Source organism: Azospirillum sp. Sh1 (assembly GCF_008365135.1).
GTDB classification, from domain to species: domain Bacteria; phylum Pseudomonadota; class Alphaproteobacteria; order Azospirillales; family Azospirillaceae; genus Azospirillum; species Azospirillum oryzae.
This window is the reverse complement of sequence record NZ_VTTK01000017.1, coordinates 57,672-112,871: the sequence shown is the minus strand read 5'-3', so window position 1 is coordinate 112,871 and position 55,200 is coordinate 57,672. Positions and strand designations below refer to the sequence as shown.

At 67.8% G+C, this 55,200-nt stretch carries 56 protein-coding genes (2 of these 56 running past the window's edge); 35 read left to right on the top strand and 21 right to left on the bottom strand.

Annotation, left to right across the window (positions count from 1 at the left end):
* The 14 genes from FZ029_RS33955 to FZ029_RS18275 all read left to right on the top strand — a co-directional run.
* Positions 1–1,742 carry the 3' portion of a TAT-variant-translocated molybdopterin oxidoreductase gene (locus FZ029_RS33955; RefSeq protein ID WP_149270747.1) on the top strand. It extends 1,234 nt beyond the left edge of the window, so 1,742 of the gene's 2,976 nt are visible here — the last part of the coding sequence; its start codon lies beyond the left edge, outside the window; the stop codon is at positions 1,740–1,742.
* Positions 1,743–1,746: 4 nt separating this feature from the next.
* Complete coding sequence (gene nrfD / locus FZ029_RS18335) at positions 1,747–3,135, top strand: NrfD/PsrC family molybdoenzyme membrane anchor subunit (RefSeq protein WP_211104167.1); 1,389 nt, start codon at positions 1,747–1,749, stop codon at positions 3,133–3,135.
* Positions 3,132–3,683 (top strand): DUF3341 domain-containing protein, encoded by a 552-nt coding sequence (locus FZ029_RS18330; protein ID WP_149270743.1) that lies wholly within the window; start codon positions 3,132–3,134, stop codon positions 3,681–3,683. Before nrfD ends, FZ029_RS18330 begins: the two co-directional genes overlap by 4 nt.
* A complete protein-coding gene (locus FZ029_RS18325) occupies positions 3,680–4,213 on the top strand; it encodes a cytochrome c (RefSeq protein ID WP_149270742.1) in 534 nt (177 codons plus the stop codon). Before FZ029_RS18330 ends, FZ029_RS18325 begins: the two co-directional genes overlap by 4 nt.
* On the top strand, positions 4,210–5,301 hold the full coding sequence (locus tag FZ029_RS18320; protein WP_149270740.1) for a hypothetical protein: 1,092 nt from the start codon (positions 4,210–4,212) through the stop codon (positions 5,299–5,301). Before FZ029_RS18325 ends, FZ029_RS18320 begins: the two co-directional genes overlap by 4 nt.
* The gene (locus FZ029_RS33620; RefSeq protein WP_247892374.1) at positions 5,294–5,773 is read left to right on the top strand and encodes a hypothetical protein; all 480 of its coding nucleotides are present in this window, start codon (positions 5,294–5,296) and stop codon (positions 5,771–5,773) included. The genes FZ029_RS18320 and FZ029_RS33620 overlap by 8 nt, the downstream gene beginning before the upstream one ends.
* Positions 5,770–6,579 carry an SCO family protein gene (locus FZ029_RS18310; RefSeq protein ID WP_149270738.1) on the top strand — a complete coding sequence of 270 codons (810 nt, stop codon included), beginning with the start codon at positions 5,770–5,772 and terminating at the stop codon, positions 6,577–6,579. The genes FZ029_RS33620 and FZ029_RS18310 overlap by 4 nt, the downstream gene beginning before the upstream one ends.
* A gap of 17 nt (positions 6,580–6,596) precedes the next feature.
* Positions 6,597–7,601, top strand: coding sequence for a cytochrome c oxidase subunit II (gene coxB / locus FZ029_RS18305; protein ID WP_149270736.1), 1,005 nt, complete (start codon positions 6,597–6,599; stop codon positions 7,599–7,601).
* Positions 7,598–9,241 (top strand): cytochrome c oxidase subunit I, encoded by a 1,644-nt coding sequence (gene ctaD, locus FZ029_RS18300; protein ID WP_149270734.1) that lies wholly within the window; start codon positions 7,598–7,600, stop codon positions 9,239–9,241. Before coxB ends, ctaD begins: the two co-directional genes overlap by 4 nt.
* Positions 9,234–9,890: a cytochrome c oxidase subunit 3 gene (locus tag FZ029_RS18295; RefSeq protein WP_149270733.1), complete on the top strand. Its 657-nt coding sequence runs from the start codon at positions 9,234–9,236 to the stop codon at positions 9,888–9,890. The genes ctaD and FZ029_RS18295 overlap by 8 nt, the downstream gene beginning before the upstream one ends.
* Positions 9,887–10,219: a cytochrome C oxidase subunit IV family protein gene (locus FZ029_RS18290; RefSeq protein WP_149270731.1), complete on the top strand. Its 333-nt coding sequence runs from the start codon at positions 9,887–9,889 to the stop codon at positions 10,217–10,219. Before FZ029_RS18295 ends, FZ029_RS18290 begins: the two co-directional genes overlap by 4 nt.
* A gap of 25 nt (positions 10,220–10,244) precedes the next feature.
* Entirely contained in the window at positions 10,245–10,718 is a 474-nt protein-coding gene (locus FZ029_RS18285; RefSeq protein WP_149270729.1) for a hypothetical protein, read from the top strand.
* A gap of 235 nt (positions 10,719–10,953) precedes the next feature.
* On the top strand, positions 10,954–11,148 hold the full coding sequence (locus tag FZ029_RS18280) for a hypothetical protein (protein WP_109075760.1): 195 nt from the start codon (positions 10,954–10,956) through the stop codon (positions 11,146–11,148).
* A gap of 210 nt (positions 11,149–11,358) precedes the next feature.
* Positions 11,359–11,703, top strand: a complete 345-nt coding sequence (locus tag FZ029_RS18275) for a hypothetical protein (protein WP_149270727.1) — start codon at positions 11,359–11,361, stop codon at positions 11,701–11,703.
* A 31-nt stretch (positions 11,704–11,734) separates the two neighbouring features.
* Here FZ029_RS18275 and FZ029_RS18270 read toward each other — a convergent pair whose 3' ends face one another.
* Genes FZ029_RS18270 through FZ029_RS18245 form a run of 6 tightly spaced genes read right to left on the bottom strand, consistent with a single transcriptional unit; the run spans position 11,735 to position 17,336 of the window.
* Positions 11,735–12,559 (bottom strand): quinoprotein dehydrogenase-associated SoxYZ-like carrier, encoded by an 825-nt coding sequence (locus tag FZ029_RS18270; RefSeq protein ID WP_149270725.1) that lies wholly within the window; start codon positions 12,557–12,559, stop codon positions 11,735–11,737.
* A gap of 35 nt (positions 12,560–12,594) precedes the next feature.
* A complete protein-coding gene (locus FZ029_RS18265; RefSeq protein ID WP_247892373.1) occupies positions 12,595–13,530 on the bottom strand; it encodes a quinoprotein relay system zinc metallohydrolase 2 in 936 nt (311 codons plus the stop codon).
* Positions 13,527–14,396: a triphosphoribosyl-dephospho-CoA synthase gene (locus FZ029_RS18260; RefSeq protein WP_149270723.1), complete on the bottom strand. Its 870-nt coding sequence runs from the start codon at positions 14,394–14,396 to the stop codon at positions 13,527–13,529. Before FZ029_RS18260 ends, FZ029_RS18265 begins: the two co-directional genes overlap by 4 nt.
* Entirely contained in the window at positions 14,393–15,367 is a 975-nt protein-coding gene (mch, locus tag FZ029_RS18255; RefSeq protein ID WP_149270721.1) for a methenyltetrahydromethanopterin cyclohydrolase, read from the bottom strand. Before mch ends, FZ029_RS18260 begins: the two co-directional genes overlap by 4 nt.
* The gene (locus FZ029_RS18250; RefSeq protein ID WP_149270719.1) at positions 15,367–16,272 is read right to left on the bottom strand and encodes an NAD(P)-dependent methylenetetrahydromethanopterin dehydrogenase; all 906 of its coding nucleotides are present in this window, start codon (positions 16,270–16,272) and stop codon (positions 15,367–15,369) included. The genes mch and FZ029_RS18250 overlap by 1 nt, the downstream gene beginning before the upstream one ends.
* 47 nt (positions 16,273–16,319) lie before the next feature.
* Positions 16,320–17,336 carry a beta-ribofuranosylaminobenzene 5'-phosphate synthase family protein gene (locus FZ029_RS18245; RefSeq protein WP_149270717.1) on the bottom strand — a complete coding sequence of 339 codons (1,017 nt, stop codon included), beginning with the start codon at positions 17,334–17,336 and terminating at the stop codon, positions 16,320–16,322.
* A 297-nt stretch (positions 17,337–17,633) separates the two neighbouring features.
* Between FZ029_RS18245 and FZ029_RS18240 the strand changes: the two genes are divergently transcribed.
* The 10 genes from FZ029_RS18240 to pqqA all read left to right on the top strand — a co-directional run bounded on the left by FZ029_RS18240 (position 17,634) and on the right by pqqA (position 26,651).
* Positions 17,634–18,890, top strand: coding sequence for a formylmethanofuran dehydrogenase (locus tag FZ029_RS18240; RefSeq protein WP_149270715.1), 1,257 nt, complete (start codon positions 17,634–17,636; stop codon positions 18,888–18,890).
* Positions 18,884–20,560: a formylmethanofuran dehydrogenase subunit A gene (locus FZ029_RS18235; protein WP_149270713.1), complete on the top strand. Its 1,677-nt coding sequence runs from the start codon at positions 18,884–18,886 to the stop codon at positions 20,558–20,560. Before FZ029_RS18240 ends, FZ029_RS18235 begins: the two co-directional genes overlap by 7 nt.
* Positions 20,560–21,471, top strand: coding sequence for a formylmethanofuran--tetrahydromethanopterin N-formyltransferase (gene fhcD, locus FZ029_RS18230; RefSeq protein WP_188051974.1), 912 nt, complete (start codon positions 20,560–20,562; stop codon positions 21,469–21,471). Before FZ029_RS18235 ends, fhcD begins: the two co-directional genes overlap by 1 nt.
* Positions 21,468–22,223 (top strand): formylmethanofuran dehydrogenase subunit C, encoded by a 756-nt coding sequence (locus FZ029_RS18225; RefSeq protein WP_149270711.1) that lies wholly within the window; start codon positions 21,468–21,470, stop codon positions 22,221–22,223. The genes fhcD and FZ029_RS18225 overlap by 4 nt, the downstream gene beginning before the upstream one ends.
* A gap of 82 nt (positions 22,224–22,305) precedes the next feature.
* On the top strand, positions 22,306–23,460 hold the full coding sequence (locus FZ029_RS18220; protein WP_247892372.1) for an ABC transporter substrate-binding protein: 1,155 nt from the start codon (positions 22,306–22,308) through the stop codon (positions 23,458–23,460).
* A 13-nt stretch (positions 23,461–23,473) separates the two neighbouring features.
* A complete protein-coding gene (locus FZ029_RS18215) occupies positions 23,474–24,448 on the top strand; it encodes a PQQ-dependent catabolism-associated beta-propeller protein (protein WP_149270707.1) in 975 nt (324 codons plus the stop codon).
* Positions 24,449–24,565: 117 nt separating this feature from the next.
* The gene (locus FZ029_RS18210) at positions 24,566–24,745 is read left to right on the top strand and encodes a hypothetical protein (protein ID WP_149270706.1); all 180 of its coding nucleotides are present in this window, start codon (positions 24,566–24,568) and stop codon (positions 24,743–24,745) included.
* Between the two features lie 37 nt (positions 24,746–24,782).
* The gene (locus FZ029_RS18205; protein ID WP_149270704.1) at positions 24,783–25,205 is read left to right on the top strand and encodes a hypothetical protein; all 423 of its coding nucleotides are present in this window, start codon (positions 24,783–24,785) and stop codon (positions 25,203–25,205) included.
* A gap of 312 nt (positions 25,206–25,517) precedes the next feature.
* The gene (gene fae / locus FZ029_RS18200; protein ID WP_282183574.1) at positions 25,518–26,048 is read left to right on the top strand and encodes a formaldehyde-activating enzyme; all 531 of its coding nucleotides are present in this window, start codon (positions 25,518–25,520) and stop codon (positions 26,046–26,048) included.
* A gap of 522 nt (positions 26,049–26,570) precedes the next feature.
* On the top strand, positions 26,571–26,651 hold the full coding sequence (pqqA, locus tag FZ029_RS34060; RefSeq protein ID WP_085083035.1) for a pyrroloquinoline quinone precursor peptide PqqA: 81 nt from the start codon (positions 26,571–26,573) through the stop codon (positions 26,649–26,651).
* Between the two features lie 73 nt (positions 26,652–26,724).
* Here pqqA and FZ029_RS18190 read toward each other — a convergent pair whose 3' ends face one another.
* The 3 genes from FZ029_RS18190 to FZ029_RS18180 are packed head-to-tail and all read right to left on the bottom strand — an operon-like array spanning position 26,725 to position 29,581.
* Complete coding sequence (locus FZ029_RS18190; protein WP_149270701.1) at positions 26,725–27,561, bottom strand: dihydrofolate reductase family protein; 837 nt, start codon at positions 27,559–27,561, stop codon at positions 26,725–26,727.
* Positions 27,558–28,466, bottom strand: coding sequence for a RimK family alpha-L-glutamate ligase (locus FZ029_RS18185; RefSeq protein WP_149270699.1), 909 nt, complete (start codon positions 28,464–28,466; stop codon positions 27,558–27,560). The genes FZ029_RS18190 and FZ029_RS18185 overlap by 4 nt, the downstream gene beginning before the upstream one ends.
* On the bottom strand, positions 28,463–29,581 hold the full coding sequence (locus FZ029_RS18180; RefSeq protein WP_247892371.1) for an ATP-grasp domain-containing protein: 1,119 nt from the start codon (positions 29,579–29,581) through the stop codon (positions 28,463–28,465). Before FZ029_RS18180 ends, FZ029_RS18185 begins: the two co-directional genes overlap by 4 nt.
* A 176-nt stretch (positions 29,582–29,757) precedes the next feature.
* Here FZ029_RS18180 and FZ029_RS18175 point away from each other — a divergent pair, with 176 nt between their 5' ends.
* From FZ029_RS18175 to FZ029_RS18155, 5 genes are all read left to right on the top strand, one after another.
* A complete protein-coding gene (locus tag FZ029_RS18175; RefSeq protein ID WP_149270695.1) occupies positions 29,758–30,546 on the top strand; it encodes an ABC transporter ATP-binding protein in 789 nt (262 codons plus the stop codon).
* Positions 30,543–31,358: an ABC transporter permease gene (locus FZ029_RS18170; protein WP_149270693.1), complete on the top strand. Its 816-nt coding sequence runs from the start codon at positions 30,543–30,545 to the stop codon at positions 31,356–31,358. Before FZ029_RS18175 ends, FZ029_RS18170 begins: the two co-directional genes overlap by 4 nt.
* 401 nt (positions 31,359–31,759) lie before the next feature.
* Positions 31,760–33,598, top strand: coding sequence for a methanol/ethanol family PQQ-dependent dehydrogenase (locus FZ029_RS18165; protein WP_149270691.1), 1,839 nt, complete (start codon positions 31,760–31,762; stop codon positions 33,596–33,598).
* A gap of 122 nt (positions 33,599–33,720) precedes the next feature.
* On the top strand, positions 33,721–34,248 hold the full coding sequence (locus tag FZ029_RS18160; RefSeq protein WP_149270689.1) for a c-type cytochrome: 528 nt from the start codon (positions 33,721–33,723) through the stop codon (positions 34,246–34,248).
* A gap of 7 nt (positions 34,249–34,255) precedes the next feature.
* The gene (locus tag FZ029_RS18155; RefSeq protein ID WP_149270687.1) at positions 34,256–35,596 is read left to right on the top strand and encodes a quinoprotein dehydrogenase-associated putative ABC transporter substrate-binding protein; all 1,341 of its coding nucleotides are present in this window, start codon (positions 34,256–34,258) and stop codon (positions 35,594–35,596) included.
* Positions 35,597–35,605: 9 nt separating this feature from the next.
* On the opposite strand, the gene FZ029_RS18150 is transcribed toward FZ029_RS18155, so the two are convergent.
* Entirely contained in the window at positions 35,606–36,244 is a 639-nt protein-coding gene (locus FZ029_RS18150) for a hypothetical protein (RefSeq protein WP_247892370.1), read from the bottom strand.
* A 111-nt stretch (positions 36,245–36,355) separates the two neighbouring features.
* Between FZ029_RS18150 and FZ029_RS18145 the strand changes: the two genes are divergently transcribed.
* The 5 genes from FZ029_RS18145 (at position 36,356) to FZ029_RS18125 (ending at position 40,133) form a co-directional block, all read left to right on the top strand.
* Positions 36,356–36,841 (top strand): DUF3280 domain-containing protein, encoded by a 486-nt coding sequence (locus FZ029_RS18145; RefSeq protein ID WP_247892369.1) that lies wholly within the window; start codon positions 36,356–36,358, stop codon positions 36,839–36,841.
* Positions 36,842–36,914: 73 nt separating this feature from the next.
* On the top strand, positions 36,915–37,361 hold the full coding sequence (locus FZ029_RS18140) for a dihydroneopterin aldolase (RefSeq protein ID WP_109075781.1): 447 nt from the start codon (positions 36,915–36,917) through the stop codon (positions 37,359–37,361).
* A gap of 64 nt (positions 37,362–37,425) precedes the next feature.
* Positions 37,426–38,811, top strand: coding sequence for a DUF6513 domain-containing protein (locus FZ029_RS18135; protein WP_149270683.1), 1,386 nt, complete (start codon positions 37,426–37,428; stop codon positions 38,809–38,811).
* A gap of 3 nt (positions 38,812–38,814) precedes the next feature.
* Entirely contained in the window at positions 38,815–39,399 is a 585-nt protein-coding gene (locus FZ029_RS18130) for a DUF447 domain-containing protein (protein ID WP_188051973.1), read from the top strand.
* Positions 39,396–40,133, top strand: coding sequence for a (5-formylfuran-3-yl)methyl phosphate synthase (locus FZ029_RS18125; RefSeq protein ID WP_149270681.1), 738 nt, complete (start codon positions 39,396–39,398; stop codon positions 40,131–40,133). Before FZ029_RS18130 ends, FZ029_RS18125 begins: the two co-directional genes overlap by 4 nt.
* Here FZ029_RS18125 and fdhF read toward each other — a convergent pair.
* From fdhF to FZ029_RS18070, 11 genes are all read right to left on the bottom strand, one after another.
* Positions 40,093–42,864 (bottom strand): formate dehydrogenase subunit alpha, encoded by a 2,772-nt coding sequence (gene fdhF / locus FZ029_RS18120; protein WP_149270679.1) that lies wholly within the window; start codon positions 42,862–42,864, stop codon positions 40,093–40,095. The genes FZ029_RS18125 and fdhF overlap by 41 nt on opposite strands.
* 10 nt (positions 42,865–42,874) lie before the next feature.
* Positions 42,875–44,650, bottom strand: a complete 1,776-nt coding sequence (locus FZ029_RS18115; protein ID WP_247892368.1) for an NAD(P)H-dependent oxidoreductase subunit E — start codon at positions 44,648–44,650, stop codon at positions 42,875–42,877.
* A gap of 113 nt (positions 44,651–44,763) precedes the next feature.
* Entirely contained in the window at positions 44,764–45,489 is a 726-nt protein-coding gene (gene gph / locus FZ029_RS18110) for a phosphoglycolate phosphatase (protein WP_149270677.1), read from the bottom strand.
* Between the two features lie 11 nt (positions 45,490–45,500).
* Entirely contained in the window at positions 45,501–46,592 is a 1,092-nt protein-coding gene (fba, locus tag FZ029_RS18105; protein ID WP_149270675.1) for a class II fructose-bisphosphate aldolase, read from the bottom strand.
* A gap of 17 nt (positions 46,593–46,609) precedes the next feature.
* Complete coding sequence (gene tkt / locus FZ029_RS18100; RefSeq protein WP_211104164.1) at positions 46,610–48,688, bottom strand: transketolase; 2,079 nt, start codon at positions 48,686–48,688, stop codon at positions 46,610–46,612.
* Between the two features lie 38 nt (positions 48,689–48,726).
* Positions 48,727–49,602, bottom strand: a complete 876-nt coding sequence (locus FZ029_RS18095; protein ID WP_149270673.1) for a phosphoribulokinase — start codon at positions 49,600–49,602, stop codon at positions 48,727–48,729.
* Between the two features lie 14 nt (positions 49,603–49,616).
* Positions 49,617–50,729 carry a class 1 fructose-bisphosphatase gene (locus FZ029_RS18090; RefSeq protein ID WP_149270671.1) on the bottom strand — a complete coding sequence of 371 codons (1,113 nt, stop codon included), beginning with the start codon at positions 50,727–50,729 and terminating at the stop codon, positions 49,617–49,619.
* A 45-nt stretch (positions 50,730–50,774) separates the two neighbouring features.
* The gene (gene cbbX, locus FZ029_RS18085) at positions 50,775–51,695 is read right to left on the bottom strand and encodes a CbbX protein (RefSeq protein ID WP_149270669.1); all 921 of its coding nucleotides are present in this window, start codon (positions 51,693–51,695) and stop codon (positions 50,775–50,777) included.
* Positions 51,692–52,402: a ribulose-phosphate 3-epimerase gene (gene rpe / locus FZ029_RS18080; RefSeq protein ID WP_247892377.1), complete on the bottom strand. Its 711-nt coding sequence runs from the start codon at positions 52,400–52,402 to the stop codon at positions 51,692–51,694. The genes cbbX and rpe overlap by 4 nt, the downstream gene beginning before the upstream one ends.
* Before the next feature lie 16 nt (positions 52,403–52,418).
* Positions 52,419–52,874: a ribulose bisphosphate carboxylase small subunit gene (locus FZ029_RS18075; RefSeq protein ID WP_247892367.1), complete on the bottom strand. Its 456-nt coding sequence runs from the start codon at positions 52,872–52,874 to the stop codon at positions 52,419–52,421.
* A gap of 13 nt (positions 52,875–52,887) precedes the next feature.
* The gene (locus FZ029_RS18070) at positions 52,888–54,384 is read right to left on the bottom strand and encodes a form I ribulose bisphosphate carboxylase large subunit (protein ID WP_282184178.1); all 1,497 of its coding nucleotides are present in this window, start codon (positions 54,382–54,384) and stop codon (positions 52,888–52,890) included.
* 123 nt (positions 54,385–54,507) lie between these two features.
* Between FZ029_RS18070 and FZ029_RS18065 the strand changes: the two genes are divergently transcribed.
* A protein-coding gene (locus FZ029_RS18065; protein ID WP_247892366.1) for a LysR family transcriptional regulator crosses the window boundary here: on the top strand, positions 54,508–55,200 show its 5' portion. Its footprint extends 255 nt past the window's final position; the window shows 693 of its 948 coding nt (coding positions 1–693); it begins with the start codon at positions 54,508–54,510; the stop codon falls past the right edge of the window.

The following is a 55,200-nucleotide window of genomic DNA, read 5'->3' as shown; positions in this document are numbered from 1 at the left end:
CCGATATGGCGGCCGGGCGGGTCGACACGCTGCTGATCCTGGGCATCGACCCAGTCTTCACCGCGCCCGCCGACCTCGATTTCGCCGGGGCATTGGGCAAGGTCCCGTTTTCCGTCCATCTCGGCACCGAGGTGAACGAGAGCGCAATGCTCTGCACATGGCATGTGCCGGAGGCCCACGAGCTGGAACGCTGGGGCGACGCCCGCGCCTTCGACGGCACCGTCACCATCCAGCAGCCGCAGATCAGGCCGCTGTGGGGCGGCTGGTCGCCGCATGAGCTGCTGGCCGTTTTCAATGGAGAGACGCGGCCGGACGGCCACGCCATCCTGCGCGGCGCGTGGATCGAGAGATTCCAGGGCAAGGGAGATGCGGAGCGGCTGTGGACAGACGCCCTGCGGCTGGGCGTTGTGCCGGACAGCGCCGCAGCACCGGCGTCGGTTTCGCCTGCGTCCGATCTGGCGGCCCGGCTGCCGCCGGCGCCGGCACGGCTGGATGGCGGCGCACTGACCGCCCTGTTCCGGCCGGACGCCTGGCTGCGCGACGGCCGTTACGCCAATCTCGGCTGGCTGCAGGAGCTGCCGCGCCCCTTCACCACCCTGACCTGGGACAACGCCGTGCTGATGGCGCCGGCGACCGCGGAGCGGCTGGGCCTGCAGAACGAGGATGTGGTGGAGGTGCGCACCGCCGCCGGTACTCTCCGCGCCCCGGTCTGGCGGATGACCGGCCATGCCCCCGACTGCGTCACCCTGCCCTTCGGCTTCGGCCGCAAGGTGGTGGGCCGGGTCGGGCGCGGCGTCGGCTTCGACGCCTTCCGGCTGCGCCCTCTCGACCATCTCTGGCAATTGCCGGGGGTGGAGCTGCGCAGGACCGGGGAGACCTGGCGGCTGGCCGCCACCCAGCACCACCAGTTGATCGACAGCCCCGACGTGGTCCGTCACGCCACGCTCGACGAGTTCCGCCACAATCCCGACTTCGCCAAGCGCAAGGAGCCGCAGCACTCGCTCTATCCCGATTACGAGTATCCGCGGAACGCCTGGGGCATGGCGATCAACCTCAACTCCTGCATCGGCTGCGGCGCCTGCACCGCCGCCTGCCAGAGCGAGAACAACATCGCCGTCGTCGGCAAGGAGGAGGTGCTGCGGAACCGCCAGCTGCACTGGATCCGCATCGACACCTGGTACGAGGGCGAGGCGGAGGCGCCGGAGCAGACCTATTTCCAGCCGATGCCCTGCATGCATTGCGAGAACGCGCCCTGCGAGGTGGTCTGCCCGGTCGGGGCGACCATGCATGACGCCGACGGGTTGAACGTGATGGTCTACAACCGTTGCGTCGGCACCCGCTTCTGCTCGAACAATTGCCCGTACAAGGTCCGGCGCTTCAACTACTTCAACTATTCGGTGGACGACAACCGGCTGTCGCAGTCCTGGAACCCCGACGTCTCCGTCCGGGCGCGCGGGGTCATGGAGAAATGCACCTATTGCATCCAGCGCATCCGCAACGCCCGCATCGCCGCCGACCGGGAAAACCGGCCGATCCGCGACGGCGAGGTGAAGACCGCCTGCCAGCAGGCCTGCCCGGCCGAGGCCATCGTCTTCGGCGATCTGAACGACAAGGACAGCGCTGTCAGCCGCCGCAAGGCGAGCCCGCTGGACTATGGCGTGCTGACCGAACTGAACACCAGACCGCGCACAACCTACGAGGCGCGGCTGCGCAACCCCAACCCCGAAATCCAGGAGGTGTGAGGCGGTGGGCGCATCTCCCGAAGCCAGACAGGAGCTGACAAGGGTCGCCCATATGGACGTGGTCGAACCGGGCGTGACCGCGCTATCGGTGACCGTCCATGTCAGCGACCTCGTGCTGGAACGCCGCACGCCCCTGTGGTGGTGGATCGGCTTCGGGCTGTCGCTCGGGCTGCTTGGCCTGTTCGTGGTGGCGCTCGGCTGGCTGTTCATCCGCGGCGTCGGCATCTGGGGCATCGATTGGCCGGTGGCCTGGGGTTTCGCCATCGGCAACTATGTCTGGTGGGTCGGCATGGCGAGCGGCGGGACGCTGATCTCCGCCCTGTTCTTCCTGACCCGGTCGGAGTGGCGAAGCGCCACCAGCCGCCTCGCCGAGACCATGACGGTGTTCTGCGTCGCCTGCGCCGGGATCATGCCGGTCATCCATCTCGGGCGCTGGTGGTATTTCTACTGGCTGTTCCCCTATCCCAACACGATGGCGCTGTGGCCGCAGTTCCGCAGCCCGCTGCATTGGGATTTCGTCGCCATCCTGGTCTATGTCGCCGGATCGGTGCTGTTCTGGTATGTCGGGCTTCTCCCCGACCTCGCCACCCTGCGTGACCGGGCGCGGCGGCGCTGGCAGCGGGTGCTGTACGGGCTGCTGGCGCTGGGCTGGCAGGGGTCGTCGCGGCACTGGCGCCAGTTCAAGATCCTGTACGGGCTGTTCGCCGCCCTGATGGCGCCGCTGGTCTGCTCCATCCACAGCATCGTCGGACTGGATTTCGCCGGCGGCCTAACGCCGGGATGGCACGAGACGCAGTTCCCGCCCTATTTCGTCTTCGGCGCCGCGCTGTCCGGCTTCGCCGTGGTGCTGATGCTGGTCATCCCGCTGCGCCGGGCGCTGGATCTCACCGGCGTCATCACGCTCCGCCATGTCGACGTGCTGGCGCGGCTGATGCTGACCACCAGCCTGCTGCTTTCCTACTGCTACCTGATGGAGCTGTTCATGCCCTTCTACCGGGGGGAGGGGCACGAGATCACGGTGGTGATGTCGGAACTCGGCGGCTATTACGCGCCCTGGTACTGGGCGAAGATCATCCTGAACGGCGGCGTGCCGCAACTGCTGTGGATCCGGCCGCTGCGGCTGAACCGCCCGCTGCTGTTCCTGATCGCCCTGTGCGTGGTGGTCGGCATGTGGATCGAACGCTACGTCATCGTCGTCGGCGGCCTGCACCGGAACTACACGGAATCGAGCTGGTTCGTCTTCATGCCGACCTTTTGGGATTGGGCGACGCTGGCCGGATCGGTGGGTCTGTTCCTGACCGGCTTCTTCCTGGCGCTGCGATTCATCCCGATCGTGTCGATGTTCGAACTGCGCGAACTCCTCCACAAGAAGAAGACGGAGAGCGGGCGATGAGGGCGCATCGCGGCACCGGCCATACAGTCCACGGCACGCTGGCCGCCTTCGACAGCCCCGACGCCATGCTGGAAACCCTGCGGCACCTGCGGCAGGAAGGCTTCACGCGGCTGGAGGTCTACAGCCCCTATGCGGTGGAGGAGGTGGACGACCTGCTGGGCCGCAAGCCGCGCGCCTTGCCGCTGATCATCGTGGCGGCGGGCACGCTGGGTGCGGTCGGCGGATTCCTCCTGCAATATTGGGGGATGGTGCTGAGCTATCCACTGAACATCGGCGGACGGCCGCTGAACAGCTGGCCGGCCTTCAGCACCACGACCTTCGAACTGGCGGCGCTGGCCATCCTGCTGGTGGGCTTCCTCGCCTTCTGCGCATTCTGCCGGCTGCCGCGCCTCTATGACCCCATCTTCGACGCGCCCGGTTTCGAGCATGCCTCGCAGGACCGGTTCCTGATCTGGATCGCGGAGCGCGAGGGGCGCGACGACGGCGAGTTGCTGCAACGGCTGCTTCCCCACCGCGAAGGCGTGCGGATCGACGAGGTGCCGGCATGACCCGCCTGTTTCCTCACGCCCTTCTGCTGAGCGCGGCGGCGCTGCTGGCGGCCTGCGACAACATGGCGAAGCAGCCGACCGACAAGACCTGGACGCCGGCCGACGCCAATCCGGCCAATGCCACCCCCGGCAGCCGGGCATGGCCGCCGGAGCCGGAGCCCAACACCGTCGCGCGCGAAGACCGGCCTCAGTCGCCCCCGGCACTGACGCGGGCTCTTCTGGCCCGCGGCAAGGAGCGCTACGAGATCTACTGCACCCCCTGCCACGGCTATCTCGGCGACGGCGACGGCATGATCGTCCGGCGTGGCTTCCCGCATCCGCCCTCCTTCCACAGCGAGGCTCTGCGCAACGCTCCGACGCGGCATTTCTACGACGTCGCCACCAACGGCTGGGGGGCGATGTATTCCTATGCCGACCGCGTCACCTCCGACGACCGCTGGGCCATCGCCGCCTATATCCGGGCGCTGCAGACCAGCCAGAACACCGCGGCGGCCGAGTTGCCGGACGATGTGCGGGGGACGCTGCGATGATCCGGCGCCCGCTTCCCGCCGCCGTCGGCGCGGCTCTGGCCGGCGGTGCGGTCTGCGCCATCGGCGCGCTGTTCGATCCGCAGGCCGTGCTGCGCGGCTGGCTGGCGTCCTTCGCCTTCTGGATCGGGATACCGCTGGGCGCCATGATGCTGCTGTTCGCCCATGACCTGACCGGCGGACGCTGGGGATCGGCCGTGGTGCCGCCCCTGCGGGCGATGGTCGCCGCGCTGCCGCTGGCGCTGCTGCTTCTTGTGCCGGTGCTGATCCTGCTGCCGGAGCTGTACCCCTGGGCAAAGGCGGCGGAGGCCGCGCATCTGAAGAACCGCTTCTACCTGAACGCCCCCTTCTTCTACGGGCGGGCGGCGGTCTATGCACTGGTCTGGCTCGGGCTGGCCCTTGCGGCGCTGCTGCGTTCTGGACGGGGCCGCAACCCGCTGGCGGCACCGGGGCTGATCCTGCTGGGGCTGACCGTCACCTTCGCCTCCTTCGACTGGTTCATGTCGGTGGAGCCCGATTGGGGGTCCAGCATCTACGGGATGATGATCGTCAGCGGCCAACTGCTGGGTGCCCTGGCGCTGGCGACGCTGGCGGCAATCCTGAGCGGACGGACGGACGCGGGGCAGCGGCGCGATCTGGGCAGCCTGCTGATCGCCGGCATTCTGCTGTGGTTCTACCTGTCCTTCATGCAGTTCCTGATCGTCTGGCAGGAGAATCTGCCGCACGAGATTCCCTGGTACGTCGTGCGCCTGTCCGGCGGCTGGGGATGGGTCGCGGTGCTGGGCGCGCTGGCGCAGGGAGCATTGCCGTTCGCGGCCCTGATCTGGTGGCCGGTGAAGCGCAGCCGGGGCGGGCTGTCCGCCGTCTGCCTGCTGCTGCCGGCCGCCCATCTGCTGGAATGCTGGTGGCTGATCCTGCCGGGGCTGGAAGGCGGCCTCACCTGGTTCGCCCCCGCCGCGGCGCTGGCGATGGGCGGCGCCGGCACGGCGGTGTTCTTGTGGCGCCTGGACGCCGACCGGCGGCACGTCGCCCGGAGCGGGCACGCCAACCGTGCTGACGGCCCGATGGCGCAGGGGGTCCGCCATGGATAAGGCCACGCGCATCGACCGGCCCGGCTTCGCCGGGACCGCGGCGGCGTTGCTGTTGGGCTGGGCGCGGCTGGGGCGCAGACATCCGCCGAAGCAGCCGGACCAGGGGGGCCGCAATCCCGATACGCGCTTCGAGAAGCGGGACGCGCCGTCCTGGCTGTTCGTGCTGCTCGGCGCGCTGGCGGCCGGCCTGATCGGGACGGTCGTGGTCTCGCTGATGCTGATCTTCCCCAATGCGACCGCAGACCGGAACCGCGGACTGACGACGCCGATGCCGGAACCGCGACTGCAGACCGACCCGCCCGCCGATTTCAAACGCTACAAGGCGAATTCCCTAAAGCGGCTGACCGGCTATGGCTGGGCCGACCGCGAGCGCGGCATCGCCCACATTCCCATCGACGAGGCGATGCGCCGCGTCGCCGAGCACGGAATTCCCGACTGGCCGGCTGACGCAAGGCAGGAGGGGCAGCGATGAAACGGCTCGCCATCGTCACTCTGCTCGGCCTTCTGGCACTGCCTGTGTCAGGTGCGCACGCTTCGCCGACGGCCCTGCTGCCGTCCGGCTTCAAGGACTTCGGCTTCGACCAGCATCCGGGGGCGCAGTTGCCGCGCGACGTCCGGCTGCGCGACGAGGCCGGCCAAGCCGTCACCACCGCGACCCTGTTCGATGGAGCCAAGCCGCTGGTTCTGGTCTTCGACTATTTCCGCTGCACGACGCTGTGCGGCGTGGTCCTGGGCGATCTGGCGGCGGCCCTCGAACAAGTGCCGCTGACGCCGGGCAAGGATTACGCGGTGATGGCGGTCAGCATCGATCCGAACGACAGCCCGGCCGACGCGGCGGCGATGAAGGCGCGGCATTTCGAACGCCATCCGGCACTGGCCGCGGCCATCCATCCTCGGGTCACCGATCAGGCCGGCGATGGCCGGGAGGTCCGCCGGCTCGCCACCGCCGCCGGCTTCCCCTACCGCCTGGACGAGGCCAGCGGGCAATACGCCCATCCGGCCGGCGTGGTGCTGGTTTCGCCGGGCGGGACGGTGTCCCGCTATATCCTGGGGATCGGTTACGACCCCACTGACCTGCGGCTCGGGCTGGTCGACGCCTCCGAGGGGGCCGTCGGTTCGGTCACCGACCATCTGCTGCTGCTCTGCTACGGCTATGATCCGGCGCACGGCAAATACAACTCCCAGGTGGGCCGCCTGATGCAGGCGACCGGCGCCGTCTCGGTCCTGGGCGTCGGGCTGCTGGTGTGGCGGGCCACCCGTCGGCCGGGGAAGGGATGAGGACGGCCATGGGAAGCATGCAACTCCTCCCCCCCACCGCGTCCGCCCATGCCGCCGACATGGATTGGCTGTTCGCCGCCCTGATCGGCACCAGCGCCTTCATCCTGCTGCTGGTCTTCGGGCTGATGATCCTCTTCTGCGTCCGCTACCGGAAAAGCAGCAAGGTGGAGCGTGGCGACCGGCTGGGCCGCACCTGGAGGGTCGAGACCGCCTGGACCGTCGCCACCTTCATCGGCTTTCTCGGCCTTTATTTCTGGGGGGCGGACCTCTATGTCGGCATCCACAGCCCGCCCGAGGACGCCACCGACATCTATGTCGTCGGCAAGCAGTGGATGTGGAAGATCGAGCATCCCGGCGGCCAGCGCGAGATCGACACGCTGCATGTCCCGGTCGACAAGCCGGTGCGGCTGGTGCTGACCTCGCAGGATGTGATCCACGACTTCGCCGTCCCCGCCTTCCGCGTCCGCCAGGACGCCGTCCCCGGCCGGTACGAGACGCTGTGGTTCACGCCGACGAAGGTCGGCGAATACCGCCTGTTCTGTGCGGAGTTCTGCGGCACCTGGCATGCCCGGATGGGCGGCAGCGTCGTCGTCATGGAACCGTCCGACTTCCAGCGCTGGCTCGACAGCCAGGACCCCGGCCCCAGCCTCGCCCAGGAGGGGGAGGCGCTGTTCCGCAGCTATGGCTGCAGCGGCTGCCACGGCACCGCCAGCACCGTCCATGCCCCCCGGCTGGAAGGCTTGTTCGGCCGTCCGGTGCCGCTGGAGGACGGCCGCACCGTCATCGCCGACGACCGCTATATCCGCGATTCGATCCTGAAGCCGAAGTCGGAGATCGCAGCCGGCTATCCGCCGGTCATGCCCTCCTTCGCCGGGCAGATCGGCGAGGACGACCTGCTGAAGCTGGTCGCCTACATCAAATCGCTGGCCGACAAGACGGCCCGGAACTCCCAAACCGGCCAAGCGGCCGGACAATCTCAGGCCGGCCAAGCGGCCGGCAGCGCGGAAAGGCCCGCCCAATGACCACCGTGACCGTGACCGGAAAGCCGGACGAACCCGTCGTCGCCACCAGGAACTACCTGACGGAGGAAGGCGTCACCCTGCGTTCCTGGCTGCTGACCAAGGACCACAAGCGGATCGCCATCCTCTACACCCTGTCGATCACCTTCTTCTTCTTCGTCGGCGGGCTGGCGGCGACGCTGATCCGGCTGAATCTGGTGACGCCGGCCGGCATCTTCACACCGGACATCTACAACCGCCTGTTCACGCTGCACGGCATCGTGATGGTCTGGTTCTTCCTGATCCCGTCGATCCCCAACACCATGGGCAATTTCCTGATCCCGCTGATGATCGGCGCCAAGGACCTGGCCTTCCCGCGCCTGAATCTGCTCAGCTGGTATCTCTATGTCGGGGCCGGTTTCCTGGCGCTGTTCGCCATCCTGATCGGCGGGGTCGACACCGGCTGGACCTTCTACACGCCGTTCTCCTCGCTCTATTCCAACGGCTACGTGGTGCTGGCGCTGGCCGCCGTGTTCGCCGTCGGCTTCTCCTCCATCCTGACCGGGCTGAACTTCATCGTCACCACCCACCGGATGCGGGCGCCGGGGATGACGTGGTACCGGCTGCCGGTGTTCGTCTGGTCGAACTACGCCACCTCCGTCATCATGGTGCTGGCGACGCCGGTGCTGGCGATCACCCTGCTGCTGGTGGCGGTGGAACGGCTGCTGCGGGTCGGCATCTTCGACCCGGCGCTGGGCGGCGATCCGTTGTTGTTCCAGCACCTGTTCTGGTTCTACTCCCACCCCGCGGTCTACATCATGATCCTGCCGGGCTTCGGCGTGATCAGCGAGATCGTGCCCTGCTTCGCCCGCAAGCCGCTGTTCGGCTACAAGTTCGTGGTGTGGTCCAGCATCACCATCGCGATCATCGGCTTCTTCGTGTGGGCGCACCACATGTTCGTCGCCGGCATCTCGCTCTATGCCGGGCTGGTCTTCTCGCTGCTCAGCTACGTCATCGCGGTGCCGTCCGCGATCAAGGTGTTCAACTGGACCGCCACGCTGCACAAGGGCTGGATCAGCTTCGACGCGCCGATGCTCTATGCGCTGGGCTTCATCGGGCTGTTCACCATCGGCGGGCTGACCGGGCTGTTCGTCGCCAACCTCGCCTTCGACGTCCATGTCACCGACACCTATTTCGTCGTGGCGCATTTCCACTACATCATGGTCGGCGGCATGGTCAGCGCCTATTTCGGCGGGCTGCATTACTGGTGGCCCAAGGTGACGGGGCGGCTTTATCCCGAATGGTGGGCACGCATCGCGGCGCTGCTGATCTTCTTCGGATTCAACCTGACCTTCTTCCCGCAATTCATCCTGGGCTATCTGGGGATGGAGCGCCGTTACTATTCCTATCCGCCGGAATTCCAGGTCTGGAACATCTTCTCATCGGCCGGCGCGTCGGTGCTGGCGATCGGCTATGCGCTGCCCTTCTTCTATCTCGGCTGGTCGCTGTTCCGCGGCAAGCGGGCAGGATCCAACCCGTGGGCGGCGACCGGGCTGGAATGGCAGACATCCTCCCCCCCGCCCGCCCACAATTTCGACAAGACGCCCACCGTCACCCGCCCGCCCTACCAGTACCGGCCGGAACCGGAGCCGCAGGATGTCTGACGCACCCGTCATCCCACAGCCCGAACCGCAATACGCGACGGCGGAACAGCAGGCGGACACCGCGTCCTTCGGCATGTGGGTGTTCCTGGCGACGGAGATCCTGTTCTTCGGCGGGATGCTGCTGGCCTACACATGGCTGCGCGCCACCTACCCGGAGGGCGTGGCCGAGGCCGGGCGCCACACCAAGATCGTCATCGGCTCCGTCAACACGCTGGTGCTGCTGACCAGCAGCTTCACCATGGGCTGGGCCGTCCATGCGGCGGAGCATGGCCGGGGCAAGGCTCTGACCCTGCTGCTGGCGGTCACCGCATTGCTGGGGCTGCTGTTCCTCGGGCTGAAGGGCTACGAGTACCACAAGGAATGGACCGAACATCTGGTGCCGGGGCTGAATTTCCACGAGGACAGCGAGCATGCCCAGACCATCGAGCTGTTCTATTTCCTCTATTTCCTGCTGACGGGCATCCACGGCATCCACGTCACCATCGGCATCGGACTGATCGCGGCGATGGCGATGCGGGCGCGGCGCGGCGCCTTCTCGTCCAGCTATTACACGCCGGTGGAGGTGACGGGGCTGTACTGGCATTTCGTCGACATCGTCTGGATCTTCCTCTACCCGCTGATCTATCTGGTCGGACGGAGCGGCTCATGAAGGCACCTCCCCTCCCCCTGCTGTTGACCTGGGCGGCGCTGCTGGCGTTGCTGGCGGCGACGCTGGCACTTGCCTACGTGCCGATGCCAGGGCCGATGAACGTCGTCGTCGCACTCGGCATCTCGGTGGCGAAGGCGCTTATGGTGCTGGCGCTGTTCATGAAGCTGTTCCGCGCTCCGGCTCTGACCCGTGCCGCGGCGGCGGCGGGCCTGTTCTGGCTGGCGGTCCTGTTCGCGCTGTCGGCGACCGATTACCTGACCCGCAAGGTGGAGCATGTGGGCGACCTGCCGGCCCCCACGGGCCGCGAACACCAGCCGGGCAACCACTGAACCGCCAAACAAGGAGGTAGACGCGATGCACTCGGACGCCACCAGCCGGTTGATCGATGCCGTGGTCCGCACCAGCCGCATGCTGGACGCCGCGCGACGCGAGGCCAGCGAACATTTCGGCGAAGGCGCCCGCGACGGCCGCAAGGTGACGATGCTGACGGACATCCGCGACCTGCACGACCGCATCATCCGTCCCATCGCCGACTCCCGGCAACCGATCGTCCGCGAGGTCGGCACCGTGTGGTTCCAGGAGGACATCGACCTCGTCCACGAGATGCCGCGCGCCATCATCCACTTCACCTCGCTCGACACCGCGGAGGATGCGCCGCGGGCCTATATGACCTTTCACGTGGGAGAGGACGGCACGACCTCGGTGTCCGAGAATTTCCTGACGCCGGTTAAGACGACCGCCGTGCGGACCTGCCGGCTGGACGATCTCGACAGCGAGACCGTCGCCGGGATGATCGACAGGTTCCTGGCCAAGGCGATGCAGGGATGAACGCCGACGTGATCCTGTCCGCGTTGCGCAAGCTGCCGCAGGCGCTCCGCGCCGCGACGATCCGCAGTCCCCGGTGTTCACACAAAATTGGTTTTCCATAAACCATGCGCCTTGACTCCGGCGCTGGATTTGTGTGCAGTGCAACATAATTCCCCGTGCATGAACCTGGACGGCCGCCGCCGAATCGAGGCGCCCAACCGAGGTCGCCCCAACATCCATGACGGCTGGAGATGTCATGATCGAGTTGTTCCTCGTGGTCTGCCTCGTTTCCGATCCCGACCGCTGCACTGTCGAACGGCCCGCATTCCAGGAACCGTTCGTCAATGTGATGGCCTGTTCACGCAACGGCATGTTCCGGGCCGCCGAATGGGCGGAACAGCACCCGAAATACACCGTCCGCCGCTGGAAATGCGGACAGCGCCAGATTTGACGCGAGTGAGCCGGCAAGGGGCGGGTGGGTTTCGGTGCGTCCGCAATGCGCCCGGGCATGGCGCCGCGCGGCCCACCCCGAAAGACACCCACCCCTTTTGAGTGGCCCAATTCCATCCGCATCCGTGATTGTTATATAGGGCAATCATTGCTGAACCGTGGGACCGTCCACCCGGCACGCACCCATGGGTAAGATGGGAGAATTCCGGCCATGCCTGTTCGCATCGCGTTTGTCCTCGCGGCGGCCCTGCTGTCGGCGGGTCCTGCCGCCGCCGGCCCGGCGAACGACTATCCCACGGCGGCGCGGGCCGATTACGTGATCGCCTGCATGGCATCCAATGGCCAGTCGCACATCGTCATGGAGAAATGCGCCTGCAGCATCGACGCCATCGCCGACCGCATCAGCTATGACGACTACACGGCCATCGAGACGGTGAAGGTGATGGCCGATCAGCCGGGCGAGCGCGCCGGGATATTCCGCAGTTCGGGCTGGGCCAAGGACCTGATGGACCGATTCCGCCAGGCCCAGGTCGCCGCCGACCGCCAGTGCTTCTGACCAGTGCTTCCGTAAGGATCGCGGCCGGCGGCTAAAGCGCCGGCTCATTTTTGCCGCTTCCGGCCGTCAGTGGAACGGTGCGGGTGAAAGTGGCGCCCTTGGTGTCGTGGGCGACCACCTCCAGGCTGCCGCCCTCCACCGGAACGAAACTGAAGCGGAGGTTCGGATCCTCGCTGATGGAGATGTCGGTGTCCGCCTCCAGCACCGTCTGCCCGCCGACGCGGACGGCGATGGATTGGACATAATGGGCCGGGATGTAGGTGCGGCTGACCTGATCGAACTGCAGTCCGCTGCTGTTGGGATGGCTGATCAAGACCTGGGCCATGGCCGGGCTGCCGGGGGTCATCGTCTCCGGCAGCTTCACCTTGATGCGGCCGAGGCGCGCCATCGCCTCCTGCGGGTCCTTGACGGCGGGGGCGGAACAGCCGCCGGCCGCCTTGACATAGGCTTCCGTCATCAGCAGCCGGCCGTCCTGGGTTTCCCCCACCGCGTGGACATTGGTGTATTCGTTGACGCGCACGCGGGTCTCGATGCCGCTGCCGGCGCTGGCCGGGCCGAAACGGAAGGTGGCCGCCAGCGGCACCGGGTTCTTGTCGACCAGCAGCGACAGTGTCTTCAGGCGAAGCGACGGTTCGACCTCGACCCGCACCGGCACCAGCGCCGCGTCATGGGCACGGGCCGGGGCGTCGATACGGATGCGGCCGCCGGCATCCTCGATCGGGCGATCCTTGAAGTACATGTCGTGCAGCACGTCCCAGCGCACCGCGTCGTCCGTCGCATCGCCTGCGGCGAGCGCAGGCGTGGACAAGACGACCAAGAGGCCCATCAGCGGCCCCGATAGCGGATATCGCGTCATCGCTCCCTCCCTGGTTTGTCCCGTGGCGTCCGCTCCTATTCCCATTCCAGCTCGGCGAAGGTCGCCGTGACGTTGCGCGGGTTGTATGCATCGAACAACAGCCAGCGGTCCCGTTCGTCCTCCGCCACGCTTGCAACGGCATCCTGGATGCTGCCGCCGGCCTTCAGCACCCGCCGCGCCCCGTCCACCAGCACCGTCAGGTAGCGCCGCTCGGCGTCCAGCGCGCCCGGCCATGCCACGACGGCGGGACCATGTCCGGGAACGGCCCGCACCGCCGGCACCCGCTCCAGCCTGTCGATCACCCGCAGCCAGCCAAGCGCGTTGCCGTCCACCGCCGGAAGATGATCGACGAACAGCAGGTCGCCGGCGAACAGCGTCCCCGTCTTGCGGTCGAAGACGGTCAGGTCGTTGTTGGTGTGCGCCGTGGGATAGGCCGTCAACACGACGATGCGGTTGCCGAGGTCGATCCGCACCTCCTCGGCAACCGGCCGGTCGACCCGGACCGGGGCGATGCCAGCCGCCGCATCCGCTCCCAGTTCGTCGGCCAGCCGCTGCCGATAGACCTCCTGCCGGGCGGCCAGCGCATCCCGGAGGTTGGCATGGCCGGCGATCGGCACGTCGGCGAAGGCGGCGTTGCCGAAGATGTGGTCGGGGTGCATGTGGGTGTTGATGACGACCACCGGCTTCCTATCCGTGCGGGCGGCGATGGCCTCGCGCAGGCGCCGTCCCAACTCCGGCGTGCCTCCGGTGTCGATGACCGCCACGCCGCTGTCGCCGACGATGAAGCCCATGTTGGCAGTGTCGCCATGGTTGTCCGGCGCCGGTTCGGCAATGACGCCCTGGTGGACGAAGACGCCCGGCGCCACCTCCGTCACCGCCAACGGCTCCGCCGATGCGGCCGCGGTTGCCACCATGAGGCAAAGCGCGGCGGCGAGGGTCTGGCGACGGCCGATGTCCAGGCCGGTCGTCATGCCCGTGTTCCTGGCTGGTCTTCTTCGCGCTTTTCCAGCAGATAGGCGAAGAGACTGGCGACGGTGAGGTCGGCCGAGGTGCCGGGGTTGATGCCCTGCCATTTCAACCGCGCATCGAAGACGAACAGATGCTCGCGCCGAAGCGCTGCCGATGATGACCCCGCCACCTGCCTGCGCACCGCGCGGGATTCGGCCAGCACGGCCGCCGCCAGCGTCTCGTCATGTTTGCGCAGGATGTGGCTGTCGGGGAAGGCGGTCAGGAATTCCAGGTAAACGGCTTCGGCGAGTGAGACAGCATCGCCGTCCGCCGCCGACCTGTCCGCCAGCGACCGGGCGCAGGCGACCCCGATGTCGAAGACGTCGCGGTAGCCGTCGGCATATTGGGCGGCGATGCGGTCGCGCGACCGGGCGGCGGCCATGGCCTCGCGCAGGTTCACCGTCACCGGGCCGGCAACGTCATGCTCCGGCGCCTGGCCCAGCCCGCCGGGCGACGCAATGCGGATCGCCTCGAAAGCAGCTTCGGCATCCTCCACGGTCAGCTCCGCCAGCACATCGCCCACCCGATCCCGCAGAGGACGCGCGGCCGGCAACTCGGCGGCGCGGGCCAGCGGGGCGCACAGCAGCAGGATGCCCAGGTTGGTGTTGCAGCCCACCGCCGCGCGGGTCGCCCGCACCGACCGCAGGATGCGTTCGCCAACCGGGGCATGCGCCCGTGCGATCTCCGGCGCCGCGACCTCCGCCGACAGCAGGAAGTCCTCCACCGTCATGCCGTGGCCGGCGGCGTGCACATGGACGTTGCCGGGCTTCAACGCCATCACCTCCGTCCGGCAGACGGCCATGAACAGCTCTGCCACCGCGGCGCTCATCCCCCTGTCCCGCTGAAGGAGCGGTCGAGCATGTCCGGCGCAAGGCGTCCGCCATGGAAGCTGCGTCCACTGTCGAGCGCAGTCACCACCACGCGGGCCGGTGCGAACAGCAGCGGATCGATGGCGTAGAAATCCTTGTTCACCGCCGCGAACACTTCGGCGAAGGGCCGCCCGTAGTCGCGGGACTCCGTACTGGGCAGGCGTTGCGCCAGATCGGCGGCGGCATCCTCCGGCCCGGTGACGAAAAGCTGAACGGTGCCGCCGAACAGGATGGCGTCGTTGGTCCGCCCCATCGCCTCGACGAAGCCCTTGCCGGGCGGCGGCAGGGGGGCCACGCCGACGCCGTCGGCGACATGCTCCAGCGGGAAGCCCAGCGCGTGCACCTTGTGCATTGCCACCTCCAGCACGCGGGCGACGATCTGCACCGTGCCGGCGAGGCTTGCCGTCGGCGTCAGCACCAGCGTCAGCCGGTTCGGCGCCACCCCGCAGTCGGCCACGATCCGCTCGACCAGCGGTGCCGGCGGGATGGCACCGCTTTCCAGCACCAGCACGGCGTGATCGCCGCTGTCGCCATAGCCCAACTCGTCGAACAGCGTCTCCTTGCGGGCAAGGGCGCGGCCGGGGCCGGAGCCGAGCGCGAAGAAGGACCCGGCCTCGTCCTTGTGCGACAGGCTCCAGCCGGCATATTGGCTGCCCAGGCAGGCGAGCACCGGATCGGTGCTGTGCACCGCCACCTGGAAAGGCCAGCGACCGGACTGGGTGTCGGCCTGGAGCGTCACCCGGCCCAAACCGCCCATGCACAACTCGGCGATGCGCCGGCCGGCCTCCAGCCCGCCGGAGCTGGCGATCCCGCCATCGACGATCGTCGCGCCGGCCAAACTGTCGATGCCGAGCCGCAACTGTGCCGCATCGGCGACCAGGGCGGCGGCGAGCGGGCCGGCAAGGGCCGACAGGCTGGGGCGCTGCTGCATCACTTGGCCTTTCCCGCAATGGTCCGCGCCGCGTCCATCGCGTCCTGGAAATCGAAAGCGACGGCGGTGCCGCCGGTCTGCATCCGCTCCAGCAGGTGGTGCTGGACCTTGAACTTGACGTTGCCGATGGCGAGCGCGCCGATGCCGACGGCTCCGGAATGGCCGGGCAAGGGCGCGCCATCGTCCTGCACGCCGACGCCTTCGACGCCGGCCGGCGGCACGGCGTTGATGTCGGCCGCAACGCGCAGGCGCCTGGCCGCGCGGAGATCGTCGGCCGACAGCACCGTGACCCCGGCCTTGCCGCAGGCCAGCACGACCTCCGCCCGGTCCATCAGCGCCGCCTTGCCGCCGGTGGACGTGTCGGCGCAGGACAGCGTGACGCCATAGCGCCGGCCGAACTCCTCCGCCTTGCCCTGCACGGCCGAAACGCCGCGGTGGCTGACAAGGGTGACGGCGCCGCCGGCCTGTGCGGCGATCAGTCCGGCGATGCCGCCGACGACGCCGGTGGCGCCATAGACCTGGACATCCAGTCCGGCGAGGCCATCGACTCCCGACCGCCGCAGGGCTCGTTCGACCACGGCGACCATGGCGGCGGCGGTGGTGAAGGCGCCGGACGGGTCGGCGAAGACCGAGATTTGGAAGGGCGGGAACATCGCCTTGCGCGCGACGGCGAGCATGTCCAGCGCCATCGCCGCGTCGCGCCCGCCGATGAACAGGCCGGTGCGCGCCGCGTTCTTCGGATCGCGGGAGAACATGGCGTCCTGGGTCAGCGCCTCGACCTGGGCGGTCTCGATGCCGGTGTAGGGCACCACCGTGTCGATGCCGGCATCCACCGCCATGTTGACGTCGAACGGGCTGACATTGGCCAGCGGCGTAATCATGTGCAGCACGTATGGGGCGCTCATGCCTGCCTCCTTTCAGCCGTTCACCGGCCAATGGTTCACCTGTGCGGTCATTCGCCCGCGGCGCGCCGGATCGGAGGTGCCAGCTCCGCCTCGGCCGACAGGTTCCGCACCGTCGCGCCGACATTCCGCCCGCGGCAGACCATCACCTCCAGCGGCGAACCGGCCCAACGCGCGCGCATCTCGCCAGCCAGCCGCTCCGCCAGCGCCGCATTGCCGACGATGGCGAAGCAGGTCGGCCCCCAGGAGCTTTGGCCGACGCCGGCAATCCCCTGCGCCTCCAGCCAAGCCAGCGCCTCGGCCACCAACGGGCTGGTGAAGCGTCCGCCCTGGGCCGGGGCGAAATGGTCGCCGACCGTGCGCTGAAGCTCGCCGATGGCCTGTCCAAACCGCTCCACATCGCTTTCGGCCAACGCCGGCAGCGCAACCATCAGCATCAGCCGGCAGAGATGCGCCGCGGCGTCGGGCGGAAAGGGCGGCAGCCGGCGGAAGGCCTCGACTTCCGGTGCGCCATGCAGCCCATGGCCGCCGCGATGGAGCAGCAGCAGGATGCGCCAATCCTCCGGGAATGGCGCCCGCGCGATCACCGGCGGTGCGGCATCCAGCCCGCCCCGGCCGCCGTCCAGCAGCACCCCACCCTGCTCGAAGGCAGCCAGTCCGATGCCGGAGCGTGCTCCCCGTTCCAAGGCGCGGGCCAGATCGCGGGCGGCGGTGCCCCGCCCCTCCAGGCAGGTGAGAGCCGTAGCGACCGCGAGATCCGTTTGGGTGCCGGAGCCCAAGCCGACATGGGGCGGAATCGCCTCCTCCACCGTCACGGCGACGGCATCCGGCAGGCCCGCTTCCCGGCCCAGCCGTTCGATGCTGCGGCGAACCCGGTCTGCCGATGGCCCGCTGACCGTCAGCCGGGCGGCCGGGCGGGCACGCAGGACGATGGCCGGCCGGTCGATGGCGATGCCGAGACTGCCGAAGCGGCGCCCCAACCCGCCATTGAGATCGACGAAGCCGGCATGCAGGCGTGCAGGCGCACGGACCCACACCTCTCCTATCCGATTGCGCTGGTGGCTCATCTGCATTCCCTTTGCGCGGGTCTCCGCACAATGTTAGCGTTACGAACAAAATTGTCCGTAGCGCGAACGAGTATCCACGCGCGGTAACCCAAACGGGACGCGGAAATACAGGGAGGAAAACGGGCATGACCGGACCGCTCTGCCTGTCGATCATCGACCATGGCCGAACTTTGTCGGCCCTATCCCGGACCATATGCTCGAACCTCTCCCGGCGAAGACCGCCGCTCTTCCCGAACTACTTGGATTGACTGCGTCCTTTCGCAAAAGCGACTTTTCCGCTCAGCCGAATTGGGGGCCATGACCTTCCACCCCGATACTCTCTGTCCGTTCTGCGGCCTCGGCTGCGGTGACATCGGAATCGACCAGGACGATTCCGGCATCGCCCCCCGGCCCAGCGGCTGCCCGCAGGCCGACCGGCTGTTCCGCCGGTCCGCGGCGGTGCCGACGGACGCCCGCATGGCCGGAGCCGCTGTTTCCATCGACGATGCCGTTGCCGAGGCGGCCCGGCTGCTGGGCGCCAGCCGCGCACCGCTGATAGCCGGGCTGGCGACCGATGTGGATGGCGTGCTTTCCGCCCTGACTCTGGCCGAGCGCATCGGGGCGACGGTGGACCATGAGCGGTCCGATGTGCTTTTCCGCAATCTGGCGGTCCTGCGCCGCTTCGGCTGGTCGACCACCACGTTGGCGGAGTTGCGCAACCGCTGCGACCTCGTCCTCGTCGTCGGCCCGGACCCGGCCGCCGCCTTTCCGCGCCTGTGGGAGCGCTGGGTGGTTCCGGAACCGACCTTCGTGCCCGATGGAGCGCGGAGCGTCGTCTTCCTGGGTGGAGAGCCCATGCCGGAGACGGCGCAACTTCTGGGCGGGCAAATCGAAACGGTCGATCCGGCGGCCGGGGATCTTGCCATGCTGGTCGCCCAACTGCGGACGGCGTTGGCCGGCCGGACGGTCGCTGGCGATCCGATGACCGAACTGGCGGCCCGGCTGCGCGACGCCCGCTATGCGGTGGTGATCTGGGCGGCGGGTCTGTTCCAGGGGCCGCAGCCGGACATGATCGTGGAAGGGCTGGTCCGGCTGATCCGCACCGTGGACGGCACCACCCGCTGTTCCGGCCTGCCGCTGTCCGGTGCCGACAATGTGATCGGCGCCAATCAGGCCTGTGGCTGGCGTACCGGCTTTCCGCTGCGCACCGGCTTCGACGACGGCATGCCGCTGCACGATCCGGAACGGTTCGACTGGCGCCGCCGCCTGCAGGATGCCGACGTGACCTTGTGGATTTCCGCCTTCCGCCCGGAGATGCCGGAGTTCAGCACCAACGGCACCGTCATCATGCTGGCGCCGCCGGAAATGGCCGTGACGCCGGAGCCGGCGCTGTTCATCCCGGTGGGGACGCCGGGCATCGACCATGCCGGCGACGTGTTCCGCGCCGACAGCGTGGTGGCGCTGCATGCCGGGATGCTGATCGACCGTGGCCTGCCCAGCGTTGCCGGGGTGATCGGCCGCATCCTGGCGGCGCTGGACCAGACCGCCACAGTCAAGGAGACCGCCGGATGCTGACGAAGCTTGCCGGCGGACGCCTGTTCGACCCGGCCAATGGCCGACATGGCGAGGTCGCCGACCTCTGGCTGCGCGACGACCGCGTCACCGCCGATCCGGGGCCTGGAGTCTCACCCGACGCCGTGTACGACGTGACCGGCAAGGTGGTGATGGCCGGCGCCATCGACATCCACAGCCACATCGCCGGCGGCAAGGTCAACCTCGCCCGCATGCTGATGGGGGAGGAGCACGACCGGCACCGCTTCGCCGGCAGCGCCTGCGGCTGCGACAGGATCGGGGGCGGAAGCGGCATCGCCACGCCCTCCACCCACACCACCGGCGCCCGCTATATCGAGATGGGGTTCACCGCCGCCTTCGAGCCGGCGATGCTGGGATCCAACGCCCGGCACGCGCATCTGGAGATGAGCGACATCCCCTATATCGACACCGGCGGCTATCTGGTGCTGGGAAACGACGATTTCCTGCTGGACCTGATCGCCACCAATGCCGGACAGGCGGCGGTGAACGATTATGTCGCCTGGATGCTGACGGCGACGCAGAGCCTTGCCGTCAAGGTCGTCAATCCCGGCGGCATCAACGCCTTCAAGTTCAACGCCCGCAAGCTCGACCTCGACGAGGCCGGGCCACACTATGGCGTCACGCCGCGCACCGTCCTGACCGTGCTGGCCCGCGCGGTGTACGAACTGGGACTGCCCCACCCGCTGCATGTCCATGGCTGCAACCTGGGCATTCCCGGCAACGTGGCGACGACGCTCGACACCATCCAGGCGGCGTCGGGCCTGCCCATGCACATGACGCACATCCAGTTCCACAGCTATGACACGGCGGGCGACCGTAAATTCTCCTCCGGCGCCGCGGCGCTGGCGGAGGCGGTGAACCGGACGCCGACGCTGTCGGTGGACATCGGGCAGGTCATGTTCGGACAGACGGTGACCGCGTCGGCCGACACCATGGCCCAGCGCCACACCGCCCCGCTGGCCCATCCGCGCAAATGGCTGGCGATGGACATCGAATGCGAGGCGGGATGCGGGGTGGTGCCCTTCCGCTATCGCGACAAATCCTATGTCAACGCCCTGCAATGGGCGATCGGGCTGGAGCTGTTCCTGCTGCTCGACGATCCGTGGCGGGTGTTCCTGACCACCGACCACCCCAACGGCGCGCCCTTCACCTTCTACCCGGAGTTGATCCGGCTGCTGATGGACCGCGATTACCGCTTGGCGAAGCTGGCGGAGATCCATCCCGACGCGCCGGCCCACACCACGCTGGGCTCGATCACCCGCGAATATACGCTGGGGGAAATCGCCATCATGACCCGCGCCGCGCCGGCCCGCATCCTGGGGCTTGCCGACCGCGGCCATCTGGCGCCCGGCGCCTCGGCCGACGTGACCGTCTACAGCGACTTAGCAGACCGCCGCGCCATGTTCGAACGGCCCGATCTGGTCTTCAAGAGCGGCCGGCTGGTGGTGCGCGACGGCGCATTGGTGGCGATGGCGCAGGGCTGCACCCATGTCGTCCGTCCAGGCTTCGACGATTTGATCGAGCGCCGCATCGCCCACTATTTCGACGAGCGCATCGGCCTGCCGATCAAGCATTTCCGCATCCAGGACGCGGAAATCCGCCATGGCGCCGGGCCGCAGCTTCACCCCTGCCGGCGGCGGGAGGTGCCGTGATGGCGGAGATGCAGATCAACGGCGTGCGCATCGAGGACACCTTCGCCGAAGCGTTTCCGATGACCTACACACGGCTGGTCATCACCGCCGACACGCCCGCCTGGGTGGATGCGGCAACGTCCAGCCTGACCGGCTTCGCCACCTCCGTCATCGGCTGCGGCTGCGAGGCGGCGGTGGAGCGCCTGCTGACGCCGGAGGAGACGCCGGACAGCCGGCCGGGGGCCGCGGTGATGATCTTCGGCATGTCCACCGGCGACCTCGCCAAGCTGGTGGTCAACCGGGTCGGGCAATGCATCATGACCTCGCCGGGGTCGGCCTGCTATGCAGGGCTTCTCCAGGGGGCCAAGCGCATCCCGCTCGGCAATGGACTGCGCTACTTCGGCGACGGGCACCAGATCTCCAAGAGGTTCGGCGACCGGCGATTCTGGCGCCTGCCGGTGATGGACGGGGAGTTCGTCTGCGAAGACAGCGTCGCCGTCGCCAAGGGGATCGGCGGCGGCAATTTCCTGATCCTGGCCGCCAGCCACCGCCAGTGTCTTGCCGCGGCGGAGGCGGCGGTCGCCGCGATCCGGCCGCTGCCGGGCATCATCCTGCCCTTCCCCGGCGGGGTGGTGCGCTCAGGCTCCAAGGTCGGATCGAAATACAAGGCGCTGATCGCCTCCACCAACACGCGCTTCTGCCCCACCTTGCGGGCGGTCGAACCGGAAACCCTGCTGTCCCCGGACGTCGAGGCGGTGCTGGAACTGGTGCTGGACGGCACCGACGAGGCGGCGATCCGCGCCGGCATGCGGGCCGGCATCGCCGCCGCCGCGGCCGGCGGCACGGCGGCCGGCGTGCTGGCGATCACCGCCGGCAATTACGGCGGAAAACTGGGACCGCACCACTTCCACCTCCACGAGGTGATGGCATGAGCGGTCTGACCCTGAACTTCCGCGGCGATGCCGGGACGACCGTGGACATGTCATCCCTGCTGCCGGAACATCTGGCCGGACTGACGGCGGAGGACATCGCCGGTCTGCCGCTTCCCTGCGCTGGGGGAGTGACGACGGTCGGCGAGATGTTCGAGCTTTCGGCCGGCGATGCGGCCGAAGCGATGCTGATCCGGCCGGGGGAGGCCGTTCTGCACCGGGTCGGCGCCGGCATGGTGTCCGGCCGCATCCTGGTCGAGGGCGATGTCGGCAGCCATGCGGGCGCCGGAATGAACGGCGGCCTGCTGCGCATCGCGGGCAATGCCGGCGACGCGCTGGGTGGCGCCCTGCCCGGCTTGCCGCTTGGGATGCGCGGCGGGCTGATCGGCGTCGGCGGCAGCGCCGGGGACCGGGCGGCCGAGCGGATGCGGCGGGGAATCATCGTGGTTGATGGCGTCGTCGGCGCCTATGCCGCCGGTTTCATGGTGGCCGGGACGTTGGCGGCCGGTGGGGGATGCGGCCCGCATCCGGGCTTCGGCATGCGCCGCGGCACTCTGCTGCTGGGTCGGCGGCAGGATACGGTGCCCGATGGCTTCGCCGATGGCGGCACGCGTGACTGGCTGTTCCTGCATCTGCTGCGGCGCGGATTGGAGGGGACCGGAAGCTGGTTCGAGCGTGCGGGCAACACCCGCGCCCATCGGTTCATCGGCGACCTTGCGGAAGGAGGGCATGGTGAAATTCTGGCGATGGCCTGAACGACGATCCCGCTTATCGATGTGCCGCCTTGCGTCTGCGGCTCTGCCGGTCATCGGGTTGCTTGCCCTTGCTCCACCGGCCATGGCCCAGGGGACCGATGCTCAGGACGCCGGCGCCAAGGTGATCCTGATCGGCTACCTCGCGCGCCAGGAGGACCCGCGCACGCCGCTGAGCTTCCTGGAGCCGGTGGCGACGGACGAGGGGCTTCAGGGCGCCCGGCTGGCGCTCGCCGACAACAACACGACGGGCGTGTTCCTGAAGCAGAGTTACCGGCTGGTGGAACAGGTCCTGCCGCAGGACGGCGACATCTCCGCCGGTGTGAAGACGCTGGCGGACGAGGGGGTGCGGTTCGTCGTCGCCGACCTGCCGGCCGACGCGCTGCTCGCCGCCGCCGACCGGCCGGAAGCCAAATCCATGCTGCTGTTCAACGCGCGTGCCACCGACGACGCGCTGCGCAACGAACAGTGCCGGGCGAACATCCTGCACACCGCCCCCAGCCGGCGCATGCTGGCCGACGCGCTGGCGCAGTACCTCGCCTGGAAGAAATGGACGCGATGGAGCCTGCTGACCGGCCGCGATCCCGGCGACGCGCTCTATGCCGAGGCCGTCCGCCGCGCGGCGAAGCGTTTCGGCGGCCGGATCGTCGACGAAAAGCCCTGGACCTTCGACACCGGAAACCGGCGAACCGACACCGGCGTCACCACCATCCAGTCCGACATCCCGCTCGCGACCCAGGGGCCGGATTACGACGTGCTGATCGTCGCCGACGAGGCGGGCGACTTCGGCGACTATCTCGATGGCCGTACCTGGTATCCGCGCCCGGTCGCCGGCACCCAGGGGCTGACCGCCACCGCATGGTCGCGGGTGAACGAGCAGTGGGGCGGCACCCAGATGCAAAACCGCTTCGAGAAGCTGGCCGGCCGCTGGATGACGCCGCGCGACTATGCCGCCTGGCTCGCCGTGCGCAGCGTCGGGGAGGCCGCGGCCCGCACCAACGCCACCAGCTTCGACGACCTGACCGCCTATCTGCACAGCCCCGATTTCGAACTGGCCGGCTTCAAGGGCGAGGCCCTCTCCTTCCGCGCCTGGAACGGGCAGATGCGCCAGCCCATCCTGATCGCCGGGCCGCGGATGCTGGTTTCGGTGTCTCCGCAGGAAGGTTTCCTGCACCCGGTGACACCACTCGACACGCTCGGCGACGATGCGCCGGAAAGCAAATGCCGTCTCAACCGATAGGGCGGACCACACCATGCGATTCCTGCTGTCCTGCACCATGCTGCTTCTTGCCGGTCCGGTCCTGCTGGCCGAGCCGGCTCTTGCCGAAACCATCTTCGTGTCCAACGAAAAGGACAACCAGATCGCCGTGGTCGACGGCGACAGCCTGCAGATCAAGAACAAGATCAAGGTCGGCCGCCGGCCGCGCGGCATCACGCTGAGCGCCGACGGGACGCAGCTCTTTGTCTGTGTCGGCGACGACAATCGCATCGACGTGGTGGACATCGCCAGCGGCAAGGTCGTCCACACCCTGCCCTCCGGCCCCGATCCGGAGCTGTTCGTGCTGTCTCCGGACGGCAGGAAGCTCTATGTCGCCAACGAGAACGACAACATGGTGACGGTCATCGACGTGGCCGACCGCAAGGCGATCGGCAACATCCAGGTCGGCGTCGAGCCGGAGGGAATGGGGATCAGCCCGGACGGCAGGATCCTGGTCAACACCTCCGAAACCACCAACATGGCGCACTTCATCGACACGGAGAAACACAGCGTCATCGGCAATGTGCTGGTGGACAGCCGGCCGCGCGTCGCCCGTTTCACCGACGACGGCAAACAGGTCTGGGTGTCGAGCGAGATCGGCGGCACGGTCAGCGTGATCGACCCGGCGGCGCTCAAGGTCATCAAGAAGATCAGGTTCGAGGTCACCGGCGTCCGGCGCGAAGCCATCCAGGCGGTGGGCATCCAGATGACCAAGGACGGCAAGCGCGCCTTCGTGGCGCTGGGACCGGCCAACCGGATCGCCGAAATCGACACCGGCAGCTTTGAGGTAAAGCGCTATTTCCTTGTCGGGCAGCGCGTCTGGAACCTCGCCTTCTCCCCCGACGAGAAACGGCTCTACACGACCAACGGCATCAGCAACGATTTGTCGGTGATCGACCTGGAGCGCAACAAGGTGATCAAGAGCATTCCGGTCGGCGGCGCACCCTGGGGCATCGTCGTCAAGCCGTGAGGCGGCCCGTAAGATGCGCAGCATGACGGAACCCACGGCCGGACCTGCCGGTTGACGCAAGAGGCCGGGTGCGTCGGCGACCGTCGACGGCGGCCCAGCCTCTTGGGAGGTGAAATCATGGAGAAGCATCCAGAAGAACAACCGCCGACGCCCGGCAAGAAGAGTGTTCTGAACGACAAGGCCGAGTTCGAGAAGGACGAGCGAAAAGACACCGTATCGCATATGGGCGAGAAGAGCGGCAAGGACAGGGCCGACCGGCCGCCGGATGCGGCGCGCGGCACAACCGAGCGGTCATGATCCCCTTGCCACGATTGCCCATTTCCGGAGATATGCGATGAAATCCCTCAAGACTCTGCCCCTGAACAGCCTTGCATGCGCCGCCGGCCTTGCCGTCGGCATCGCCATCGCCGCGCTGCCCGCCTCCGCCCAGTCGACAGGCAGCAATTCGGCTGGCAGCACGTCGACCGGCAACAGCGCGACGGGCACCAATTCGTCCGACAGCACCGACCCGCAAGGCAAGCTGACCGGAAACACCGGACAGCTGCCGCCCAACTCGCTTCCCGGCGAGCGCAAGGGGGCCATCGGCGGTGCGCCGGTATCGCAGGGCAGTTCCGGCTCCTCAACCGAGGGTGCCACGTCACCCACCGGACAGCTTCCCAAAGACTCTCTGCAAAAGGAGCGTCAGGGTGCGATCGGCGGGCATCCGGTCACCCAGGGCGGCTCCGGCCAATCGGATGACAAGAAGGACAAGCAGTAACCGGCACTTCGCCCGGCTTCGTGACATGATCGCGGCCGCTGCCACCGAAGATGGGGTAGCACTGTCCGAAAGGCCGTGCCATCCCGGTCGGAACCAGGGAAGCGGGAAGGCGGCGGCTGCGATTTCAAGTTACTCCGAACCTCTTTTGAGAGTTTGTTGGCAAAACAAACAAGATGCCATAATGGCTGCCGTGACCGACGCCGTGCCCGCAGGTATCCAGTGATCAGTCATGCTGGATCGGCGCGACCGGCGTGCCCCGCATGACCTGCGGCGGTCCTCCAATGATTTCAAAATGCATGGGAGAAAGCGGCGATGGGCATGTGGCAGGGGTCATCCCCGAAAATCAATCGTGTGCTGGTGGGCGAATCGCTGGTCGGCGACGGCAACGAGGTTGCGCATATCGACCTGATCATGGGACCGCGCGGCAGCGCCGCGGAGACCGCCTTCTGCAACGCGCTGACCAACAACAAGGACGGCTTCACCAGCCTGCTGGCGGTCATCGCCCCCAATCTGCAATGCAAGCCCTCGACCATCCTGTTCAACAAGGTGACGATCAAGGGCGCGGAGCAGGCGGTCCAGATGTTCGGCCCGGCCCAGCACGGCGTCGCCAAGGCGGTCGCCGACTGCGTCGCCGCAGGAACCATCCCGCAGGACGAGATCGACAACATCTTCATCTGCGTCGGCGTCTTCATCCATTGGGAGGCCAAGGACAACGCCAAGATCCAGGATTACAACTACCGCGCCACCAAGGAAGCGATCGAACGCGCGGTGTCGGGATTCCCGACCCTCAAGGATCTGCTGAACCAGAAGGATTCGGCAAAGCATCCGTTCGCCGCCGGCTAAAGGCCGCTGGCGCCCAACCGGATGGCGGCGGCCCGCGGTCGTGATGCGGTCGCCGCCCTTCCGGTGCTGTTGCAGGGTCGGCCGCATTTTTCGCCGACGGTCGAGCGATGGCGACCGATCGACCTCGACGCGAAAGACTCTGTAGATTCCGGCGGCCAGCTTCGTGCCGCCCCCTGCTGATCGGCAGGAAAGGACGGAATACCTTCAGTTCACTGGACATTTTTCGATCGCCATCGCTGGCGGATGGCACTTCAAGTCATCCAGGCACAATCAAACGGCATTTTAGATAACTTTAGAGCTTTTTCGACATCCTGCTAAATCAGCGGCTATTGCATAGAATTATTCCAGTTCAAATGAAGGATCCGCCCGGCACCCATTTTACGCCGCACAAAGAACTAGCCATAATTCTCACGTCACTATCCATTGGGGTTATGGTCGCTTCGGGGCGACAGGGGTACAGTTTCCTAATGGGCTCTCCCCGGCAATCCTGCCTGATCGCCCATTCCAGCGGAGGAAGCGGATATGAAGACTTGGCGCAAGCCGACGATTGTCGAGATTTCGGTCGGCACCGAGATCAACGCCTACGCCTGTGCCGGTTTGTAACCGGCGCATCCAATCGGCAAGGGTGACCCTTCCCTCAAACATCCGTCCACGCTTTCCACTCATGATCTTTCACTCAGGCCGGCCGCGGCTCGAAATGGGCGAAAAACTGCCCGGTGCCGTCAGGTGCGCTCGCATCATAATGCAGCGCGCAGAGCCGCAGCCGGCCAGCATCGCCCAACTCCGGGCCTGACAGCATGCTGTGAAAGCTCTCTCCGCCGAGCAGGCGATGCGCGGTGGTGAGATACAGCCGCGAAAGCCTGCCGTCCCGCAACATGGTGTCGAGCATCCGCGGTCCCGTCAGCAGATAGAGGCTGCGGAAGCCCATGCTGCCCAGTTCGCGCACCAATGGCCCACCTTCCACCGACAGTCCTGCTCCCGCGGTCAGCACCTCGTAACCGGCGGCGCGCCAGCGGGCGACCCGGTCGGGCGGCGCCCCGGCGCCGGTGGCGATGATTACGCGCTGACCATGGCGCGCCGGCGAGTCCGGCATCGGGAACTCCAGGCTGGCGCTGGCGACGACCACCGCCGGCTGCGGCGGCAGGCCGTTGTCCGCACGCCATTGCGCAAGTTCCCGCGTCGCTTCCTGCGTGCCGACCTGCAGAACATCGTCCAGCCGCCCGGCCGCAAGGTCGCGCAGATAGCCGCCATGGGTGACGAGACAATCCGCCTGCGCCTGAAGTTCAAGGAACAGTCGGAAGTCGTTGCCGCTGACCAGCCCGGCCGGCAGCCGGCTCTCCCCGGTGACGGGATCGCGCAGCGCGATGCGTCCGTCCAGACTGCCGACGAAGCTGGCATAAACGAAGGGGGCGGCGGCACTTCCCCGCTCATGCAGGCGGTGGGCAAGATAGGCGCCGGGAATCGCGATTTCCTCCGGTGCACCGGGATAGAGCCGGAGCATGCGCGCTGTCATCGCAGCCCTACCGAAGCGGCGGCATCGACCCGGCGAAGGAAATCGGCGGCAAGCGCATCGGCGATGTCGATTTTGCTGACCGACTGCAATCCCTGCCAGGCGGGCATCGAGTTGACTTCCAGCACCAGCCAGCGGTTTTCGTCACCGGGGGCGGGAATCAGATCGACGCCGGCATAGTCCGCACCGACCACGGCGGCGGCCCGCACCGCCAGATCGGCGACGGCGCCTTCGGGGATCAACGCCTCGCAGCTGGCACCCTGATGGACATTTGTGATCCAGTTGCGGCCATGTCGGATCATCGCCGCCACCGCAACGCCGCCGACGACGAAGACCCGGCAGTCGCGCCATTCACCCTCCCGGCGCGGCGGGATGAAGGGCTGCAGGTAATAGACGCCGGCGACGGCTTCGGGCTCCGGCACCTCGTCCGGCCGCGACAAGCGGCGCAGACCGCGCCCCTGGGCGCCGAACAACGGCTTCAACACGCAATCCGGCGAGTCCGCCACCGCTGCGCGGGCCAGTTCGGCGGACTGGACGGCCACGGACGGCGGCGTCGGCAGGCCGGCATGGGCCAACAGGAAGCTGGTGGTGCTCTTGTCCACACAGCGCTCGATGGCCCGCGCCGTGTTGTAGACCGGCACCCCCAGACGATCCAGCGCGTGGAGCACCCCCAGCCGCAAGGTCACTTGTTCGAAGCTGCCCTGCCCGACCACGCGCACGAAGGCACCGGACGGCAGCGTATCGCCGAATCCCGGCAGCAGAAGCCCCGTCCCAGTGCGTCCGACGGCGAAGCCGCAGCCGCTCAGCGGCACGCGCCGGCATTCGACTCCCCGGCGTGTGATCGCCCGCTCCAGCCGTGCCGCATGCCAGTCGGCCCCATCGGTGAACAAAGCGACCGCACCGGTCATGCCGCCTCCGCCAAAGCATGTTGCAAATACAGCTCACGCGCACGCTGGCCGGCAAGGCGGCGCGCTTCCTTCATGTCGGCCGCGTCGGCCATCACGGTACAGAGCGGAGCGCCCGCAGGAATGCGCGCGGGCGTGCGCGGACGGTCGGCGGTCCAATCCGGCCAGCACAAGCCATCCCGAAGCTGGATCGGCACGGTGCTGTAGACCACCATGGCGGCGCGGCAGCCCGTGAGCGACGGCAGTTCGGCCGGCAGCCGCCCGGCGCAGGCGTCCACATGCAGGCCGAACAGGCTGGGCATCGGCGGCCGGTCGAACAGGTCGAGCGTCGCACCCGGCCGCGGATTGATCTCCAGCAGGCACCAGCCGGCCGGTCCCGCCAGGAAATCGGCGCTGTTGAGCCCGACCAGCCCCACCGCGGCGGCGATCCGCGACACCGCATCGATCATCGCCGCGGCGGTCCCGCCGGAAGCCGACATGGGGCCGACCGCCCCGCCATAGCGGTAGGGTTGGCCGGGAGCCGACGCCACCCATTGCCGGCTGAAACCCACCGGCAGCACGCTGCGGCCATCGGCCAGGAACAGCAGGGATACCGGACGCCCGGCCATGCGGCGCTGGACATAATGGCCGGCCGGCAATCGCGAGGAGGCCGGCCGGATGTGAGCGCCGCCGCTGGCGCCGGCACGCTTCATCAACCAGCCCCCGGCGTCGGCCGGCGGCGCCGTGGCGACCTCCGGATGCGGAATGCCGAGGCTGGCAAGCAGGTCTGCGAAGGCGAACGGCTCCTTCAACCGCGCCACCGTTTCCGCCCGGTTGCCGATCACCGGCCGGCCGCGTGAAAGTGCCGTCAGCAGTTCGGGCCGATCCTCGAACCCGGCGCCATAGACAAGCGGCAGCCGGGACAGGTCCGGCGCGGCCAGCGCCCGTCGCAATGCGGCGGCGGGAATGCGCAGCTGCCGTGACGGCAACGTCAGGCACGGGTCGGCCAGGGCGGTTGTATCGGTATCGGCAAACAGGTCCACCGCAGCGACGCGCAGCCCGTCGCGGCAAGCGCTCGCCACCAGTGCCCGCGCCGACAGCGCCACCACCACGAATTCCGGGACTGCCGTCGCGGTCAAGCTCCGCTCCCCTTGCGAAAGCATCTTGAACATCCATTCGCAATCCCAACAATCATGCGCAGCAGCCATCTTTGCAATGACCCTTCCGAACAACGGCCCGTGCCGCCCGCCTGACGTCGCCCAGGGACCGCTGCTTGGGCAAGGGGGCACAGGGTACCCGCCTGGGGGAAGACTGGATGTTTGACGCCGCGATGCCTGCGGACCCTCCGTCGATTCCGGCGATCCACGGCCCTCCCGCCCTGGCCGTGGAGGAGTTGAGCCACAGCTTCGGCAAGCGCGTTGCGCTCGACCACGTGTCCTTTGCCGTGCCGCCGGGGGGCTTCACCATGCTGCTCGGCCTGAACGGGGCGGGAAAGACCACGCTGTTTTCGCTGATCACCCGGCTCTATTCCAACCGCACCGGCGCCATCCGCATCTTCGGTTTCGACCTGCGGCGCCAGCCGACCCGCGCGCTGGAGCGGATCGGCGTGGTGTTCCAGCAGCCAACGCTCGACCTCGACCTGACTGTCCGTCAGAACCTGCGCTACCATGGCGGCCTGCACGGAATGGCGCCGTCCGACTGCGAAGCCCGTGCGCGGGAGGAACTGGCCCGCATCGGACTGGCCGAGCGCGCCGACGACAAGGTCCGGGCATTGTCCGGCGGCCAGCGGCGGCGGGTGGAGATCGCCCGCGCCCTGGTACACCGGCCGAACCTGCTGCTGCTTGACGAGCCGACGGTCGGGCTGGACACCGAATCGCGCCGTCAAATCCTTGGCCATGTCCGCGCACTCTGCCGTGAGCAGGGGCTGGCGGTCCTGTGGGCCACCCACCTGTTGGACGAGGCGAAGGACGAGGATTCCGTCGTCATTCTGCATCAGGGACGGCTGCGCGCCTCCGGCAGCGTGCGCGCGGTCTGTGCCGAGTCGGGCGGCGCCACTCTGCCCATCGCCTTCGCCGCCTTGACGACAGGGGAGCGCCGGCCATGAGCGCCGCCACCTATTGGTACTGCCTGCGCAGCATCATCGTGCGAGAGGGGCTGCGCTTCCTGCACCAGCGTGAACGCTTCTTCGCCGCACTGGTCCGGCCGCTGGTCTGGCTGGCGATCTTCGCCGTCGGCTTCCGCGCCGTGCTGGGGGTTTCGATCATCCCGCCCTACGAGACCTACATCCTCTACGACGAGTATGTCGTGCCCGGCTTGGTCGCGATGATCCAGCTGTTCAACGGCATGCAGAACTCCCTGTCGATGGTCTACGACCGCGAGATGGGGAGCATGCGGACGCTGTTGGTCAGTCCGCTGCCGCGCTGGTACCTGCTGGTCGCCAAGCTGCTGGCCGGCGTCGCGGTGTCGATCGCGCAGGTCTATGTTTTCCTCGGCATCGCATGGCTGTGGGGGGTGGAGCCCCCGCCGCTGGGCTATCTCGCGGCGCTGCCGGCACTGCTGCTCAGCGGGCTGATGCTGGGGGCGCTCGGCCTGCTGCTGTCTTCCTTCGTCAAACAGCTGGAGAATTTCGCCGGGGTGATGAACTTCGTGATCTTCCCGATGTTCTTCGCCTCCTCCGCCCTCTATCCGCTCTGGCGCATCAAGGAAGGCAGTCCGACGCTGTACCAGATCGCCGCCTGGAACCCGTTTACGCAGGCGGTGGAACTGATCCGCTTCAGCCTCTATCTCCGAGTCGACGTGATGGCGCTGCTTTGGGTGACCGGCTGTCTGGTGCTGTTCCTGGGGGCCGCGGTTTTGGCCTACGATCCCGGGCGCGGCTTCTGGGCGCGGCGGGGCGGACCGGCCGAACAGGCCTGATATTGCAAGCGGAAGCTCTGCCGCTCCAGCCAATTGGGTACCACCCCTGTGCCATTCCTTCCGTTATTTCGCTTCTTCCAAAAACTTTCGAACGGTAGCGGAAAATAATCTTCACAGCCTATCTTTGTTTGAGCACACTGAATGTCAGCGTCGCCAACATAGTGCGGGGCAGTTTAGAACCCCGCCAACGGTCGTGTCCCGGCATTTTCGACCGGCGCGCCCGCGATGCCGCAGCAGTTCGAATTCGGAGCGTCGGTGATCCATTCGCCCGGCGCATCCACGGTTGACGTCACGCATCGATAGTCGAGGGAGAACGCCCTCTCGAAGACCGCATTTTACCGAAGCCGCCGCCTGCCGCCGCACAGTCCCTGGGACAACCGCCAAAAAACGGGAGGAAACACATGAACCCCTTTGTGCGCTGTCTGCTCGTCACCGCCGCGATCCAGGCGGCCACCGCCACGGTCGCCGTCACCGGCGCTATCGCCAACGACGACATCATGAAGAACCAGAAGGATCCGGCCAACTGGGCGCTGCAGCTCGGCAACTATGCCGGCCAACGTTACAGCACGCTCGACCAGATCACCCCCACCAATGTGAAGAACCTGCGGCCGGTGTGGCAGTTCTCCACCGGCGTGCTCCGCGGTCACGAAGGCGGTCCCATCGTCGTCGGCGACACGATGTACATCTCCACGCCGTTCCCCAACATCGTCTATGCGCTCGACCTCAACGACAACGGCCGCATCAAGTGGAAATATGAGCCCAAGCAGGATTCGTCGGTCATCCCGGTGATGTGCTGCGACACCGTCACCCGCGGCGTCGCGGTGGCCGGAAACAAGCTGTTCCTGGGACAGGCCGACAACACGCTGGTGGCGCTGGACACCGAAACCGGCAAGGTTCTGTGGACGGCCAAGAACGGCGACGCCACCAAGGGCGAGACGCTGACCGCCGCCCCGCTGGTGGTGAAGGACAAGGTCTATGTCGGCATCAGCGGCGGCGAGTTCGGCGTGCGCGGCCATCTGACGGCATACGACATCAACACCGGCAAGATGGTGTGGCGGGCCTTCTCGACCGGTCCCGACAAGGATGTGATGATCGACCCGCAGAAGACGATGATGCTCGGCAAGCCGATCGGCGAACCGGATCTGGGCATCAAGACCTGGCCGGCCGACCAGTGGAAGATCGGCGGCGGCACCACCTGGGGCTGGTACACCTACGATCCCGAACTGAACCTGATCTATTACGGCACCGGCAACCCGGGAACCTGGAACCCGGCGCAACGCGCCGTCGACAAGGACCGGGCCAAGAGCGACAACAAATGGTCGATGACCATCTTCGCCCGCGACGCCGACACCGGTCAGGCGAAATGGGTGTTCCAGAAGACGCCCTTCGACGAATGGGACTATGACGGCGTCAACGAGAACATCCTGGCCGACGTCACCATCGGGGGATCCAAGCGCAAGGCCCTGATCAACTTCGACCGCAACGGCTTTGCCTACACCATCGACCGCACCAACGGCGAACTGCTGGTCGCGCAGAAATACGATCCGTCCGTCAATTGGGCGAGCGAGATCGACATGAAGACCGGCAGGCCGAAGGTGAACGACAAATACAGCACCTTCGCCCAGGGCGAGGATCACAACACCACCGGTATCTGCCCGGCGGCGCTGGGTTCCAAGGACCAGCAGCCGGCGTCCTTCTCGCCGGACAGCGGCCTGATCTATGTGCCGACCAACCACATCTGCATGGATTACGAGCCATTCAAGGTCGAGTATTCCGCCGGCCAGCCCTATGTCGGCGCGACGCTCAGCATGTATCCGGCTCCGAATTCCCATGGCGGCATGGGCAATTTCATCGCCTGGGATCCGGCGGCCGGCAAGATCGTCTGGTCGAAGCCCGAGCGCTTCGCGGTGTGGAGCGGCGCCCTGTCGACCAAGGGCGGCGTCGGGTTCTACGGGACGCTGGAAGGCTATCTGAAGGCGTTCGACCTGAAGGACGGCAAGGACCTGTACAACTTCAAGACCTCGTCCGGCATCATCGGCAACGTCAACACCTACATGCACAAGGGCAAGCAGTATGTCGCCGTGCTGTCGGGTGTCGGCGGCTGGGCCGGCATCGGGCTGGCCGCCGGACTGACCGGCGAGCAGGAAGGCCTGGGCGCGGTCGGCGCACACAAGGCGCTGGGCGAATACACCCAGTTGGGCGGCACGCTGACCGTCTTCGCGCTGCCCGACAACCAGTGATGAACAGGCCGTGATGAGCAGACAGTGATGCGCGGGCGGGCGCCGGTTCCCTGGAGGGCCGGAGCCCGCCCTTTCCAAGCTGATGGTGCCTACGCATGAAGGCAGTGGGGAGAAAGAGCAAGATGCCCAAATACCTGATCGGGCTGTGCGCCGCCGTCGGGTTCACCGCGACCCTGACCCTCGGTACCGCGTTCGGCCAGCAGGATGCCGCACAGAAGCCAACCCAGAACCAGACATCGCCGGACGGAAATTCGACACAGGAGGCGAAGGTCGCCAATCCGGAAGAGCTGATGGATGACCAGGGCGTGCCGCTCTACATGGTCAAGGACGGCAAGGTCGATAAGGGGACCTACAACGGCTATCGGCGCTACGCCTCCTCCTGCCACGTCTGCCATGGACCGGACGGGCTCGGCTCTTCCTTCGCGCCGGCGCTGGTCGATTCACTCAAGCGGATGGACTATTGGCAGTTCACCGACGTTGTCACCAACGGCCGCACCAACATGGGCGCCACCGGCGACAAGGTCATGCCGACCTTCGGTTCGGATCCAAACGTGATGCTGAACCTCGCCGACATCTACCGCTATCTCAAGGCCCGTTCCGACGACAAGCTCGGCCGTGGCCGGCCCGAGCGGATCAAGTCGGCATCGTGAGCCCGACATGACCCGCCGGCCCGCCTTTCCTTCCCATGCCCTGCTGCTGGCCGTCGCGCTCTGCGCGGCGGCCGTGCCCGCCCGGGCGGCCGGGGGGCAGGCGGAGGGCATTCCCACCGACGTGCTGCGCGTCTGCGCGGATGCCAACCTGCTGCCCTTCTCCAACGACCGCGGCGAGGGGTTCGAGAACCGGATCGCCCGGCTGATCGCCGACGATCTGAAGGTGAAGCTGGCCTTCACATGGTGGCCGCAGACCATCGGCTTCGTCCGCAACACGTTGCGCACCCGCCAGTGCGATCTGGTGATGGGGACCGCGGTCGGCGAAGAGCTGATGCAGAACACCAACCCCTATTACCGGTCCACCTATGCGCTGGTCTACCGGAAGGATTCCGGGATCACCGCCAGGACCCTGTCCGATCCGTCCCTGCAAGGGGCGCGGATCGGCGTCGTCGCCCGCACGCCCCCATCGACCGTGATGCTGCGCCATGGGCTGACCAACCTGGAGCCCTACCAGCTCGACACCGACACGCGCGCCCACCACCCGGCCCAGCGGGCGGTGGAGGACGTCGCTGCGGCACGCACCGACGCGGCCATCGTCTGGGGTCCCATCGCCGGCTATTTCGCCGCCCGGCAACAGGTGCCGATGGCGGTCGTGCCGCTGATGGACGAGCCGGGAACCACGCCCTTCCAATACATGATCTCGATGGGCATCCGCCCGGACGAGCCGGATTGGCGACACTGGCTGAACGATTTCATCGTCCGCCGCCAGGGCGACATCGACCGCATCCTCGCCGAATACCATGTTCCGCTCGCCAACGCCGACGGTACCATCCGGACGGAGGTGGCGGAGCCGGAGGGCTATCGCATGGCCGACTACCGGGCCCCCACGCCGTCCGGGCTGCGCGGCGCCGAAACGGTGGGTCCGGCCGAGGTCGAGCGGCTGGCGAAGGACGGCGCCATCCTGGTCGACGTTCTGCCGACACCGCCGAAGCCCGAAGGCCTGACCTCCGAGAGCCATTGGGTGCCGCCGCCGCACCGCAGCCTGCCCGGCGCGCACTGGCTGCCGAATGTCGGCTATGGCGCGCCATCGGCGGAGCAGGAGGCCTATTTCCGCACGAATCTTGAAAGGCTGACCGCAGGGGACCGCAAGCGCCCGCTGGTGGTGTTCTGCCAGCCAGAGTGCTGGATGAGTTGGAATGCGGCCAAGCGCGCGGTTGCCCTGGGGTATGAGGCGGTCAAATGGTATCCGGCCGGCACCGAAGGCTGGAAGGCCGCGGGACACGAGTTGGTCACAATCGAACCCGAACCCAAGCCTGATTCCGGGCCGGCTTCCAAGGTGGCCAACTGAGCGATGGGCTCAGGACAGAAGCGCCGACAGCACCCGGGCGATCTGGCCGAGCCGCTGTTCGATCAGGGCCGGCTGCTCGCACACTGCGCCCTGGGCCCGCCGACGGTCGTCGAGGATTCGGCGGTCCCAGGCGATGGCATCCGTGATCTCCTTTGCCCGGGCCGGATCGCCCGACACGGCATCGAGATCGCGCAAGGCCGCCGCGATGCGCTCGCGCAAGGCCCGCTGGTGCTGGGCATAGCGCTCGATGGATGCGATGGCGGCGCTGCGCCGGCGGTCCAGCGTCTGGAAGGTGCCGGCGAAAGCCAGGGCAATCCGATGGTCCCGTTCCGGCGAAGCCCCCTGCTTCGCCGGACCGGCCAGCGCCTCGGCCTCCGGTTCCAGGGTGGCGGGGTCGACGCTGTCGTCGGATGCGCGCCGGACCAGGGTGGCGACCGCCGGATCCCGCTGCCATTCGTCCCCCAGCCCGTCGATCGACGGTCCATCCCAGACGGAGGCCGGCGACAGGGTCGGGACCAGGATCTGCTGACAGGGCCAATCGGGATTCTTCGGGTCCTGCGCCCAACCGGCGGCAGGCAACCCGACGATCACGGCCGTGGCCAGAACCGCGGCGAGAGCGGTTCCGAGGGTGGAGGAATATCGTTGCATGGCAAGAATGATGGCGTCGCCACCGTTCGGACGCAATCGGAACCGGTGCGCAAAAGGGGATGCCCGATGGATCATGTGGGGAGGTGGAACGGAGCCGCTATCATCGCACTGGTGACACTGGTTCTGGCGGCATTCGGGGTGGCGGCACCCGCATCGGCACGGACGCTGGTCCTGGACCTCGAACTGGAGGACAGCAGCGGCGAAGCGCCGTCAGCGGATCATGCGGAACGGCTGAAGCGGGTCAGCGCGGAGTTGCGCCATGCGCTGGACGCCAAGGGTTACGACGTGATCGACGATGCCGCCACGGCGCAGCTGGCGGCGAAGCTGGTGCCGCCGGGGACGGCGATCCGCTCATGCAACGGCTGCGAGCTGGACATCGCGCGTGCCGCCGGTGCCGATCTGGTCGTCCACGGCATCGTCCGCAAGGTCAGCAGCCTGATCCTGTGGATCGGCCTGGTCGTCGAGGATGTCGCCACCGGGCGCGTGGTGACGACGGCGCGCGGCGACATCCGCGGCGACAACGAGACCTCCTGGTCGCGCGGCGTCGGCTGGCTGGTCGACCATCGGCTGGCGGAGCATGCGCCGGCAAAACGCTGAGCGGGCATGGGCCGTCCACAGGACGGCCGCCGCAACAAACGACCGCCGGGCGGGCGGCGGGGAGGACCGAGAGATGCCGGACGAGTCCCAGAGCGGCTACAGCAGCATCATGAATGTCCTGCGGCCACCGCCGCCGCGCACCGCCGCGGTGATGCGCCGGTACGATCTGGTGCTGCGCGACTATGTCGGCGAGTTCCGCATCGGCGTATGGGATCACGAGAAGACCCGGACCCAGCGCGTGCGCGTCAGCCTGACCGTCACCGTCGAGGTGCCGAACCGGCCCTTCGTCGACGACCTCGACGCCGTCGTTTCCTATGAATACCTGATCCAGGGAGTCGAAGCCTTCACGCGGAGCCCCCACATCCAGCTTCTGGAGGTCCTGGCCGAAAAGCTGCTGGCGCTGTGCCTGTCGCCGCCTCAGGCGGTCTTCGCGCGGGTGCAGGTGGAAAAGCTGGAAATCGTCCCGCAGGCGGCCGGCGTCGGGGTGGTGCTCACCGGCGCACGGGACCCGGTGCAATGACCGGGACCTGGGTCGTCAAGCCGGCAGGCACGCGGCTGCGGGTCGAGCGGGAACGGGAGGCGGCATGGCCCGGCACATCCTGTTCCTGACCGGCTCCCTGGCGGAGGACCGGCTGCGGCAGGTGCTGCACTCGCTGGATCCCCTGCCTTTCGAGGCGACCGTCGTCAACCTCGGCGTCAAGGTCGCGGCACTCGCCACCACCGAGATCGTCCTGCGGCGGTTGGACTCTGCGCATGGCGCCGACCTGATCCTGCTGCCGGGCCGGTTTCGCGGCGATCTCGACATTCTCGCCGCCCATTTCGGCACGGCGGTCGAGCGCGGCCCCGACGAGCTTGAGGATCTGCCGCAATTCTTCCAGCGACAGGCCCGCCCCCTCGACCTCAGCCGCCACGACACCCGCATCTTCGCCGAGATCGTGGATGCGCCGTCGCGCGATACCGCCGCCATCCTCGCCAAGGCGGCGGAGCTTCGGCGCGACGGCGCCGATGTCATCGACCTCGGCTGCCTGCCCGACACCCCCTTCCCGCATCTGGAGGAGGCGGTCGGCGCCCTGCGGGATGCCGGCTTCGCCGTCAGCGTCGATTCCCTGAATGCGGATGAATTGCGCCGCGCCACGCGGGCCGGCGCCAATTATCTGCTCAGCCTGACCGAGGAGACCGTCCATCTCGTCGACGAGGGAGAGGCCGTGCCGGTGCTGATCCCGACGGCGCCGCAGGACCTCGACAGCCTGGGGAGAGCCATCGACGCCATGGGCAGCCGCGGCCGGCGTTTCCTGGTCGATCCGATCCTGGAGCCGATCCACCATGGCTTCACCGACTCCCTGCTGCGCTACCGCACGGTGCGGGAGCGCTGGCCCGACGCCGAGATCCTGATGGGCATCGGCAATGTGACCGAACTGACCGACGCCGACACGCCGGGCGTCACCGCCGTGCTGATGGGCGTGGTGTCCGAACTTCGCATCGGCAATGTCCTGGCGGTGCAGGTCAGCCCGCATTGCCGACGCGCCATCCGCGAGTTCGACGCGGCGCGGCGCCAGTTCTTCGCCGCCCGCGCGGCGCACAGCATGCCGCGCGGCTTCGGTGCCGGGCTGCTGTGCCTGCGCGACCGCCGGCCCTTCGTCCGCAGCGCCGAACAGATCGCCGAAACCGTGGCGCAGATCCGCGATCCCAATTACCGGGTGGAGGTCAGCGACGAGGGCATTCATCTCTACAACCGCAACGGCCACCATCGCGCCACCGATCCCTTCGACCTGTTCCCGAAGCTGGATCCCGGCATCGACGCCGGTCACGCCTTTTACCTTGGGGTTGAGATGGCGCGGGCGCAGATCGCGTGGCAGCTCGGCAAACGCTATGCCCAGGACAGCGAATTGCGCTGGGGGGCCGCGACCGACGAGCCAGAGGATGATCCCACCGGCTTCCACGCCGCCGGCCCGACCAAGCGAAGCAGCTGAGCCATGCCCCTGATCCGCGAGACCATCGTCACCACCAGCGGCGCCGACGGGCAGCCCCATGTCGCACCGATGGGGGTGACGGTGGAGCCGGACGGCGACGGGGAGCGCTTCATCCTGGCCCCCTTCCGGCCGTCGCGGACACTGGACAACCTGTTCGTTCGACGCTGCGCGGTGGTGAACCACACCGACGACGTGCGGATCTTCGCCGGCTGCATCAGCGGACGCCGCCGCGACTGGCCGACCGTTCCGGCGGAGCGGATCGACGCGCCCCGTCTGGCCGACTGCCTGTCGCACGAGGAGATCACCGTCGTGGAGGTGGAGGACGATCCGGTTCGCCCGCGCTTCCACTGCCGCACCATCCATGCCGCGGCGCATGCCCGCTTCCGCGGCTTCAACCGGGCGCAGGCGGCGGTGATCGAGGCGGCGATCCTGGTCAGCCGGCTGTACATGCTGCCCATGGACAAGATCGTGCGGGAGGCCGACTATCTGTCCATCGCCATCGGCAAGACCGCCGGCCCGCATGAGCTGGAGGCCTGGGATTGGCTGATGGCCCGCATCGCCGCTCACCGCGCGGGGGAGGACACATGACCGGATGGCTGGCCAGCGTCGCGGACGCGGCGGAAATCTCCCTGGTCCTGCCGGCGGGACCCGACATCCTGGACCTGAAGGATCCCGGCGCCGGAGCGCTCGGCGCCTGGGATCCGGAGGACATTGCCCACGTGGTGCGGGACATGGCGACCATGCCGGGGCGGCCACGGCTGAGCGCCACCATCGGCGACCAGCCGATGCGGCCCGACGCCGTGGTGCCGGCGGCGCGCCGGATCGCCGCCACCGGGGTGGATTTCGTGAAGATCGGCTTCGCCCCGGACGGCGCGCCCGACCGCTGCATCGACGCGCTGGCTCCCTTGGCAAGGGACGGGGCCAAGCTGATCGCCGTGCTCTTCGCCGACCTGTGGCCCAGCGATCCCTGCTGCCTGCCGATCGACAGGCTCGCCGCCGCCGGCTTTCGCGGGGCTATGCTTGACACCGCCGGCAAGCGCCACGGCCTGCGTCACCATTGGCAGGATGACCAGTTGGGCTCCTTCGTGTGCTGCGCACGGGCGCACCGGCTGCTGACCGGGCTGGCCGGGTCGCTGCGGGTCGCAGACATCCCGGCCCTGATGGCCCTGTCGCCCGACTATCTCGGCTTCCGCGGCGCACTGTGCGGCGGGGAGCGGACCGCCGGCATCGACCCGCAGGCGGCCTCAAAGGTCGCCGCCTGCGTGGCCGGATTGCCGACGGCTACTCCGCCGCCTCGGCAACCTGAGCCCGTTCGATCTTGATCGCGCAGTATTTGAACTCCGGGATCTTGCCGAACGGGTCGAGTTGCGGGTTGGTCAGCACATTCGCCGCGGCTTCCGCATAGGCGAAGGGGATGAAGACCAGCCCCACCGGCATGCGGTCGTCGATGCGCGCCTTCAGCCTGATCGTGCCTCGCCGGCTCGACACCAGCATGTAGTCGCCGCTCCTCATCCCGGCGCGGGTGAGGTCGTGCGGAGAGACATAGGCGACCGCCTCCGGCTCCACCGCGTCCAGCACGCTCGACCGCCGGGTCATCGACCCGGTGTGCCAATGCTCCAGCTGACGGCCGGTGGTGAGCACCAGCGGGTAGTCGAGATCCGGCGTCTCCGCAGGGTTGATCGGCCGTGCCGGCACGAAGCGACCGCGGCCCGTCTTCGTCGGAAAGCCGTTGCCGAAGACGATGTCGTGGCCGGGCTCGTCCGGACCGTCGACCGGATAGGTGACGGAGCCCTCGCGCTCCACCCGCTCCCAGGTGATGTTGGCGAGCGACGGCATGGCGCCGACCATCTCCGCGAACACCTCCGACACGTGGGTGTAGTTCCAATTCAGGCCGAGACCGCGCGCCATGTCCTGGATGATCCACAGATCCTGGCGCGCCTCTCCCGGCATCGGCACCGCCGCGCGGCCCATCTGGACCTGACGGTTGGTGTTGATGACGGTGCCGTCCTTCTCCGGCCAGGCCGAGGCCGGAAGCACCACGTCGGCGTATTTCGCCGTCTCGGTCAGGAAGATGTCCTGCACCACCAGATGGTCCAGCATGGCCAGCGCCTCGCGGGCGTGGGTCACGTCCGGATCGGACATCGCCGGGTTCTCGCCCTCGATATAGAGGCCCCTGATCCGGCCGTCATGGACGGCATCCATGATCTCGACCACCGTCAGCCCGCGCTTGCCGTCCAGCTTGGTCCCCCAGTAGTTCTCGTAGAAGGACTGGACCTCCGGATCCTCGACCGACTTGTAGTCGGGATAGAACATGGGAATCAGGCCGGCGTCGGACGCGCCCTGGACGTTGTTCTGGCCGCGCAGCGGGTGCAGGCCGGTGCCGGGGCGGCCGATCTGGCCGGTGACCAGCGACAGCGCGATCAGGCAGCGGCTGTTGTCGGTGCCGTGGATGTGCTGCGACACGCCCATGCCCCAGAAGATGATCGACGCCTTGGACCGGGCGAACAGACGCGCCACCGTGCGCAGGGTCGCGGCGGGGATGCCGCAGACCTTTTCCATCTCCTCCGGCGGGTAGTCCTTGACCGTCTCGGCCAGCGCCTCGAAATCCTCGGTGTTGGCCTGGACATACTGGCGGTCGTACAGCCCCTCCGCGATGATGGTGTGGAGGATGGCGTTCAGCATCGCCACGTCGCGGCCCGGCGTGAACTGCAGCATGTGCGTGGCATGACGCGCCATGGCGAGCCCGCGCGGATCCATGACGATCAGCTTCGCCCCGCGCTCCGCCGCGTTCTTGAAGAAGGTCGCGGCGACGGGATGGTTCTCCGTCGGGTTGGCGCCGATGATGACGATGACCTCGGCATCCTCCGCCGCCATGAAGGGGGCCGACACCGCCCCCGACCCGACACCCTCGATCAGCGCCGCCACCGACGAGGCGTGGCAAAGCCGGGTGCAGTGGTCGACGTTGTTGGTGCCGAAGCCGGTGCGGACCAGCTTCTGGAACAGGTAGGCTTCCTCGTTCGACCCCTTGGCCGACCCGAAGCCGGCCAGCGCATTGCCGCCGCGCTCGTCACGGATCTTGCGCAAGCCCCCTGCCGCCACCGCCAGCGCCTCGTCCCAGGTCGCTTCGCGGAAGTGGGTGAAGGGGTTCATCGGGTCGATGTCGACGTCGTGCTTGGACACGCCCTCCTTGCGGATCAGCGGGACGGTCAGGCGGTCGCCGTGATGGGCGTAATCGAAACCGAAGCGGCCCTTGACGCAGAGACGGTTCTGGTTCGACGGTCCGTCGCGGCCGTCGACCGCGACGATCTTGTTGTCCTTGATCTTGTAGGTCAGCTGGCAGCCGACGCCGCAATAGGGGCAGACCGAGTCAACCTCGCGGTCGGGTGCGTTGGTGTAGACGCCCTTCTCGTCCACCAGGGTGGCCGGCATCAGGGCGCCGGTCGGGCAGGCCTGCACGCACTCGCCGCAGGCGACGCAGGTGGACTGGCCCATCGGGTCGTCGAAGTCGAAGACGATCTTTTCCAAATGCCCGCGCGCCGCCATGCCGATGACGTCGTTGACCTGGACCTCGCGGCAGGCGCGGACGCACAGGTTACAGTGGATGCAGGCGTCGAGCTGGACCGCCATCGCCGGATGCGACATGTCGTCGGTCTTGGTCGGCCGGTCCACGGTGGGGAAGCGGCTGCCGGCGATCTCGACCTTGTCGGTCCATTTCCAGAAGGTGGAGTTGGGATCGTGCGCGGTCTCCCGCTCCGGCTGGTCGGCCAGCAGCAGTTCGAAGACCAGCTTGCGCGAGGCCTTGGCCCGCTCCGACGCGGTGCGCACCGTCATGCCGGACTTGGGCTTGCGGATGCAGGAGGCGGCGAGCACGCGCTCCCCCTCGATCTCCACCATGCAGGCGCGGCAGTTGCCGTCCGGGCGGTAGCCCGGCTCCGGGCGGTGGCAGAGATGCGGGATCTCGGTGCCCACACGGGTGGCGACCTGCCAGATCGTCTCGCCGTTGCGTGCCTCGACCTCGGTACCGTCCAGGGTGAAAGTGATGCCGTTGGACATGTCGGTCTCCTTACCCCTGTGACCCGGTTGCGCCCTGGGCAGTGCCCTGGCGCGACACGAAGTCCTCACGGAAATGCTTCATCACCAGCTTGATCGGGTTCATCGCCGCCTGCCCCAGGCCGCAGATCGACGCATCGCCCATCACGGTGGCGAGCGCCGTCAGCAACTCCTCGTCCCATTCCGGCTCGCTGATCAGGCGAACGGCCTTCTCGGTGCCGACCCGGCAGGGGGTGCATTGGCCGCAGCTCTCATCCTCGAAGAATTTCAGCAGGTTGAGCGCCACGTCGCGCATGTTGTCCTTGTCGGACAGCACGACGACGGCGGCCGAGCCGATGAAGGAGCCGTGCGGCTCCAGCGTGCCGAAATCGAGCGGGATGTTGGCCATCGACGCCGGCAGGATGCCGCCGGATGGGCCGCCGGGCAGATAACCCTTCAGCGTGTGGCCGTCGGCCATGCCGCCGCAATACCGGTCGATCAGTTCCTCCAGCGTGATGCCGGCGGGGGCCAGCTTGACGCCCGGCTCCTTCACCCGGCCGGAGACCGAGAAGGTCCGCAGTCCCTTGCGCCCGTTCATGCCGTGGCTGGCGAACCAGGACCCGCCCTTCTCCAGGATCTCGCGGACCCAGAACACCGTCTCGATGTTGTTGATCAGGGTCGGGCGGCCGAACAGGCCGACCACCGACGGGAAGGGCGGCTTGTGCCGCGGCAGGCCGCGCTTGCCCTCGATGCTTTCCAGCATCGCCGATTCCTCGCCGCAGATGTAGGCGCCGGCGCCGCGCCGCAGATGGATGCGGGTATGGCGGGCCAGGCCGGCGGCCTCGACCTTCGGGATCTCGCGCAGCAGGATTTCCCGGCAATGCGGATATTCGTCGCGCAGATAGATGTAGACGTCCGTCGCCTCGACCGTCCAGGCGCCGATCAGCATCCCTTCCAGGAACCGGTGCGGGTCGCGCTCCAGATGGAAGCGGTCCTTGAAGGTGCCGGGTTCGCCCTCGTCGCCGTTGATCGCCATCATGCGCGGCCCCGGCTCCGCCCGGACGTAGCGCCATTTCAGGCCGGTGGGGAAGCCGGCGCCGCCCAGGCCGCGGATGCTGGAATCCTCCAGCATCTTCAGCACGGCATCGACATCACGCGCGCCGTCCAGGCATTCGGCCAGCATCTTGTAGCCGCCGCCGCGGATATACTCGTCGAAGCCGAGATAGTTGGGGATGTCCGGATGGACATGGCCATGGGCGACGGCGTCGAGCACGCTGTCGACCGTCGCGTTCTCGTGCGGGGCATGGCCGATCGCCACGACGGGCGCGTTGTTGCAGCCGCCCATGCAAGGGGCGCGCACGACGCGGACCTCGCTCTCGTCGACACCGGCCTTCAGCGCATCGTGGAGCTGTTCGGCCCCGGCGAGCGCGCAACTCAGCGAGTCGCAAACGCGGATCGTGAGCTTCGGCGGTGTCGGCTCGCCATCCATCACGATGTCGAAATGGGCGTAGAAGGACGCGACCTCGAACACCTCGACCAGCGCCAGCCGCATCTCCTTCGCCAAGGCGGCGAGGTGACGGGCATGCAGGCAGCCGTAATGGTCCTGCAGCAGATGGAGATGTTCGATCAACAGGTCGGCCTGACGGGAGCGGTCGCCGAGAAGCGCCCGCACCTCCTCCAGGCTGACGGGATCGACCTGACGTCCCTTCTGCTGGTCGCGCGTCTTGCGGCGGCCGGAGCCGGGATGGATGCTGCGGGCAGGAACGCCGCCGGGCGGCGTCGCGCTGATGATCGGTGGGAATGCGGTCACGGCGGTCTGGCCTCTGCTGGATGGTCCGCGCTTCTGGTTGTCGCGATCCCAAGTTCCTGGTGTCTCGTATACCAGATGCCACGATAACGCATCTGCTGCTGAATGTCAGCATTCTAAATCATGTTCGGCAGCGACCGGATGGGAATGTCGGATGGGGTGCCGGGAAGATTGCGGCGGACGGCCTCCAGCGCGTCCGGAAGGTCGATGATATGGTGGATCAACCGGTCGGCGGGAAGATCGGCCGGGTTGCCGCGGGCATAGCCATAGGAAACGAGGATCGAGGCGACCCCGGCGGCGCGGGCGGCGGCCACATCGTTCGGGCCGTCTCCCACCATCGCCGCGCCGGCGGTCGGGGCGTCCAGCGCAGCCAGCACCGCCAACAGAGGTTCCGGGGCCGGTTTGCGCTGGGGCAGGCTGTCGCCGCCGACGATGGCGCCGAAGACGGGCAAAAGCCCAAGCTCGTTCAGCAAGCTGCAGGCGATGGCGTGGGGCTTGTTGGTGCACAGGCCGATGGCGTGGCCGGCGTCGGCCAGCCGCGCCAGCGTCTGCGGCACGCCGGGATAGACGCTGCCGGGGTCGGCGGGAAGTGCGGCGTAGAGGTCGAGGAACCGTGCCAGGGCCGGACCAACCTCCTCCACCGGCAGCGCCCGGCCGGTGGCGGCGAAGCCGCGCTCCACCAGCGGCCGGGGACCGTCGCCGATGAAGCTGCGCAGCATCTCACCGCTCACCGCCGGCCGGCCCCGTTCGGCAAGCAGGCGGTTGAGGGCGTGGCCGAGATGCGGGGCGCTGTCGATCAGCGTCCCATCGAGGTCGAAGATCACCGGTGCCGGCTTGCCCAATGTACCCTCCGTCAGCCGGATGCCATCAACGCCGGGGATCGCCGCTCCATCGCGGCGAACTCCAGTGCCGCAGCACGTGCGGCCATCCGTTCCAGCGGCAGGGGCACGATCCGCTCCGCCTGCCCGGCGGTCCCGAAGGCCTCGAACCGCTCGCGGCAGAGGGCGCGGGCGGCCTTCGTCGCTTCGGCCAGGAACTTGCGCGGATCGAACTCCTCCGGCCGCGTCATCATCGCGCGGCGCAGGCTGCCGCTCATGGCGAGGCGGATGTCGGTATCGATGTTGACCTTGCGCACGCCGTTGCGGATGCCTTCGCGGATTTCCTCGACCGGGACGCCGTAGGTTTCGCGGATGCTGCCGCCATGGGCGCGGATGATCTCCAGCCACTCCTGCGGCACGCTGGAGGATCCGTGCATCACCAGATGGGTGTCGGGGATGCGGTCGTGGATGGCGCGGATGCGGTCGATGGCCAGCACCTCGCCGTCCGGCCGGCGGTTGAACTTGTAGGCGCCGTGGCTGGTGCCGATGGCGATGGCGAGCGCGTCCACCCCCGTCCGCACCACGAAATCCGCAGCCTGCTCCGGATCGGTCAGCAGTTGGTCGCGCGACAGCGTGCCGACGGCGCCGGAACCGTCCTCCTCCCCCGCCCGGCCGGTCTCCAGCGAGCCGAGACAGCCCAGTTCGCCCTCGACCGAGACGCCGACGGCATGCGCCTGCTCCACCACCTGCCGGGTGACGCGGATGTTGTAGTCGTAGCCGGCCGGCGTCTTCATGTCGTCCAGCAGCGAACCATCCATCATCACGCTGGTGAAGCCGGAGCGGATGGCCTGCTGGCAAACGGCGGGGCTGGCGCCATGGTCCTGGTGCAGGCAGACGGGGATGTGCGGCCACATCTCCACCGCCGCCTGCACCATATGGCGCAGGAACGGCTCGCCGGCATATTTCCGCGCGCCGGCGGACGCCTGCAGGATCACCGGGCTGGCGCACTCGTCCGCCGCCTGCATGATCGCCTGGATCTGTTCCATGTTGTTGATGTTGAAGGCCGGCACGCCATAGCCATGCTCGGCCGCATGGTCGAGGAGCTGTCGGAGGGAGATCAGAGCCATCGCGGGAGGTCTCCGGTTCAGAATTGGGGGGAGCGGAGGCGTTGGGCGCGGTCGGCGACCGCCTCCGCAGTGATGCCGAAATGGCGGTAGAGATCGCCGGCAGGGGCGGATTCGCCGTAGCGGTCGAGGCCGACGACGTCGCCGTCCAGCCCGACGAAGGCCCGCCACAGCCCGGTCGCCCCCGCCTCCACGGCCAGCCGGGGAACGCCGTCGGGCAGCACGCCACGGCGCCACGCCCGATCCTGCCGCTCGAAAACCTCGCAGCAGGGCATGGAGACGACGCGGGCGACAAGGCCCCGGCCGGCGAGCAGACGACGCGCTTCCATCGCGATGGGCACCTCCGATCCGGTGGCGATCAGCACCACATCGGGCTTTCCGTCGTCGGCCAGAATATAGCCGCCACGGGCTGCATCACCGGCCCGGCCCGTGCCGGATTGGCCTGCTCCTTGGGCCGGCAGGGTCTGTCGCGACAGCAGCAGGGCGGTCGGGCCGTCCGCCCGCTCGACCGCGGCCCTCCAGGCGACGGCGGTCTCCAAAGCGTCGCAGGGGCGCCAAACGTCGAGGTTCGGCATCAGGCGGAGACTGGCGGCCTGCTCCACCGGCTGGTGGGTCGGGCCGTCCTCGCCCAGGCCGATGCCGTCATGGGTGAAGACGTAGACAACGCGCAGCCCCATCAGCGCCGACAGGCGCAGGCCGTTGCGGGCATAGTCGGAGAAGACCAGGAAGGTGCCGCCGAAGGGAATGACGCCGCCATGCAGCGCCATGCCGTTCATCACCGCGGCCATGCCGAACTCCCGCACGCCGTAATGCAGATGGCGACCGCCACTTCCCGGCCAGTCGGTGAGATTGGAACCGGTCAGATCCGCCGACCCGCCCAGCAGTTCGGGCAGCAGGCCCGCCAGCGCCTGGATGGCCTGCTGGGACGCCTTGCGCGTCGCCATCGGCTCCGCCCGCTCCGCAACCACGGCGATCCAGGCATCGGCCGTCTCGGCGAAGCGTTCCGGCAGTTCGCCGCGCATGCGCCGCAGGAACTCGGCCGCCGCCTGCGGGTGGGCGTCGGCATAGGCGTCGAAGCGCGCCTGCCAATCGGCCTGCGCCGCCGCACCGCGCCGCCGGGCGTCCCAGCCGGCACGCACCTCGTCCGGCAGTTCGAAGGGCGGAGAGGTCCATCCGAGCGCCGCCCTCGTCACGGCGATCTCCCCGGCACCCAGCGGTGCGCCATGCACCTCCGCCGAGCCGGCGCGGTTTGGCGAGCCGCGGCCAATCACCGTCCGGCAGCAGATCAGCGTCGGCTTGCCGCAAGGGGTCAGCGCCTCGTCGATGGCGGCGTCCAGCGTGTAGGCATCGTGGCCGTCCACCTCGCGGATCACGCGCCAGCCATAGGCCTCGAACCGCCGCGGCGTGTCGTCGGCGAACCAGCCAGTGACGGGGCCGTCGATGGAGATGCCATTGTCGTCATAGAAGACCACCAGCTTTTCCAGCCCCAGCGTACCGGCCAGCGAGCAGGCTTCGTGGCTGATCCCCTCCATCAGACAGCCATCGCCGACGAAGCAGAAGGTCCGGTGATCGATGATCCGGTGCCCCGGCCGGTTGAACTCCGCCCCCAGCAGCCGTTCTGTCAACGCCATGCCGACGGCGTTGGCGAGACCCTGCCCCAGCGGCCCGGTGGTCGTCTCCACCCCCGGCGTCACGCCATATTCCGGATGGCCCGGCGTGCGCGAGCCGAGCTGCCGGAACCGCTGCAGTTCCTCCATCGGCAGATCGTAGCCGGTCAGGTGAAGCAGCGCGTAGAGCAGCATGGAGCCGTGCCCGTTCGACAACGCGAAGCGGTCGCGGTCGGACCAGTGCGGGTCGGCCGGATTGTGGCGCATATGACGGCGCCACAGCGCCTCGGCGATGTCGGCCATGCCCATCGGCATGCCCGGATGGCCGGAGTTCGCGGCCTCCACCGCATCGATGGCGAGAATGCGCAACGCATTCGCCAGCAGGCGGCGGCCGGAGCCGCGATCCGGACTGTCGCTTGAACTATCGGCCGGCGGCCTGGCAAGCCGGTCCTGTTCGCGGACCTCTTGGGCCGCGGTCATCGACGCAGTCATGGCTGGTGTCCTCCCCGGTATTGGCCTTCGGGCGCTCCTCAGAACGCCTTCTTCTTGCGGTCGGCGAGTTGCCAGATCATCGGCGTGAAGATCAGCTGCATCGCCAGCGCCATCTTGTCGCCCGGACAGACGATGGTGTTGGGCCGGGTCATGAAGCTGTCCTTCAGCATCGACAGCAGATAGGGGAAGTCGATGCCCTTCGGCCGAGTGAAGCGGATGACCAGCATGCTCTCGTCCGACGTCGGGATGTCGCGGGCGATGAAGGGATTGCTGGTGTCCACCGTCGGCACACGCTGGAAATTCACGTCGGTGCAGCTGAACTGCGGGCAGATGTATTTCACGTAGTCGGGCATGCGCCGCAGGATGGTGTCGACGATGGCCTCCTCCGAATAGCCGCGCATGTTGCGGTCACGGTGGATCTTCTGGATCCATTCGAGGTTGACGATCGGAACCACACCGATCTTCAGGTCGGCATGCCGGGCGAGGTCGACGCGGTCGGTGCGCACGCAGCCGTGCAGCCCTTCGTAGAACAACAGGTCGGTGCCCGGTTCGATCTCCTCCCATGGCGTGAAGGTGCCGGGCTCCTGGCCATAGGGTTCGGCCTCCTTCTCGTCATGCAGGTATTTGCGGGTCCGGCCGCCGCCGGTCTCGCCATAGCTGCGGAACAGGTCGTCCAATTCCTCGAACAGGTTGGCGTCGGGTCCGAAATGGCTGAAGGTGGAATGGGGCTCCTCCTGCGCCTCGGCGACCTTGGCGCGCATCTCACGCCGGTCGTAGCGGTGGAAGCTGTCGCCCTCGACGAGGGCGGCGGAAACGCCCTCCCGGCGGAAGATCTGCTGGAAGGTGCGGGTGACGGTGGTGGTCCCGGCGCCGGAGGAGCCGGTGACGACGATGATCGGATGACGGACCGACATGGTATGTTCCTCCCTCAGCCGAGCGCCGCGGATTCAGACGCCAGGAAAAGCGACCGGCTGCCGAACAGCGGTGCATGGAAGGACAGTTCCTCCCCCCGGTCGTAGGCGGCGTGGTAGGCGACCAGCCTTTCCACCTCGGCCTTCGAGCCCAGGATCACCGGCACGCGCTGGTGCAGGGCCATCGGCTTGATGTCGAGGATGCGCTGCCGCCCGGTGCTGGCCGCCCCGCCAGCCTGTTCCACCAGCATGGCGATGGGGTTCGCCTCGTAGAGAAGGCGCAGCCGTCCCGGCTTGTGGGTGGGGCGGGCGTCGCGGGGATAGAGGAAGACGCCGCCACGGATCAGGATGCGGTAGACCTCCGCCACCAAGGACGCGATCCAGCGCATGTTGAAATCCGCCTCGCGCGGGCCGGAGCTGCCCTTGATGCATTCCTCGACATACTGGCGAACCGGCGGCTCCCAGAATCGGGCGTTGGAGCTGTTGATGGCGAATTCGCAGACATTGTCGGGAATGCGCATGTCGGGATGGGTCAGGGTATAGGCGCCGATCTCGCGGTCCAGCGTGAAGCCGTGCACGCCCTCGCCGAAAGTGGCGATGATCATGTCGGCCGGGCCGTAGAGGGCGAAGCCCGCCGCCACCTGCTGGGTGCCGGGCTGCAGGAAATGCTCCACCTCCGGCTCCTCCACGCCGTCGGGCGCCTTGAGGATGGAGAAGATGGTGCCGACCGTCAGGTTGACGTCCACATTCGACGAGCCGTCCAGCGGATCGAAGGCCAGCAGATAGCGGCCGCGCGGATATTCGCGGGGGATGCGGTAGGGCTCCTCCATCTCCTCCGACGCCATGCCGCAGAGCTTGCCGCCATACTCGCAGGTCCGCAGCATGATCTCGTTGGCGATCAGGTCCAGCGGCTTCTGCGTCTCGCCGTGGACGTTGACACCGGGTTCGGGAGCCGGGGCAGTCGGCTGGCCGGCGGACGGCGCCAGCGATCCACGGGCGGCGGCGCTGGCGATGAACTTGCACGCGGTCTGCACGTCGTTGAGCAGCGCGGTCAGGTCGGTATCGGCCCCGCCGCGGCGGCGCTGGTCCTCGATGATGAATTTGCTGAAGGTCGTGTGGCGGTGCGGCATCGGTTCCCCCTCTCTCGTGTTTTGTGCGGCCGGCTTTCTGCCGGCCTATTGTGTGAAGACGCGGCTTTGGCGGATGTCCTCCTCCGCGATGGTCAGCAGGTCGGCGGCGCCGATGACGGTGCCGCGCGCCTCGAACAGGCGGTTGGCCTGACGCAGCCGGGCACGGTCCAGCGCATTGCGGATCGAGCGGGCGTTGGCGAAGCGCGGCTGGGCCATGCGGCGGACGATGTAGTCGCCCATCGCCCGCTCGGCCTCCGGCGCCAGGCGATACTGCATGCCCTCCGTCATCAGCCGGGCGATCTCCAGAAGTTCGCTCGCCTCGTAATCGGGGAAGTCGACATGATGGGCGATGCGCGACGCCATGCCGGGATTGGAGCGGAAGAAGACCTCCATGCGGTCGCGGTAGCCGGCCAGGATCACGACCAGATCGTCGCGGTTGTCCTCCATCACCTGGAGCAGGATCTCGATGGCCTCCTGGCCGTAATCGCGCTCGTTCTCCGGCCGGTAGAGGTAATAGGCCTCGTCGATGAACAGCACGCCGCCCATCGCGCGCTTCAACACCTCCTTCGTCTTGGGTGCGGTGTGACCGATATACTGGCCGACCAGATCGTCGCGGGTGACGCTGACCACATGGTCGCGGCGGATATAGCCCAGCCCATGAAGAAGCCCGGCCATGCGCCGCGCCACCGTGGTCTTGCCGGTGCCGGGATTGCCGGTGAAACACATGTGCAGCGACGGCGGCTCCGCTCTCAGGCCGATGCTGCGGCGGGCCCGTTCCACCAGCAGCAGGGCGGCGATCTCGCGGATGCGGGTCTTCACCGGCATCAGCCCGACCAGTTCCCGGTCCATCCCCGCCAGCATCTCGCCGATGCCGGAGGCACGGTAAAGCGCGTCGAGATCGACGGAAGGCGCGTCGGATGGCTGGGCATCGGTTTCGGGGTCGAGAAGGTCGGCCGCGTCGCTCATGCCGCCCTCCATTCCGGTTCGGCCTTCAATGCGGCGCGCATGCGCCCCACCACGCCGCGATAGCCGCCGTCGGCGTCCATGGCCCCGAAGATTGCCGAGCCGGCAACGAAGATGTCGGCCCCGGCATCGGCGACGGCGCGGATGTTGTCGGGCTTGATGCCGCCATCCACCTCCAGCCGGATGTCGCGGCCGGTGCGCTCGCGGTGGCGGTCGATGCGGCGGCGGACCTCCGCGATCTTCCCGAACGCGGACGGGATGAAGGACTGGCCGCCGAAGCCGGGATTGACCGACATGACGACGATCAGGTCCAACCGGTCCATCACATGGTCGAGATGGGCCAGAGGTGTGGCCGGGTTCAGCGCCAGCCCGGCGCGGCAGCCCTGCTCGCGGATCAGCGCCAGGGTGCGGTCGGGGTGGTCGGACGCCTCGGGGTGGAAGCTGATGATGTCGGCGCCCGCCTTCGCAAACAGCGGAACCAGCGCATCGACCGGGCGCACCATCAGGTGAACATCGATGATCGCACTGGTGCGCGGACGGATGGCGGCGCAGACCAGCGGGCCGATGGTCAGGTTTGGCACATAATGGTTGTCCATCACGTCGACATGGACGACCTCGCAGCCGGCCTCCACCACCCGCTCCACCTCTTCGCCCAGGCGGGCGAAGTCGGCGGACAGGATCGAGGGGGCGAGGAGATGGCCGGGCCGGATCTCACATTCCCCTCGTTCACGCTCCATGACGGGTCTCCCCGCCATAGCGCTCGCCGGGCGGACGGGCGGTGGCGTAGCTGCGCACCGTGTAGCCGATGCGCCGCCCCGGCCCTTCGGCACGCAGCAGTTCGAAGCCGGGCTCCGCCGCCGGACGGTTGACGAGGTAGGACATGCGCACCGTTTCGAAACCGTGCGAGCTGTCGAAGGCGAGCACCTTCACATACAGGTCGGGGTGGGTGGTGCGGCAGGCGTCGATCTCCATCATCACGCCCTTGGCATCGCGCAGGTCGAACATGGGGTTGCCCCACATCGTCCAATAGCTGTTGCGCGGGTGCGGGTCGTCGGTGAACTCCACCGCCACGGCCCAGCCCTGGTCGAGGGCGTATTGCACCTGTTTCGTGATCTCCTCGTCCGTCAGGTCCGGCAGGAAGGAGAATTGGCCCTGAGAAAGACGCATGGGGGTAAGACGCATGGGACTCGCTCCTTCACATCGCCGCAGTGGGGGTGGGGACGTAATCGACGCTGTCGGTGGAGGCGTAGTCGAAGGTGACGTCCTTCCAGGTGTCGAGCGCGGCGCGCAGCGGAGCGCACCAGCGGGCGGCGTCGCGCAGGATCTCCGGCCCCTCGTTCCAGATGTCGCGCCCCTCGTTGCGGGCCTTGACCATGGTTTCCAGCGCCACGCGATTGGCGGTGGCCCCAGCCTGGATGCCGTCGGGGTGGCCGATGGTGCCGCCGCCGAACTGCAGGATCACGTCTTCGCCCAGATAGGTCAGCAGTTGGTGCATCTGCCCGGCATGGATGCCGCCGGACGCCACCGGCATCATCCGCTTCAGTCCGGCCCAGGGCTGGTCGAAGAAGATGCCGTGCTGCAGGTTCTGCGGAACGTGGGTCTCGCGGCAGGTGTCGTAGATGCCGCGGATGACGTTGGGGTCGCCTTCCAGCTTGCCGACGACGGTGCCGGCATGGATGTGGTCGACGCCGGCCATGCGCATCCACTTGGCGATCACGCGGAAGGACACGCCGTGGCTCTTCTGCCGGGTATAGGTGGAATGGCCGGCGCGGTGCAGGTGCAGGATCATGTCGTTGCGCCGCGCCCACTTCGCCATCGACTGGATGGCGGTGTAGCCGATCACCAGATCGATCATGATGATGACGCTGCCCAGCTCCTTGGCGAACTCGGCGCGCTCGTACATGTCCTCCATGGTGGCGGCGGTGACGTTCAGATAGGTGCCCTTGACCTCTCCGGTTTCGGCGGTGGCGCGGTTCACCCCCTCCATGCAGTAGAGGAAACGGTCGCGCCAATGCATGAAGGGCTGCGAGTTGATGTTCTCGTCGTCCTTGGTGAAGTCGAGCCCGCCCTTCAGCGCCTCGTACACCACACGCCCGTAGTTGCGGCCGGACAGGCCCAGCTTCGGCTTCATGGTGGCGCCCAGCAGCGGCCGGCCGAAATTGTTCAGCCGTTCGCGCTCCACCACGATGCCGGTCGCCGGCCCCTGGAAGGTCTTCAGATAGGCGACCGGGATCCGCATGTCCTCCAGCCGCAGCCCCTTCAAAGGCTTGAAACCGAAGACGTTGCCGATGATCGACGCGGTGAGGTTGGCGATCGACCCTTCCTCGAACAGGTCGAGTTCATAGGCGATGTAGGCGAAATACTGGCCGGGCGTGCCGGGCACCGGATCGACGCGGAAAGCCTTGGCGCGATAGCGCTCGCAGTCGGTCAGGCGGTCGGTCCACACCACGGTCCAGGTGGCGGTGGAGCTTTCGCCGGCGACCGCCGCCGCCGCTTCCTCCGGATCGACGCCGTCCTGCGGCGTGATGCGGAAGACGGCGAGCACGTCTGTATCCTTCGGTTCGTAATCCGGTTCCCAGTAGCCCATCTGCCGGTATTTCAGCACGCCGGGCCGATAGCGGGCCTTCGGGTCGCTCACCACCCCGTTGCTGGCTTCCTGGCTGCTGGGGAGCGTCGTCGATACGTAATTCATCGTCTTCACCTCGCCGGTGGCGTTCGGTTCGTTCCGATGAAAATGTTAGACGCACGTACTATTGAGGAAAATTCAAATACACAGCACAGTATGGCTAGGGATTCCTGATGAATGGGCCGGCAAATGACCATCCAGCACGCCACCCTGCGCCAGCTTCAGATCTTCACCGCCGCCGCCCGCAACCTGTCCTTCGCCCGGGTGGCGGAGCTGTTCGGCCTGACCCCCGGCGCGGTCTCCTTCCAGATCAAGCAGGTGGAGGGCCATTGCGGCTTCCCGCTGTTCGAGCGGATGGGGCGCGGCGTCGTCCTGACGGAGGCCGGGCGCGACCTTCTGGACCATGCGACGCTGATCCTCCAGGCGCTGGACAATGCCGATCGGCGGATGCAGGCGCTGAAGGGAGTGACCGGCGGCAACGTCACCATCGGACTGGTCAGCACCGCCAAATACATCGCCCCGCACATGGTCTCCCGTTTCCAGGCGGAGCGGCCGGGCGTGTCGATCCATCTCCAGGACGGCAACCGGCGGGAGGTAAACGCGATGGTCGCCAAGGGCGAGGTCGACCTAGCCATCATGGGCCGCCCGCTGGACGGGGAGGAGTTGCTGGCCGAGCCCTTCGCCCGTCACCCCAGCATCATCATCTGTGCACCGACCCATCCGCTGGCCGATGTCCCCGCCCTGCGCCTGTCTGATCTGGCCGACAGCGGCTTCATCGCGCGGGAGGAAGGCGCCGGCACGCGGGCGCTGACCGACGCCTACTTCAGTGGCCGCGGCTTCACCCCCCACATCGTCATGACCTCCAGCAGCAACGAGACGATC

What these genes read in the sequence shown, in the direction of transcription:
- FZ029_RS18330 (WP_149270743.1), top strand. Translation starts at nt 3,132, where the DNA reads ATGAGGGCGCATCGCGGCACCGGCCATACAGTCCACGGCACGCTGGCC.
- FZ029_RS18325 (WP_149270742.1), top strand. Translation starts at nt 3,680, where the DNA reads ATGACCCGCCTGTTTCCTCACGCCCTTCTGCTGAGCGCGGCGGCGCTG.
- FZ029_RS18320 (WP_149270740.1), top strand. Translation starts at nt 4,210, where the DNA reads ATGATCCGGCGCCCGCTTCCCGCCGCCGTCGGCGCGGCTCTGGCCGGC.
- FZ029_RS33620 (WP_247892374.1), top strand. Translation starts at nt 5,294, where the DNA reads ATGGATAAGGCCACGCGCATCGACCGGCCCGGCTTCGCCGGGACCGCG.
- FZ029_RS18310 (WP_149270738.1), top strand. Translation starts at nt 5,770, where the DNA reads ATGAAACGGCTCGCCATCGTCACTCTGCTCGGCCTTCTGGCACTGCCT.
- coxB (WP_149270736.1), top strand. Translation starts at nt 6,597, where the DNA reads ATGCAACTCCTCCCCCCCACCGCGTCCGCCCATGCCGCCGACATGGAT.
- ctaD (WP_149270734.1), top strand. Translation starts at nt 7,598, where the DNA reads ATGACCACCGTGACCGTGACCGGAAAGCCGGACGAACCCGTCGTCGCC.
- FZ029_RS18295 (WP_149270733.1), top strand. Translation starts at nt 9,234, where the DNA reads ATGTCTGACGCACCCGTCATCCCACAGCCCGAACCGCAATACGCGACG.
- FZ029_RS18290 (WP_149270731.1), top strand. Translation starts at nt 9,887, where the DNA reads ATGAAGGCACCTCCCCTCCCCCTGCTGTTGACCTGGGCGGCGCTGCTG.
- FZ029_RS18285 (WP_149270729.1), top strand. Translation starts at nt 10,245, where the DNA reads ATGCACTCGGACGCCACCAGCCGGTTGATCGATGCCGTGGTCCGCACC.
- FZ029_RS18280 (WP_109075760.1), top strand. Translation starts at nt 10,954, where the DNA reads ATGATCGAGTTGTTCCTCGTGGTCTGCCTCGTTTCCGATCCCGACCGC.
- FZ029_RS18275 (WP_149270727.1), top strand. Translation starts at nt 11,359, where the DNA reads ATGCCTGTTCGCATCGCGTTTGTCCTCGCGGCGGCCCTGCTGTCGGCG.
- FZ029_RS18270 (WP_149270725.1), bottom strand. Translation starts at nt 12,559, where the DNA reads ATGACGCGATATCCGCTATCGGGGCCGCTGATGGGCCTCTTGGTCGTC.
- FZ029_RS18265 (WP_247892373.1), bottom strand. Translation starts at nt 13,530, where the DNA reads ATGACGACCGGCCTGGACATCGGCCGTCGCCAGACCCTCGCCGCCGCG.
- FZ029_RS18260 (WP_149270723.1), bottom strand. Translation starts at nt 14,396, where the DNA reads ATGAGCGCCGCGGTGGCAGAGCTGTTCATGGCCGTCTGCCGGACGGAG.
- mch (WP_149270721.1), bottom strand. Translation starts at nt 15,367, where the DNA reads ATGCAGCAGCGCCCCAGCCTGTCGGCCCTTGCCGGCCCGCTCGCCGCC.
- FZ029_RS18250 (WP_149270719.1), bottom strand. Translation starts at nt 16,272, where the DNA reads ATGAGCGCCCCATACGTGCTGCACATGATTACGCCGCTGGCCAATGTC.
- FZ029_RS18245 (WP_149270717.1), bottom strand. Translation starts at nt 17,336, where the DNA reads ATGAGCCACCAGCGCAATCGGATAGGAGAGGTGTGGGTCCGTGCGCCT.
- FZ029_RS18240 (WP_149270715.1), top strand. Translation starts at nt 17,634, where the DNA reads ATGACCTTCCACCCCGATACTCTCTGTCCGTTCTGCGGCCTCGGCTGC.
- FZ029_RS18235 (WP_149270713.1), top strand. Translation starts at nt 18,884, where the DNA reads ATGCTGACGAAGCTTGCCGGCGGACGCCTGTTCGACCCGGCCAATGGC.
- fhcD (WP_188051974.1), top strand. Translation starts at nt 20,560, where the DNA reads ATGGCGGAGATGCAGATCAACGGCGTGCGCATCGAGGACACCTTCGCC.
- FZ029_RS18225 (WP_149270711.1), top strand. Translation starts at nt 21,468, where the DNA reads ATGAGCGGTCTGACCCTGAACTTCCGCGGCGATGCCGGGACGACCGTG.
- FZ029_RS18220 (WP_247892372.1), top strand. Translation starts at nt 22,306, where the DNA reads ATGGCCCAGGGGACCGATGCTCAGGACGCCGGCGCCAAGGTGATCCTG.
- FZ029_RS18215 (WP_149270707.1), top strand. Translation starts at nt 23,474, where the DNA reads ATGCGATTCCTGCTGTCCTGCACCATGCTGCTTCTTGCCGGTCCGGTC.
- FZ029_RS18210 (WP_149270706.1), top strand. Translation starts at nt 24,566, where the DNA reads ATGGAGAAGCATCCAGAAGAACAACCGCCGACGCCCGGCAAGAAGAGT.
- FZ029_RS18205 (WP_149270704.1), top strand. Translation starts at nt 24,783, where the DNA reads ATGAAATCCCTCAAGACTCTGCCCCTGAACAGCCTTGCATGCGCCGCC.
- fae (WP_282183574.1), top strand. Translation starts at nt 25,518, where the DNA reads ATGGGCATGTGGCAGGGGTCATCCCCGAAAATCAATCGTGTGCTGGTG.
- pqqA (WP_085083035.1), top strand. Translation starts at nt 26,571, where the DNA reads ATGAAGACTTGGCGCAAGCCGACGATTGTCGAGATTTCGGTCGGCACC.
- FZ029_RS18190 (WP_149270701.1), bottom strand. Translation starts at nt 27,561, where the DNA reads ATGACAGCGCGCATGCTCCGGCTCTATCCCGGTGCACCGGAGGAAATC.
- FZ029_RS18185 (WP_149270699.1), bottom strand. Translation starts at nt 28,466, where the DNA reads ATGACCGGTGCGGTCGCTTTGTTCACCGATGGGGCCGACTGGCATGCG.
- FZ029_RS18175 (WP_149270695.1), top strand. Translation starts at nt 29,758, where the DNA reads ATGTTTGACGCCGCGATGCCTGCGGACCCTCCGTCGATTCCGGCGATC.
- FZ029_RS18170 (WP_149270693.1), top strand. Translation starts at nt 30,543, where the DNA reads ATGAGCGCCGCCACCTATTGGTACTGCCTGCGCAGCATCATCGTGCGA.
- FZ029_RS18165 (WP_149270691.1), top strand. Translation starts at nt 31,760, where the DNA reads ATGAACCCCTTTGTGCGCTGTCTGCTCGTCACCGCCGCGATCCAGGCG.
- FZ029_RS18160 (WP_149270689.1), top strand. Translation starts at nt 33,721, where the DNA reads ATGCCCAAATACCTGATCGGGCTGTGCGCCGCCGTCGGGTTCACCGCG.
- FZ029_RS18155 (WP_149270687.1), top strand. Translation starts at nt 34,256, where the DNA reads ATGACCCGCCGGCCCGCCTTTCCTTCCCATGCCCTGCTGCTGGCCGTC.
- FZ029_RS18150 (WP_247892370.1), bottom strand. Translation starts at nt 36,244, where the DNA reads ATGCAACGATATTCCTCCACCCTCGGAACCGCTCTCGCCGCGGTTCTG.
- FZ029_RS18140 (WP_109075781.1), top strand. Translation starts at nt 36,915, where the DNA reads ATGCCGGACGAGTCCCAGAGCGGCTACAGCAGCATCATGAATGTCCTG.
- FZ029_RS18135 (WP_149270683.1), top strand. Translation starts at nt 37,426, where the DNA reads ATGGCCCGGCACATCCTGTTCCTGACCGGCTCCCTGGCGGAGGACCGG.
- FZ029_RS18130 (WP_188051973.1), top strand. Translation starts at nt 38,815, where the DNA reads ATGCCCCTGATCCGCGAGACCATCGTCACCACCAGCGGCGCCGACGGG.
- FZ029_RS18125 (WP_149270681.1), top strand. Translation starts at nt 39,396, where the DNA reads ATGACCGGATGGCTGGCCAGCGTCGCGGACGCGGCGGAAATCTCCCTG.
- fdhF (WP_149270679.1), bottom strand. Translation starts at nt 42,864, where the DNA reads ATGTCCAACGGCATCACTTTCACCCTGGACGGTACCGAGGTCGAGGCA.
- fba (WP_149270675.1), bottom strand. Translation starts at nt 46,592, where the DNA reads ATGGCTCTGATCTCCCTCCGACAGCTCCTCGACCATGCGGCCGAGCAT.
- tkt (WP_211104164.1), bottom strand. Translation starts at nt 48,688, where the DNA reads ATGACTGCGTCGATGACCGCGGCCCAAGAGGTCCGCGAACAGGACCGG.
- FZ029_RS18095 (WP_149270673.1), bottom strand. Translation starts at nt 49,602, where the DNA reads ATGTCGGTCCGTCATCCGATCATCGTCGTCACCGGCTCCTCCGGCGCC.
- FZ029_RS18090 (WP_149270671.1), bottom strand. Translation starts at nt 50,729, where the DNA reads ATGCCGCACCGCCACACGACCTTCAGCAAATTCATCATCGAGGACCAG.
- cbbX (WP_149270669.1), bottom strand. Translation starts at nt 51,695, where the DNA reads ATGAGCGACGCGGCCGACCTTCTCGACCCCGAAACCGATGCCCAGCCA.
- FZ029_RS18075 (WP_247892367.1), bottom strand. Translation starts at nt 52,874, where the DNA reads ATGCGTCTTACCCCCATGCGTCTTTCTCAGGGCCAATTCTCCTTCCTG.
- FZ029_RS18070 (WP_282184178.1), bottom strand. Translation starts at nt 54,384, where the DNA reads ATGAATTACGTATCGACGACGCTCCCCAGCAGCCAGGAAGCCAGCAAC.